A 57671-nucleotide genomic window follows, 5' to 3' on the forward strand; every position below is an offset into this window, starting at 1 on the left:
GTGGACCGGTTTGTCGAACGCGGCGGCAACGTCGCCCGGTTCGCGGGTAACTTCCTGTGGCAGACCCGGATCGAGGACGAAGGAAGAAGGCAGATCTGCTACAAATACACCGCGCGTGACTGCGACCCGGTTATGGGCACCGATCAAGAGGTTCTGGTGACCGGCGCGTGGGAGGCTGCGCCAGTGAAATGGCCCGGATCACAAACATTCGGGGCGAACGGGTTGATGGGGGTTTATGCGGGTCTGGGGCGGTGCGCAGGGCAGGGCAGCGGCGGGTTCACTACCTACCGACCTGGACACTGGGCGCTGGAGGGTACCCAACTTGGCTATGGCGACGTACTGGGGGCCGGATCGCGCATCTTTGGCTATGAGGTCGATGGGCTGGACTATCGGATGGAGGATGGGTTGCCATTTCCAACCGGTGCAGACGGCACCGATCAAAGCGTCGAGATCATCGCGATGGGTCTGGCTACGAATGTGGAACCGGAACATGGTGTATGGGGTGAGACGATTTACATCGGTTCCGACGATGCCGCGTTCAAAGCGCTTGCCATGTTTGGGGAGCTTAGTGACAAAACTCTGGACCGGGCAGTGCGCGGAAACGGGGTGATCGTGTATTGGGAACGCGGTCAGGGGGCGGTATTCAACGCCGCCACCTGCGAGTGGGTCATGGGCCTTGCGCGCCAAGACTGGCAGGTCGAATGCGTTACGCGCAACGTGCTTGACCGCTTTGGTACGCCCGCCGCCTAGCCTGAACGCCACCCTGCTTCACGCAGTGCGTGCCCGTAACTGGGTGCTGTGCGCATTCTGTGACCCAGTCCTTTGCCGAGCAGCAATTTGTGCAGTTTTGGCAAGTTGTAACAGGGCACATGCATGATCATGTGATGTTCCAGATGGTAGTTGACCCAATAGGGGGCCACCAGCAATCGCGCTACTGGACCGGCAAAGGTTGTGCGGACGTTTTGCAACGGGTTTTCTGATTTTTCGGTCGCTCCGTGTTCCGCGATGTTGCGGATGCGCAAGACGAACTGAAACCATGTGAGATAGGGTAGCAACCAGAAGGCAAGTCCCCACCACCACTGGCCCGCCAGCCCCATGACGAACATGATGCCCAGAAAAATTGGGAGGGATTTCCAAAGTTGGGCCGCATTGAAGCTTTGGGCGAAATCCGAGGCCGCCGCTTCGACGGCATCCTTGTCCCCCGCAAGTCGAAACGACATCACGATCTGGCCCCAAAGCTGTTTCAACCCCGTTCGCCCTGTCAGGTCGCGTGTGAACTTACGCCGCATCGAGGCATGTGAGGTCGGAAACTTTGAGGACAGGACCAGATCGGGGTCTTTTTCGGTTTGGGTAAAGCGATGATGGGTAAGGTGATAGTGACGATAAGCCTCAAGCTCCGCCAGAATAGGCCTGCCGCACAGCCACTCGCCGACCAATTCGTTCAAACGCTTGTTGCGGAACAAGGCATTGTGGGCTGCATCGTGCATCAAAATCGCCAGCCCAAGTTGGCGCGATCCGATGACAACCACGGCAAGTAGGAAAGTCAGAGGGTTCGGCCAAAGTGCAAAAACAATCAGCGCCGCCGCGATTGTTCCCCAGCAATGAACCACCAGACACACACCCATGCGATCTGAGCGTTGCGCCAGAGGACGAATCTCTTCGGTAGTCAGATAGGCCTTTCCGGGTGTCATCACGGCGCCTCCCGGTCGGAAACGTCTCAGATTCGGGCTGCGCCTGTCAATTTCGCCGCAGCGTCACTACTGCGTCGGCAGCCGCGTCATAGGCACTCGTTAACCATTGGTTTGCGACAACGTTCCCCGGAGCCACCCGGCCCGCGGAACCCTGCACAGACCCACACAAAAATCGTGGCCCCTGACGCGGCTGCAGCCATTACAGCCTCTGGTGCGTGCAAATCGTTTGCGACTGCCCCACCAGTCCCACAAGGATTAACCCAACCCCCTCTAAGCCCAGAGCGTTCAGTAGCTTTCCGCCATGTGCTCTGATCTTCATCGGGTTTGCCCCCCTCATGTTGCCAATCTGGCTGAGGGTAGATTTGCCCGAAACCTGTGGTTGCGTAAGTGAACCAGATCACAATCGGTGGATTTTTTTAAAATTTCTTTCAGCGCCAGTCGAAAAAGCCTTGGCCAGCCTGGTCCAGAAGGCGACTTGCCATGGCACGACCCATCTCGCTGCCGTCTTCGACAGGTCCGGTGACATCATCAGCAATCGATTCAGAACCGTCTGGCCTGAGGACTTCGCCGCGCAGACGAAGATTGGCGCCCCGCAATTCAGCCAAACCGGCAATTGGTGTTTCGCACGAGCCGTCGAGCGCGGCCAGCAATGCGCGTTCAGCAGCCAGTCTTTGGCCGGTTTCTGCGTGGTGAATCGCCTCAAGCATCTCGGCGGCGCGGAGGTCATCTGCGCGTCGTTCGATCCCGATCGTACCCTGCGCGATGGCGGGCAGCATGTCATTGGGAGAAATTGCGGTCGCGGGAACATCGGTCATGTCCAGCCGCCGAATACCGGCCATGGCAAGAAATGTGCAGTCAGCAACGCCTTCGGCCAGTTTTTTCAACCGGGTCTGCACGTTGCCCCGAAATTCCACTACCTTCAGATCGGGGCGGCGATTCAGAAGCTGTGCCCGGCGGCGCAGTGACGAAGTTCCGACGACAGCTCCCTGGGGCAGATCGTGGATCGATGCGAGCGACGGAGAGATGAACGCGTCCCGCACGTCCTCGCGCGGCAGGAATGTATCGAGCACCAGACCGTGGGGTTGTTCGACCGGCATATCCTTGGTCGAGTGAACGGCGATGTCGATTGAGCCCTGCAACATAGCCTCTTCTATTTCCTTGGTGAACAGACCCTTGTTGCCAATCTCTTTCAGCGGACGGTCGGCGTCGATCATGGCACGGTTGTCGCCGGTGGTCTTGATGACCACGATCTCGAACGCGTCTTTGGGCAGGTCGAACGCCTCGCTCAGCCGATTGCGGGTTTCATGGGCTTGGGCCAGCGCCAGCGGCGAACCACGGGTGCCGATCTTCAGCGGCGAAGCGGGGGAGGGTAAGTTCGAAATCATGGGGTCAGCTTTAGTCGCGTCACATTGCCCTGACAATGGGGGCAGAGCTTGACAAATTGCCGCCGAAGGCGGACCCGTGACGGAAATCGGATTTTTGGGGGCGAGCATGGCCGAAACAAAAACATTGCTGCGGGCGCTGGCGGGCGAAGTTCAAAAGGTTCCGCCGATCTGGATGATGCGCCAGGCAGGGCGGTACCTGCCGGAATACCGCGCCACCCGGGAACAGGCAGGTGATTTCTTGCGGCTGTGCTATACACCCGATCTGGCGGCCGAGGTGACGTTGCAACCGATCCGCCGCTATGGGTTTGATGCGGCGATCCTGTTTGCCGATATTCTGCTGGTGCCGCAGGCGCTCGGGGCCGATCTGTGGTTCGTAACCGGCGAGGGGCCGCGATTGTCAACGATTCAAAGCCAGGCCGATTTCGATGTGTTGAAACCGGTTGAAGCTGTTCACGAGACTCTGAACCCGATTTATGAAACCGTTCGAATACTGTCGCGCGAATTGCCGTCGGAAACCACGCTGATTGGATTTGCGGGTGCACCATGGACTGTCGCCACTTATATGATCGCCGGTCGGGGTACGCCCGATCAAGGACCGGCGCATGCCTTGCGCGAGGGCAATCCAGCACTGTTTGACGCCTTGATCAAGCGGATCACAGCGGCCACGATCGAGTATCTGTCTGCCCAGATCGAAGCCGGTGCCGAGGTTGTCAAAATCTTTGATAGCTGGGCGGGATCGTTGAACGGAGAGGCGTTCGCCAAATACGCAGTCGAACCTTGTCGGGTGATCACGCAGGCCCTGAAGGCGCGCCACCCGGGTATTCCTGTCATCGGGTTTCCGCGAGAAGCCGGTGACGGGTATGTTGGCTTTGCCAAAACCACGGGCGTGGACTGTGTGGCTCTCGATAACTCGGTGACGCCGGAATGGGCCGCAGAGCACGTTCAGGTCGATGGATGCGTGCAAGGGAATCTGGCCTCGTCGCATATGGTGACCGGCGGGCAGGCGTTGATTGACGAGACTCGCCGAATCGTCGCGGCCTTTTCCAATGGGCCCCACATCTTCAATCTGGGCCACGGGATCACGCCGGATGCTGATCCGGAAAATGTTCAGATCATGATCGATACGGTGCGCGGGCGTTAGGGGCGAGGGGCCAACCCCTCGCGCTCCCCGGGGTATTTCAGACCAGAAAGAAGCACCAAGTCAGTTCCTGTCCAAAGCTGAGAGTTCGCCGAGGATTTCGTCCGTGTGTTCGCCGCGTAGCGGGCTGGGTAGCGGAGTCCAGTCGTGGTTTGAAAAACGGGGGGCGCAGGCGGCCTGGAAGATGCCGTTTTGGGTTACCCAGGTCTCGCGGGACGCGTTCATTTCGTGGCGAGCCGCCTCGGCGGGGCTGAGAACCGGAGCGACGCAGGCGTCTGTGCCCAGAAACAGCCCGGCCCAATGATCGCGCGGTTTTTCCAAGAAGATTTCGGCCAGTCGCGAGGTAAGGGTCGGCCACGCGGGTCTGTCAAATTGCTTGAGGAAATCTGGATCTTCTGCGAGGCCCATGCGTTCGAGGAAGAGTGTGTAAAACTTCGGTTCAAGGCATTGCACCGTCACATAACCGCCATCCGAACATGCATAGGTGCGGCTCCAGTGGGGGCCGTCAAGCAAGCTTTCCCCGCGTGTCTCGGACAGGTTTCCGGTTTGCGACAAACTCATGAGCAGGTTCATCATGTGGGCCGAGCCGTCATAAATTGCGGCGTCGACCACTGTTCCACACCCGTTGACGCGAGCATTGAGTAAACCCGCTAGCAGGCCGGTCACTAGGTACATCGCACCGCCTCCGATATCACCGAGAAGAGTTGCCGGTGTCTGCGGCGCATCGCCGGGGTTTGACCCGTACCAAAGCGCACCCGACAGAGAAATATAGTTCAGGTCGTGGCCCGCCTGTTGAGCCAAAGGACCGTCCTGCCCCCAACCGGTCATGCGTCCGTAGACGAGTTTGGGGTTTAGTGCATGACAAGCTTCGGGGCCTAGGTCCAGTTTTTCCATCACGCCGGGTCGGAAACCCTCGATCAGCGCATCGGCGGTGGCAATAAGGCGTTGCGCGGTTTCATTGTCTGTGGCGCTTTTGAGATCCAGCGCGATGGACCGCTTGCCCCGGTCGAGCAGCGAACGTTCCGGCATTCCAGGCGTGACCGGGCCGCCCTTGCGGTGCACGGTGACTACGTCTGCACCGAGATCGGCGAGCAGCATGGCTGCGAATGGGGCAGGACCGAGCCCTTCGAATTCGATGATGCGAATGCCGTTCAACATGCGATGCTCTCCGTTTGGCAACAAGGTTCAGGTGTGGCCGGGGGATTGCAAGGGGTTGTTCATGCGACGTGACGTCCTGACAGAGTGCTCTATGCGCAATTGTTGGCCTGTGCTTTTCTGGGCTCTGAGGAGGAGTGTGCCATGCCAGTTGTCGACTATGAAAAGGATGGCCGTATCGCGCGAATTGCCCTGAATCGCCCAGAAGTATTGAACGCGATCAATGATGAATTGCCGGTGGAACTGGAGGCCGCAGTGTCGCAGGCAGACGCCGATCCGGAGGTGCACGTCATGATTTTGTCCGGACGGGGTCGCGCCTTTTGCTCGGGCTATGATCTGGCCTTTTATGCCGAAGGCAATGGTTCTGGAGAGGTGACGCAGCCAATGCCCTGGGACCCGATCAAGGATTATCGTTTTATGTGGCGCAACACACAGCATTTCATGTCGCTCTGGCGTGCTATGAAGCCAGTGATCTGCAAAGTGCATGGGTACGCGGTTGCAGGTGGGTCTGATATCGCGCTGTGTGCCGATCTGACCATCATGGCCGAAGATGCGCAGATCGGATACATGCCTGCGCGTGTCTGGGGCTGTCCGACGACTGCCATGTGGGTTTATCGCCTGGGGGTAGAGCGAGCCAAGCGGATGCTGTTCACCGGGGACAAGATTTCGGGTCGCGAAGCCGCCGACATGGGCCTCGTACTAAGGGCGGTTCCGGCAGATGAGTTGGATGACGCGGTCGAGGAACTGGCAGCACGGATGGCGGCGGTTCCGATCAACCAACTGGCGATGCAGAAACTGGTGATAAACCAGGCCATCGAACAGACGGGACTGATGCAGACACAGCGGCTGGCGACGATTTTTGACGGTATTACCCGGCATTCACCCGAAGGCATAAACTTCAAGGCGCGCGCCGAAGATGTGGGTTGGAAACAGGCGGTGGCAGAGCGTGACGAAGGGACGTGGGACTGGACCGGGAATTTCGAACTTCCCAAGCGCAACAGGTAGCAGACTTGTTCTGAAAAGAATTCGAGACTAGCCTGAATTCTTGCAACATCTCATGCACATTTCTGGGGGGAGCGGCATTGAGAGCCTGGTTGTTTTTTTTCGGCTGCGTCATCGCGATTGCGCTTGCCCTCATATATACGCGGCTTCACCCGCCTTCCTCATTCAAATTCGCTGCAGGCCCCGAAGGCGGGTCATATGAGAGTATCGCCAAGACCTATGCGGATCGTCTTGCCAAAGATGGCATTCGGCTTGAAATCTTGCGGACTGCCGGGTCTGTTGAAAACGCACGCCTGCTGTCGCAGGGAGCGGTGGATGCGGGTTTCCTGCAAGGTGGCATCCCGATCGAAGATGACAGGATCGAGGCGATTGGAGCCGTATTCTTTGAGCCAATGGTGTTCCTCGGGCGCGCTGATGCGATCATTCCGCGCAACCCTGCTGAATGGAAAGGTTTGCGTATAAACAGCGGTGTGTATGGATCAGGAACCGAGGCCGCCTTTCGTGACTTTGAAAGAGCGGTAGATTTATCGCGAGAAGATAACACGCACTTCGAAATCGGATATGCCGAGGCAATTGATGCTTTGATCAACGATGAAATTGATATTGCCGTGTTTGTCGCGCCGATCGATGCGCCCTATCTAAAGCGGGCATATGAGCAATCCGAGTTAAGGTTCCTGCCAGTCGAACATGTCCAAGCCATTTCGCGCAGACTGGAATATGCCAGTGTCGTAACGGTTCCGACAGGAGGCATGTCTTTGGATCCTGTGCTTCCGCCTGGACCTCGTGAATTCATAGCTTTGGAAGCGCGGTTGGTTGTCGAGCCTGATTTGCATCCCGCCCTGATAAACCGCCTTACCACCGCCGCGATAGAAGTGCATCGAAAACGTGGGATCATAACCGACCCGGGCATGTTCCCGTCGATCGAAGGGACCGGATTGAAAGCCAACAACACCGCACGGCAATTGATACAGGAAGGCCCGTCTACATGGCACGATTGGTTGCCCTATTGGATAGCTGCTCAGGTCAATCGTGTGCTTCTGCTGTTCCTGCCATTCTTCTTCATTGTTGTTCCATTGTTGCGGATGCTGCCTCGCGCTTATGCTTATGTTCAGCGTTGGCGGGTTTGGCAGCACTATCCCGAGATAAGGCAGATCGAAGAAGAGTTGTCCGAGGAACCTGAATTGTCAAAACTTGAGGCGATGCAAACGCAGTTGGTCGATCTGGACAACCGCTTTGCTACGCTTCGGCTTCCAGCCGCCTACAGACAGGGACAATATGATGCCCGCCTGCATCTGGAACTCATTCAAAAACGGGTGAATGAGATGATTTTATTGCGACGGAAAGCTGCTGGCAAAAAGATTTGAAATCGTTTTGTCCCGAAAAACAGTTGATTTTTGTCCGTCATAAAACACAACTTCACCTCCGGAAGGGATCGACCGGGTAACCGACGCGTGCAAGATACAGGCCTTGCGGTGGGCAAACCGGACCGCAGGCAGCCCGGTCTACGGCCTTGAGAGCCAAATAGACGTCCTCGGGTGACCACGCGCCTGCTCCGACCCGTTCAAGTGTGCCCACAAAACTACGCACCTGGTTGTGGAGAAAGGAACGTGCTCGGACGTGGAAATGGATTTCCGGTCCGGAAAAGCCATCGACCGCTTCGACGCGAAACTCGTCCAGGGACTTGACGGGGCTGGCAGACTGACAAATCGAGGACCGGAACGTGGTGAAATCGTGCCGCCCGATCAACATGTCTGCGGCTGCCTGCATCGTTGATACGTCGAGTGGATGACCGATCCGCCAGACCTGCCCTTTGTCATGTGTGGCCGGAGCGCGTCGGATCAGAATACGAAATAGGTATTGCCGCTCGACCGCCGAAAAGCGCGCGTGCCAGTCGTCCGCGACTTGAGAGGCCTGAAGAATTGCGACTGGTTCCGGCTTGAGGTGATAATTCAGCGCTTCAGACAAACGGAAAGGGTCCCAGTCCTTTGCCAGATCGCAATGGGCGACCTGACCAAGGGCGTGAACGCCTGCGTCGGTGCGGCCGGCCGCAGCAATTGTGTGAGGGCCGGGTTCGAGCTTGGCCAGCGCATCCTCGATTGCTCCCTGAACCGAGGGCAGCTCTTTTTGGCGCTGCCAACCGGCAAATGGGGCGCCGTGATATTCGACTTTCAATGCATAACGTGGCATGGCCGCGCTGGTAGCCCGGAGAGGCGGACAAGTCCAGTGGGGAGGTCTGCCGTTCTGTGTTGCACTGGTAACCCTGCACGGACGTGCCTATCTTGCGGCAAGTCGTGAGAGAGGCAGCGTATTGGTCATTTCGACTCTGGCAGACAATATCATGCGCGGTGTGGAAACCGTGGGCGACCGTGTGTCCGAAACCTTGTTCGAACCGGTGATCCGGCTGGGGGTGACGGGGCTGGCACGCTCGGGCAAGACGGTGTTCATTACCTCGCTTGTGGCCAACCTGCTGGATCGAGGGCGGATGCACGGGCTGACGGCAGAGCAGGAGGGCAGGATCGTTGCCGCATATCTGCAACCGCAACCCGATGACACGGTGCCGCGCTTTGACTATGAAACTCATCTAGGGGCGCTGACCGGGCCTGTACCTCGCTGGCCCGAAAGCACCCGCGCAGTGTCGGAATTGCGTTTGTCGCTACGCGTGCAGCCGGGTGGGTTGCTGTCAGGGTTCAAATCGCCACGCACCGTGCATCTGGACATCGTCGACTATCCTGGGGAGTGGCTGCTGGACCTGGGTTTGTTGGACAAAACCTATGCCGAGTGGTCTGGTGAGGTTTTGACAGGGGTCGCGGCACGACCACAGGCGCAAGCGTTTCTGGCGCAGTTAAAAAGCACCGATCCGGGAGCCACACTTGACGAACAGGTGGCGCAGGGTCTGGCAAAATCATTTACGGGATATCTCAACGCCGCACGGGAGGCTGGGTTTTACGACTGTACTCCGGGGCGGTTTTTGTTGCCCGGTGATTTGGCGGGCTCTCCGGTCCTGACATTCGCACCTCTCCCGGTGTCGAGTCCTTCGCGGCGGCGGACTTTGCATCGTGAGATGGAGCGGCGATACGAAGCTTACAAGTCACAAGTGGTCAAGCCGTTCTTTCGGGACCATTTCGCCCGTATCGACCGTCAGGTGGTTTTGGTCGATGTCTTGGGCGCAATCCACAAGGGCCCGAAAGCAGTCGAAGACATGCGCCGTGCGATGGCTGACATCCTGTCGGCCTTTCGGCCCGGTCGGAACGCCTGGCTGAGCGGGCTTTTGCTGGGTAAGCGGATCGAAAAGGTTCTTTTTGCCGCTACTAAAGCCGATCACCTGCACCATCTGCAGCACCAGCACCTGACCGCGATCATGGAGGCATTGACTCGCGAGGCCCGAAACCGCGCCCGGTTTGCCGGGGCCGAAACGTCGGCCCTGTCGATTGCTGCCCTGCGCGTGACCACCGAAGAGATGCGTCGCCACAATGGGCAAGACTTGCCCTGTGTTCGGGGTGCATTGCTGGAAACCGGCAAACAGGCGGCGTTCTATCCGGGGCGCTTGCCCGAAGATCCCGCGCAGTTGTTGGTGCCAGCACGCGATGGCGCAGAGGCATGGCTGGAGGGCGAATACGGCACCATGGCTTTTGCGCCGGCGCCTATTGACGGAAAGCCCGGTGTCGGCCCACCGCACATACGGCTGGACCGGGCAGCGCAATTCTTGATCGGAGGCAAGCTTTGAACGCGATCCTTCGACCAGCGCGCAGTACGGATGCCGGTAAGACCGGCAAAATCCTGTACGGATTCGCGCGCGAGAATGATTGGATGCCCAAACTCCATTCGCTGGCGGAAACGATCGCGTTCTGCGGGGCCATGATCGATCGGGGTTGGGTGACTGTTGCCGAAGGCGAGGATGGAGTTGTCGGATTTCTTGCTCGGGACGGAGCAGAAATCTGCGCGCTCTATCTGAGTGAACCGGCCAGAGGACAGCGGGTCGGACAGAAGTTGCTGGAGGATGCAAAGGTACGGCGGGGTTACCTGGTCCTGAAGGCATTCGAGGCCAACGCCCGGGCACGACGATTTTACGAACGTAACGGATTTGTCGAGGCTGGGTATGGCGATGGCTCGGCCAACGATGAAAACCTGCCCGACATCACTTATGTCTGGAAAAAGAAAGGATATCCCGGATGACCAATGGTCCGGTTTTGATCGATCTTTCAGACGAAAAAACGCCCGTGCCAAATGTGGCGCAAGCGCCAGACGTACCAGACTTGCAGGTTCCAAAAGGCAAGGCAATGCAAACCGTCGCCCGTGTTGCTACACGCAAGCCTTCTGGACTGGCAAAATGGTTCTGGGGGCTTGCAGGGGCGTTGGTCGGGGCGGTGGTATCTGTCGCGGCTTGGGATTTCGTTTCATCGCTGGTGGCGCGTGCGCCGATGCTTGGATGGGCGGTGACGGCTCTGATTGGAGCCTTGGTTCTCGTTGTGTTGCTCATTGGTCTCAGGGAAGTTGCGGCGATTGGACGGCTTGCCAGTGTCGATAGTCTGAAACGGTCCGCCGACGTGGCTCTGGCTGAGGGTGATCTAGGGAAAGCGCGGGCGGTGATCGGCAGACTGGCCGTTTTCTACAGGGGCCGCGAAGACACACGTTGGGGGCTGGAACGGCTGAACGAACGCAAAGGCGACATGTTTGACGCGTCAGCGTTGCTCGCGCTGGCCGAAGACGAGTTGTTGGCCCCGCTGGATGCGGCAGCCAGCCGTGAGGTCGAAGCCGCGGCACGGCAGGTTGCTACCGTCACTGCACTGGTTCCCTTGGCTTTGGCCGACGTGGCGACTGCTTTGGGCGCATCGCTACGTATGATCCGCCGCATCGCTGAAATCTATGGTGGCCGGGCAGGGGTCTTGGGTAGTTGGCGGTTGACCCGTGCCGTTTTCGTGCACCTGGTTGCGACCGGGGCGGTTGCGGTGGGTGATGATCTGCTAGAGCCGGTTCTGGGTGGGTCTATCCTCAGCAAACTGTCCCGGCGATTTGGCGAGGGGCTGGTCAATGGCGCGCTCAGTGCCCGCGTTGGCGTGGCCGCAATGGAAGTGTGTCGCCCATTGCCGTTTTCCTTCCGGCACAAACCTTCGACACGGGCTATCGTCAAACGTGCTCTGACGGGGCTGTTTAAAAAGGGATGATCCCGGCACTTAGGTTGATTTCCTTGCCTATGAGCGCCGCAAGGCAGCAAAGGCGAGCGCTCCACCAAACCCGATGAACATGAGACCCAAGGCTCCCGAAATCCACCGTTTTGCATTTCGGAATGCGGCGATGGCGGTCTCGGTCGAAAAGACCGTCGCGGTCACCGCGTGCAACGCCGCCGCAAGCAATCCGCAAAGTACGACGATACCGCCGAGAAACCAGTTAGGTGATGACGCTGGAATAACCGCGGTCATGATGGCACCGTAGAAAAGTGCGGCCTTTGGATTTGTTATGCTGACAATGAACCCGGTTCGAAATGATCGAGAAAGTCTGCGTGCTTGGATTTGAGGCGCTGTCTTCGAGCCGGTGTTTCCGAAGGCCGAGTTCAGCGACTTGACCCCCAGCCAGACCAGATAGGCGGCCCCTGCCAGTTTGAGTGCGACAACCGCCTTGGGGAACTGTTCGAACACAAGCGCTACGCCCAGAACTGCGGACAAGGCCCAAAGATAGGCGGCGCTGGCCATGCCAAACCCGGTCATGACACCGTGTTTGCGACCGTGTGTCAGGGAGGCGCTCATGACCGCGAACATGTTTGGGCCGGGTGTAATCCACGCCAGAACGTTCACCATTAAGAAAGTTCCCAAGGAAATTGCGATTTCCATCGAGTCCACCAGTTTCGTTTCGGTCTATGTAAGTGATCCGACGTCGACCCGCCAAGAGAGGTGTCGCGGAAAGGCTTGATCTGACGCAAGGCCGCCGCCCGTCGCATCGTCCAAGATTAGAAACAAGCAGAGGGTAAACAATGCCGGATCACGGTCACAGCCACGAAGAAATCGCCGAACGGATAAGCGCTCCGCCCGGGCGTGGCGTGTTGCGAGATATCGTCTATGGCGGCATAGACGGTTCGGTGACGACATTCGCTATCGTCGCCGGTGTCGCGGGCGCGGGCTTGTCGCCGTTCGTAATCGTAGCACTTGGCCTTGCCAATGTGCTCGCTGACGGATTCTCGATGGCGGCAGGCAATTATTCGGGCACAAAAGCCGAGTTGGACAACATCCGCCGCATCCGGGCGATCGAAGAGCGCCATATCGAACTCTACCCTGACGGCGAGCGCCGCGAAGTGCGTGCGATTCTGGCTCAGAAGGGCCTGTCAGGTCCGGTTTTGGAAGAAGCAACAGGCGCCGTAACTGCGGATCAGGAAAGCTGGATCAGCCTGATGCTGGAGGGCGAGTATGGGCTGGGAACTATCGATCCGCATCCCTTGAAGGCGGCCATCGCAACCTTCATGGCTTTTCTCGTCGCTGGAATGGTGCCGCTGTTGCCGTTCCTGTTCGGGCTGGATCACGCCTTTGCATTGTCGGCTTGGATGACGATGGGTGTATTCTTTACGATAGGCGCATTGAAGAGCCGCTGGTCGCTGGCCCCTTGGTGGCACTCGGGCGGTGAGACACTTCTCATCGGTGGAGTGGCCGCAGGGATCGCCTATTTCGTTGGAACCCTTTTTCAGACCTAGACACGATAGTTTGTCGCAGAAACGTGTCTGCCACTGGCGCGTGCACCTCGGGCAGGTAGAGTTGCCACTTCGATGCGTTGCCCAAGGATGCCATGACAATGCAGCATGCTGATACCAAGACGGTTTTGGTCCTGGGAGCATACGGTTTCATTGGCGCATCGGTTGTCCGTGCTCTGGTCCAGGGTGGATATGCTGTTCGCGGAATGGTCAGATCGGTGCGATTGGCTGATAAGGTCTTGTCCGGATGCAGCATCATTGATGGTGACTTGCGTCAAATGACGGAGCCTGAAAACTGGTCGCTTGCCCTGAATGATGTCGACATTGTCGTGAATTGCGCTGGCGCATTGCAGGACGGCGCTCAGGATGATCTTGCCGCGGTCCATCATCATGCGGTTGCCGCACTTGGCAAAGTTTGTGCCAAGAGTGGAATAGCAATTGTACAAATCTCCGCCATTGGGGCTGAAGCGACGTCCGACACCGCCTTCATGCGAACCAAGGCAGAAGGTGATGCCGCGTTGCGCCGTAGTGGTGCGCCGCTCTGGGTGCTGAAGCCGGGGCTGGTGATTGGGCAAACTGCTTTTGGCGGTACGGGGCTGCTGCGGATGCTGGCCGCCGTGCCATTTTTCCAGCCATTGGCCCAACCCGCGACACCGGTGCAATCGGTGGGGATGGAGGATTTGTGCCGTGTGGTCCTTGAAGCTGTCTCTGGCGAGTTGCCGCATGGAGAGTATGAGTTGGTCGAAGATCAGGCGCAGTCGCTGGCAGAGCTCATACGGCAGACCCGTGAATGGCTGGGGTTTCGGCCTGCTTTGTTCTCTTTGAATGTTCCAATTGTAATTACACGGCTTGTCGGACGGATCGCAGATGGGTTGGGGGTGTTGGGATGGAGGTCTCCGCTTCGAACCACGGCGCTTTTCGTCATGGAAACCGGAGTCGAGGGGAATGCCGCCACGTACCGGCAGGCCAGCGGGCGCCATTTGGTCGCTCTGCCAGAGATTTATGCCGGACTGGAATGCGCCCGGGAACACAGGCTTGCCGCGCGGATGTCATTGCTCATGCCGCTCGTCGTGGCGGTGCTCAGCTTGTTCTGGGTGTTGTCTGGGGTGTTCGGTCTAATCGGCTTGAACGAGGCAAGTGCGGTGCTCATCTCGGCGAACTGGTCACACTGGATGGCAAAGGTCAGCGTGGTGTTCTGGTCGCTGGTTGATATCGGCTTGGGACTGGCGATCCTGTGGAGGTCCTGGGCTGCATGGGCCTGTCTTGTACAGGTTGCGGTTGCAGCGTTTTATCTGGTTGCGGCGTCCGTGGTGACCCCGGAATTATGGGTCGACCCATTGGGGCCACTGGTCAAGATATTGCCGGCCATGTTCCTTTCCCTTCTGGCCCACCAGCTTTTGGAGAGCAGATGACAGATCCCGATCTTATCCTGCGATGGCTGCACGTGATCGGTGCCTGTGTCCTTCTCGGAACCGGTGCCGGGATCGCGTTTTTCATGCTGATGGCACATCGCAGCGACGATCCGAAGATCATTGCCCATACCACGGGGGTGGTGGTGCTGGCGGATCTTGTCTTTACCACGACGGCTGTCATTTTGCAGCCGGTCACCGGCATGCTGCTGGCTTGGCGTTTGGGATGGGGCTTGATCGAAGGTTGGCTTCTGCTGGCCCTCGTATTGTACGTCGTGACCGGCGCGTTCTGGCTGCCCGTCGTTTGGATTCAGGTGCAATTGCGCGACATGGCGCGGGGAGCGGTGGCTGAGCAGCAAGCCCTTCCACAGAGATATCACCGGTTATTCCGCACCTGGTTTGCATGTGGGTTTCCGGCCTTTCTAGCCGTTCTGGCAATTGTCTGGCTGATGCTGGCGCGGCCCGAGATTTCGGTACCGGTTTTTTGACACATGCCAATGTGGGCGTGCGGCAACGTTTGGATTTCGTCAGGTATTCCGCACTATGTGACAGCAGCACTGGCGGATAGGCTTTCCGCAAAACACTTCGGAGGGTCGCCGTGGAATCGCTGCTTGTACTTGTTGCGTTGATCGTCTTGGCCATTCCGGTGACTATTGTCATTCTGTTGGTCGGGCTGTCGCGCCTGCGAAAGCGCGTGGAAGAACTTGAACAACAAATCGCGCAACTCAGTCGACCTTTCGAGCGCGTGAAGCCGCCTGAAAAACGAACCGACCCAGTTTCTCAAGAAGCTTCGCGCGATGCCGAATCGGTGGAAAAGGAAAAAAATGTCAGCCCCGCGCCCTGGTCGCGTCCTGCGGTGACAGAACCAGATGCAACAGAAGCTGCCACCCTGACGCACCCCAAGTCCCCTGCTACACCGCCTCGTGCTGTGGTGTTCCGGCAGGACAAATTCGATGCGTTGGGCAAGTGGTTGCGTGAGAATTGGTTCTATGCGGTGTCTGCCCTTTCGCTGACCTTGGCGGGGATTTTTCTGGTTCAGTACGGCGTGGAGAACGGTTTGCTGCCGCCAGCGGCGCGAATCATCGCAGCCTTGGGGTTTGGCTCAGTTCTGATCATTTCGGGCGAGGTTGTGCGCCGCCGGTTTGGTGATGATGCGTCCTCAAGCACCGCATACCTGCCTTCGGTCTTTTCTGGGTCGGGGCTGGTCACGCTGTTTGGGGGCATTCTGGCCGCGCGCCAGCTTTATGACTTGATCGGACCCGAGGCTGCACTGTCCGCGATGGTGACCATCGCACTCATGGGACTTGTGCTGGGGTGGCTTCATGGGCCGCTGTTGGCGGCGGTGGGGTTGATAGGTGCTTTCGCCGCTCCGTTTTTGGTAGGCGGGTCGTCCGAGGATCCGTCGTGGCTTTACGTCTATTTCTTTGTCGTGACCGTTCTGGGATTGGGAATCGATACCGTCCGACGTTGGGCGTGGATTTCGGTTCTCGCGCTTGTCGGGGCCTATGCTTCTGCTTGGTTGGTTTCGCTTTCGTCGCCGTCAACCGACGCGGCGCTGATGGTCTATTCTACCTTGATTGCGCTGGCTGCCATCGTTGTTCCGGTCCGCCGTCTGACCCCGGATCATCCCGGCAGCATGGTTTTGGTGTCTGTACGTCGCAAAAAGGGCGATCCCTGGCCGGAATTCCCGACGCGGCTTGCCTTTGCCTCAGTGGTTGTCAGCACTGCATTCATCGCGTTGCGTTGGGGTGGATCAGAGACCGAGTTCTGGCTTGCCGTCTTGATACTATCTGGTTTGGCGGTGGCTTTGATCGTATGGGCGAGCGGTGCCCGCGCATTGCAGGACACGGTGCTGTTTCCAACAACCGGTCTGTTGTGGGTAGTTTGGGGCCAGGGATTTGATTTTGGCGCAGTTTACCGGCGGTTTTTCGAAACCTACACCGAAACACCCGAAGCGGATTTCCCATGGGTGGTTACCTTCTTGGTCGTGATCAGTGCACTGATTTCGGTTCTGTCGGCGTGGCGGTCATTCCGGGGTGGGCAAATGGCGGTCATCTGGGCCGGAGCGGCGGCGATTTTCGCTCCGACGATGGCGATCGTGTTGGAGGTTGCGTGGCAGCCGGCCGAGGTGATCGGGGCGTATCCATGGGCACTGCACGCGCTGGTCTTGGGCACCCTCATGGTAGTATTCGCCGAGCGTTTCGCTCGTCGAGACGGAGAGGACAGGATGCGCGCCGCGCTGGCCACGTTGTCCGCACTATCCTGCCTTACCTTTGCCTGTGTCATCGTGTTGAGTTCGGCTGCCTTGACGGTTGCATTGGCCGTCACTGTTGTTGCGGCGGCGGCGCTGGATCGCAAGTTCACCTTACAACCGATGAGTTGGTTCATCGCGGTCGGTGTCGTCACGCTTGGCTATCGGTTGGTTGTCGATCCCGGTCTGGACTGGTCGGACAGGGCGCCGCTGCCCGAGGTGGTGCTTGCGTATGGAGGCACCCTGGCTGCTTTGGTTCTATCCCTCTACTTGCTGCGACCGCTCTCGCGTCCGTTGGCCAGGCTGATGCTGGACAGTGCCGCGTGGTCGACGAGTGGTTTGTTTTTGTCGATCCTTCTTATGCGGTGGCTGGAACGCATCGCGGGCCGTGCGGATGAAAGCCATTGGGGGCTTGGTCTGCTCTCGGTGATCTGGCTGGGTCTGGCCTTTGCACAGGTGCAAAGGTTGGAGCTTGGCGGTAGGCTTGCTATGATACGAACGGGCCTGGCAGCCGTATTCGGTATTCTTGGCGGTGTAGCTCTGGTAGCGGCATTGACCGATGGAAATCCACTGTTGACCAGCCATGCTATGCCGGTGATTGGCCCGCCAGTCGCGAACACGCTGGTGGTTTCTTACCTGCTCCCGGCATTGGTCATCGGCTTTTCGGCCTGGCGGATCAAATCCATGCCTCCGTTGCTGCGGCGGGCGTCCGGAGTTGCGGCGCTGGCGCTTGCAGCCTTGTGGCTGGGTTTGGCGATCCGGCACTTGTGGCAGGGCGCGGCGGGGATGTATCACGAAACCGGCGTGACCCAGCCCGAGCTATACACCTATACCATCACGTTGCTGGTGATAGGTGCAGTATTGTTCTATCAGTCGCTGGCGCGGAATTCCGCGATCATGCGCAAGGCGGGCCTGGCCGTGATCGGTCTGGCCATCGCCAAGGTTTTCCTGATCGACATTGCGGGACTTGGAGGCCTGATCCGAGTGTTTTCGTTGCTGGCGCTGGGTCTTGCCTTGGCCGGTCTTGCGTGGCTCAACCGCTGGGCCATGCTGCGCCATTCGCCGCAGGCATCGGAACCTCTGGACCAATAGGCGGCACCGTCCTATAAGCCCGGGCATGTTTGACCGGCTGGCCATCATTATTCGAATTATTTCCCCGGCGCTCTGAGCAATCGAGACGCCGGGACAAGGTGTTTGAGACCTCGCACCGCACGATCGCCGTTATCCGCAAAAGACAAGCCGAAGGACGCCACCCATGTGCGCCGACACGACCACTGAAACACCTGACTACAAAGATACGCTTAACCTGCCCAGGACCGAATTCCCGATGCGCGCGGGCCTGCCCAAGCGCGAGCCTGAGTGGCTGGCCCGGTGGGAGCAGATCGGAGTTTATGACCGCCTGCGCGAAAAGCAGGGCCGCAAACCGTTCACACTGCATGACGGCCCTCCGTACGCGAACGGCCACTTGCATATCGGCCACGCGCTGAACAAGACGATCAAGGACATGATCGTGCGCTCCCATCAGATGATGGGCTTTGATGCGCGTTACGTACCCGGCTGGGACTGCCACGGCCTGCCGATCGAATGGAAGATCGAAGAACAGTACCGCAAGAAGGGCAAGAACAAGGACGAGGTGAACATCGTCGACTTCCGTCAGGAATGCCGCAAGTTCGCCGAAGGCTGGATCGACATCCAGCGTGAAGAGTTCAAGCGTCTGGGCATCACCGGCAACTGGCCTGATCCCTACATCACCATGGACTTCCATGCCGAGGCCGTGATTGCCGACGAATTCATGAAATTCCTGATGAACGGCACGCTGTATCAGGGCTCGAAACCCGTGATGTGGTCGCCCATCGAGAAGACAGCGCTGGCCGAGGCCGAGGTCGAGTATCACGACAAGGAAAGCTTTACAGTTTGGGTGAAGTTCAAGGTCGTGAACGCAGGTGATCTGAATGACGCGTTCGTGGTGATCTGGACAACGACCCCTTGGACCATGCCGTCGAACAAGGCTGTCGTATACGGCAAGGACATCTCGTATGGCCTCTACGAAGTCACCGGCGCGCCGGAGGAATGCTGGACTGCTGTTGGCGACAAGTTCCTGTTGGCAGATAATCTGGCCGCCGACGTGCTAGGCCGCGCCCGTCTGAACGACGACCAGTGGACACGCGTCCGCGATGTGACTGCCGATGAACTGGAAGATGTACAACTGACCCACCCGCTGGCCGGGGCCGAGGGCGGCAATGGCGAATGGGACGACCTCCGCGACTTCCGCGCCGCTGAGTTCGTGACCGATACCGAAGGCACCGGTTTCGTCCACTGTGCGCCGTCCCACGGTATGGAGGAATTTGAGCTATATCGTGATCTAGGTGAGCATCCACACGGTGGAACTTGGCTGGAGAAAGTCATCACCTATAACGTGATGGACGATGGCTCGTTCCGCGCGGATCTGCCGTTCTTTGGTGGAAAATACATCCTGTCCCGCAAGGGCGGTGAGGGTGATGCGAACAAGGCGGTCATAGACAAGCTGGTTGAGGTCGGCGGGTTACTGGCACGTGGCAAGATCAAGCACAGCTATCCGCATTCGTGGCGCTCTAAGGCTCCGATCATCTATCGCAACACGCCGCAATGGTTTGCTTCGGTCGATCGCAAGCTCGATGACGGTATGGGCGAGATGGGCGACAGTATTCGTGAGCGCGCCCTGCGCTCGATTGACGAGCTGGTAAAGTGGACACCGCAGACCGGCCGCAATCGTCTGTATTCCATGATCGAAGCGCGCCCGGACTGGGTTCTGTCCCGGCAGCGTGCCTGGGGTGTGCCGTTGACTTGCTTCACTAAGAAGGGCGCCTTGCCGACTGACGCGGATTACCTGCTGCGCAACGAAGACCTCAACGCTCGCATCAAGGCGGCGTTTGAAAAGGATGGCGCGGATATCTGGTACACGGATGGGTTCAAGGAAAAGATCCTCAACGGCATCGCCAACCCTGACGATTACGATCAGGTCTTTGACGTGCTTGACGTTTGGTTCGACTCGGGCTCGACCCACGCCTTTGTTCTGCGCGACCGCGAAGATGGGACCGAGGACGGCATCGCCGACGTCTACATGGAAGGCACCGACCAGCACCGCGGTTGGTTCCATTCATCGATGTTGCAGGCCTGCGGTACCATAGGGCGCGCACCTTACCGCAACGTGGTGACGCATGGGTTTACGCTGGACGAGAAGGGCAACAAGATGTCCAAATCGCTCGGCAACACCATCGTGCCCGATGAGGTCGTAAAACAGTATGGCGCGGATATCCTGCGCCTTTGGGTGGCTCAGACCGATTACACCGCAGACCAGCGGATTGGACCTGAAATCCTGAAAGGGGTGGCCGACAGTTATCGTCGTTTGCGCAACACGATGCGTTTCATCCTTGGATCGCTGGCGGATTTCACCGAAGCCGATCGCGTGGCAAACCCTTCAGAAATGCCACGACTTGAGCGTTGGGTTCTCAGCCGCTTGGCCGATCTGGATGCTCAGGTGCGCAAGGGTTATTCCGAGTTCGATTTTCAGGGTGTGTTCAGTGCCGTTTTCAACTTTGCCACCGTTGATCTGTCAGCCTTCTATTTCGACATCCGGAAGGACGCTTTGTATTGTGATGGCGACAGTCCGCGGCGCCGCGCCGCGCGTACGGTCTTGGACATCCTGTTCCATCGTTTGACGACGTGGCTCGCGCCAATTCTTGTGTTCACTATGGAGGAGGTCTGGCTGGAACGGTTCCCGGGCGAGAACAGCTCGGTTCATCTGGTCGATATTCCGGAAACTCCGGCCAACTGGAGAGACCAAGAAATCGAGGCGAACTTTGCCACCATTCGCCGCGTTCGCCGCGTGGTCACTGCAGCCCTTGAGATTCAGCGCCGGGACAAGGTAATCGGCTCCAGCCTCGAAGCTGCGCCTGTGGTGCACATCGAAGATGCGGATGTACGCGGTTTGATGGCTGAATTCGATATGGACGATCTGTGCATCACTTCGGGCCTTTCTGTGACCGGCGACCCGGCGCCTGCCGAAGCGTTCCGTCTGCCCGAAGTTTCGGGTGTCGGTGTCGTTTTCGAAAAAGCCGAAGGCGAGAAATGCCAGCGTTGCTGGAAAATCCTGCCAGACGTTGGCCGCCACACCCATGCGGGTGTTTGTGGTCGTTGTGATGACGCATTAGGATGAGCCAAACCTGAAGGGATCCCTTCGCCTGGGTGGCGAGGGGGTCTTGTTCATTCGAGAATGAAAAACTCGATTGTTGTGTCAAAGCCGGCGACCTCGCAAGATACGTGGTTGCCGGCTTCGACGGCCGATATGTCCATGAACTGTTTCGAACATATCGTTCTTGCATCCTGTCGCGAGGCCTCGTGCAGCATGCGCGAGCAAAGATTGATTGTCGGGCCGATGGCGGTGAAATCCAATCGGGTTTTGCTGCCGATATTGCCATAGAAAATGTCCCCGACATGCAGGGCCGCTCGAAACTCAGGGGCGGGGGTCGCAAGCCCATGGGCCATCGTTTTTCGCGCATGAGCAATGGCCTGCAATGCACCGTCCGCCGCCGCCTCTTGAGCGGTCAGGTCGTCCGGCGTGGGGAAAATCACGAGAGCCCCGTCGCCCAGGAATTTGAGGATTTCGCCGTTGTTGCGGGCGACCGAATCGTCGATGACCGCAAAGAAATGGTTCAGGAGCTGAAGAACGTCCTCTGACCCCATGCTATTTGAAAGCTGGGTATATCCCTTGATGTCTGCAAACAGAACCACGGCAGAGATAGTCTCACCCTCGCCGCGAACGATCTTGCCGCTCAGAACTTTCTGGCTGGTGGCCTCCCCCAAATAAGTTGCAAGGGTGATCTGTTTGTCCAGACGTTCAGTGAAAATCTCTTTCGTTCGCGCCAGGCATGACTGAACCCGCCGCAGTGCCATGATTTGTTCATCCTTGAACCCGCCATGAGATTGGGTCGCAAACTCGACGCAGCCGCTTACGGTTCCATCGAAGTTGATAAGAGGAAGCACCAGAACGTCAGTGTATCCCGCATTTTGGTAGTTTCGTATGTAATCCTCGAATTTAGCCGACGCATTCGTGGAGTCTGCCAAGCGTAATCGTATGGAGCGTTGTGTGGTGATGCTGCCATCAATCGGGGTCTTTTTGAAATCAACCGTGTCAAAGTATTCGTGCAGGAAAGTTACTCGCCGAACTCCCCCCTTGCTGGTCCATCGGGTCTGCATGCCTCGGATGCGCGGATGAATGAACAGTCCGTTGATGATGAGCGCATCAAGCCCGATACCGGCCTCGTTTAAGCGGTGCGCGCATTCCTTGACTACGGTCTCGAAGCTTTTTGGTGGTTGTGCTCCAGAGATCAGCCAGTTGCACACCGAGTGAATTTTGGCCGTGTCCACCATGACTTTTGCCCCGCCCCGTTTAGCCACTCATCATGCTCGGAAAGCGACGATGAGGCAATCGGGCGATGAATTCGCCAGATTTAACAACGGAATCCCAGAGCAACACGCATATCGGTTGCAGACAGTCGCGCCTTCTGTAAGCTTCGCCGCATGCCAAAGATCTGCGTCGATACCAAATTTGGCCGTCTCTCGGTCGAGGAGCAGAATGGCGTCATCGTGCGCCTTCGGTGGGCGAATGAAGAGGAGGCTCCGGATTCCTCTCTATTGATGGAGGCCGCGGCTCAACTCCGTGCCTATGACGACGGAAAGCTGACCCGTTTCGACCTGCCGCTTCAAGTGAATGGATCAGAGTTCCAGAAGCGCGTCTGCGATGCAATGTTTTCGATCCCATTCGGTGAGACCAGAACCTATGGCGATATCGCCCAGGAAATGGGTCATCCGGCGCAAGCTGTGGGGCAGGCCTGCGGCGGCAATCCAATTCCGGTTATCATACCTTGTCACCGTGTTTTGTCGGCAACTGGGCTAGGAGGGTTTTCGGGGGCTGGCGGCGTCGAAACCAAGGTTGCGCTGCTGCGTCATGAGAGTGCCGCCGGTTTGCTGATCTGAATTTTGCAAAAGCTGTTGCATTCCGCCGGTTTGCAGCACACTTTTATTTGACGACCGGAACTCAAGGACCCATTCAATGACAGTCGCCCAAGATCGCGCCACCAAAAAGAAGGCAATTATCGATCGCCTCATGTCGCTGGAAGCAGAAGAACTCGCCACAGCCAAAGCACATCACGATGCGTTCATGAAGGAGTCTCAACTGGATGACCGGGAAGGGCACGACAAGGATGATATCGCGGCCTCGCGCGGAAACGCCGATTTGGCTGCAGCCTTTGACGCCCCGGTTCATGCGCATCACGCAAAGATTGACGCACTGGAAAACACCGATTTCGGATTGACGGATACCGTCGCGCCGGGTGCGGTCGTGAAATTCGACAACCGCAATTTCGTGGTGTCGGTTTCGACGACCCGTTTCGATGTCGAAGGCGAAACCTATATGGGCATCTCAACGCAGAGCCCGATATATCTGGCGATGGCCGGTCTTCAGGCGGGCGAGGTTTTTACTCACAATGGTCAGGAATACGAAGTCGAAGACGTCCTCTGAAACCACTTGACGCCTTGCCAAGGAATATCTTTGCGCACCTTAGTCGTGAAGCTCCACAGCATTTCTCTGAGGGATGATTTGCTGGGCGATTCCTGCGCCCAGCAAGTATAGGCTGGTTAGAACAAGCCCCCAATGTGCCCAGCTTTGCGGGTCGAAATCCACCCAGGCAGCCCAACCGGCGAAGAAGGTCCAGGCAAAGGCCATCGGCAATGACACGTTGCGCCACCGGGCAGTTCGCACCGGGTGAATGAATTTTAGCGGTAGAAACATCGCGATAGACAGTAGGGTTACCAAGGCCAGACTGACATAAAAATTCGGTTCCAGTGCAAAGATCACGATCACCACCATGTTCCAGCAGCCTGGGAAACCGGAGAAGGAATTATCCTTTGTCTTCATCCTTGTGTCCGCGAAGTACATCGCGCTGGCAAATGTGATCACTATGATGGCAAACCAGCCGGTCCACCCGTCCATAAGGCCGGACTGGAAAAGCGCAAAGGCGGGAATGAACACGTAGGTGAGGTAGTCGATGATAAGATCCAGCAATACACCGTCGAATTCCGGGGCGTACTTCTTGACGTGATAGTGGCGGGCAAGTGGTCCGTCCATGCCGTCCACGATGAACGACACCACCAGCCAAAGGTACATCAAACTCCATTTCTCTTGCGCTGCGGCCAGCATGGCCAGCATGGCAAAAACAGCTCCCGTCGCGGTCAGGAGGTGGACGAAAAGGGCTTTGAATCTGAGTGTCATAGTCCGGTTCATGAACCAAGCGGCCCAGATATGCAAAGTAAAAGTCAGAGCTGCCGGCTTTGTCTTCAACCCTGACTGTTTTCTGCTTCAGTTTGATATGCGAACCTCTTCCAACGGATAGGCCAAAGCATCCTGCGCTTCCCAACTCACATGGCAATCGTGACAGAAAGACTGTTTGAACTTCATCGGCTTGCCGTTCGGCTGAACCGCTGAATAGACCCAACCATCGGTCTCGGGCGCTTCGTCCGAGGCAACCTTAGTCATCACGAAAAGTGGTCCGACCTTGGCTTGCTTGTTTTTCTTGTCGATGGAAATGCTCTCTTTGGCCAGAACGGACCCAATCGGCATTTCAACGCCTTCTTCGGCGAATTTCAGGTATTCCTCGGCAGCGATCGGGTTGGCAAATGTCAACAGCAACCGGTTGCCGTGTGGGCCGGCGACCGCAGGCCGGGTTCCGCTAACAGTCCAGTTGCGATAGTTCATCGCCAGCCGATCGCCTTCTTTTGCGTAGCTCTCCACCATCTTGTCTTTGATGCAGTCGTAGATAGTTCCGATATCTGTTTCGGTTAATTCAAACGGGTCTTCAGTCGGAATCGCGCATTCCTGAGCCGATACTGCGGTGACGCCGAACGTGCAGGCGATTGCTGCGGTGACCGTGAAAAGATGTCTTGTCATGGCTGTTCTCCCTTCAGTTGTCGAGGTGACTATCAGGTTCGCACAAAACAGACTTACTTATTCAGCACTTCCGTACACTTCAAAACACGAATCTGTGACAGAATGTGAGGACTTACGCTTTTGGGTGGGTGCGATTGTAGACTTCCATCAGACGCGCAGTGTCAACGGCAGTATAAGTCTGTGTTGTGGATAACGAGGCGTGTCCCAGCAATTCCTGGATGGCCCGCAAATCGCCTCCGGCGGCCAAGAGATGTGTCGCAAAACTGTGCCGAAGCGCATGCGGTGTGGCAGTTGCCGGAAGGCCAAGCTGCATTCTGGCCTTTGCCATCACCCCCTGGATTGTGCGAGGGTTCAATGCGCCGCCCCGGACGCCCCTGAACAGGGGCGCAGATGGTTCCTTGGGATAGGGGCAAAGGCGAACATAGGTGTCGATGGCGACACGGGCAGCTGGAATCACAGGTACAACACGTTCTTTCCCGCCTTTGCCGGTGATCCGAAGCGTATCCGGCAAGGGTGCGTCCATTCCCTTCAAAGACAAAGCTTCGGAGATCCTAAGGCCACACCCATAGAGCAAAGTGACAACCGCCACATCGCGGGCCGCTATCCAATCCTTTTCGGACTGCAGTTCGACAGTGTCGATAATGGCGCGAGCGGCGTCTTCAGCAAGCGGGCGGGGAAGCTTTTTGGTGAATTTGGGTGCGCGTGTGGATAGAACGGCGCTGGGTTCAAACCCTTCGCGCTCTGCCAGCCAGCGATAGAATGTCTTGACTGCAGACAGTTTGCGCGCAAGCGACCGGGCACCGACGCCTTCACTCCGTTGGTGCGCCATCCATGCACGCATGTCCGAGACTAATATCCTTGCGATGGGTGCCAGCCCTTCGGATTGCCCATGGTGCAATGTCATGAAGGACAGGAAATCAACCACATCTCCGCGATAGGCAATCAGGGTGTTTTCGGAATGTCCGGCCAGGGCTTTCTGGTTCTCCAGCCAGCGCTGAAGTGCGTCTCGGCAGGCTGGAGATATCAGGCTCACGACAGCCAGTGGCGCATCGAGCGTTCGAATACGCTGGCAAAAAATGACAGGAGATCGGTGCCAAGCTGCGGAGTGAAATGGCGGGGATCGGTGGAACCCATCACGATCATACCAGGAAGACGTCCGGTTCCCAGATCAAGCTTGAGGCACGCTTCGGATTTCAGTCGCATGGTCTGATCTCCAAAGATCTTCTGTGCAGAAGATGTTATCGGACGCAGTGTTACCGGTCGGGTTGCGCGCCGCGCATTACCACCGAGATAGGTATCGACAAAACCCGGCTCGACTACTTTCAATGCGTCGCCAAGCCGCGAAAGAACCGGATCGGTTCCATCAAGAGTGGACTCGAGGACAAGTGTGACGATGTCTACCCGCAGGATGTCAGCTATGTCACCCCCAAGGGTCCCAAGGAACTCTTCGAAATCGGATGGTTCCAGCAGCCGAAGAATGGCGCGATGCACCAGATTGGTTCCTGCGAGGTTTTCATAAGCGGCAGCAATGACAGAGCGGTGCGTGTCTTCCAACCGGTCGAGGCGGGCTTCCAGACGCTCCATTGCTATGGACCGCAAGTCTATGATGTTCTCGCCCATGGCGCGTTCATTGGCCGCAACCAGTGCTTGCATCAGATCCTTGTCGTCCAGAACAACGTCGGGTTTCGCTAGGATCGCGGCGCGCAGATTGTCTTCGAGTTTCGCTTCTCTGCTCATGATTTGTCCGTGTTTTTGTGTTGATGCGGTTTATAGCACGGCCTTTCGGCTTTGCTTAGGAAAAATCGAGGCAAAACCGTGAAATCGAAATCGCCCTGTGGTTGAAATGCAGCCAAGGCGTGCTGCTTCCTGCTAAGTCGCGACCAAAAGAGGTTTCCGGTGGAAAGCTTGGGGGCATGTGAGGGCATGGTTGGCATGGCCGCGCACAAGACACGCTGCCAGACTCGATAGTCGCTTGCGCCGTGTAATCCGGTGTTAAGGGAATGTGTAAAAACCGGGGTTCCGCTTCACGAGCGGAAGTATCAAAGGATTTTCTGCCCAGTCTTAGCCCAGTCCGCCAAAAAGGTTTCAAGCCCTTTGTCGGTCAGCGGATGATCAGCCAACTTTTTGATCACGGCGGGCGGCGCGGTTATGACGTCGGCCCCGATCCGGGCGCTTTCAGTGACATGGTTCACGGTGCGGATCGAAGCGGCAAGGATCTCTGTCTCAAAGCCGTAGTTGTCATAGACGTGGCGGATGTCAGCAATCAGATCCATGCCATCAAGGTTGATGTCGTCAAGGCGACCGATGAAGGGTGAGATAAAGGTGGCACCCGCCTTTGCGGCGAGAATCGCCTGATTCACCGAGAAACACAGGGTGACGTTGACCATCTGCCCTTCGTCAGTCAGCGTTTTACAGGTTTTCAACCCGTCCCAGGTCAGCGGCACTTTGACTGCAATGTTCGGCGCGATGTTGGCCAGCTTGCGGCCTTCGGCAATCATGTCTTCTGCTTTTGTCGCAACAACTTCGGCCGACACCGGGCCATCAACGAGATCACAGATCTCCTGGGTTACTTCCAGAATGTCACGTCCCGATTTCAGGATCAGCGACGGGTTGGTGGTCACGCCGTCCACCATGCCCAGATCGTTCAGTTCCGCGATGGCATCGATCTCGGCGGTGTCTACAAAGAATTTCATGGGGCAGTCCTTTGATGGGTTGGCCTCTGTCGCGCTTGCCTTTACCTCAAAGGAACACCTGCCGAAACCCCTGTCGGAGAAAGGAAACACTTGAGGGCACCAGAATACTTTGGCCAAGGCGAGTTGGTGGCGGTTCTGACCACGCAGCCTCTTGATCGTACGCTGGACTACAAGGCGCCCGAAGGTGGCTGCTTTCCGGGTGCGTTCGTCGAAGTTCCATTGGGTCCGCGCAAGGTGCTGGGCGTGGTCTGGGGGGCGGGCAGAGGCGATTTCGATCGCTCCAAGATACGCTCGGTGATCCGGGTTCTGGATGTGGCGCCGATGCGCGAAGAGATGCGCCTGTTTCTGGCGCGCGCCGCAGATTACACACTGACGCCGATGCCCGCGATGCTGCGGCTGGCCACGCGTGCGCCCGGTCTCGCGGATCCGCCATCCATGCGCAAGATCTATCGGTCAGGCAATGTCGAACCGGATCGGTTGACAGACGCGCGCAGGCGGGTTTTGGAGGTTTTGCGCGACTACGGTGGCCTCGCCTTTACGTTGAGGGAATTGGCAGAGATGGCCGGGGTGACATCTTCGGTTGTCAAAGGGCTGGTCAAACAGGGGGCAGTGCGCGAGGAGGACAGTCCTCGAGATTTGCCTTACCCGATGCTCGATCCAGATAAACCGGGCAAGGTGCTGACGGAAGACCAGACTTTCGCAGCACGGACATTGCAACGAGCAATTCTGACGGGCGATTACGGTACGACGTTACTGAAGGGTGTGACCGGGTCGGGCAAGACCGAAGTGTATCTTGAGGCCGTGGCCGAGTCGGTCCGACTAGGAAGACAGGCGTTGGTACTGTTGCCCGAGATCGCCTTGACCGCCGAGTTCCTTACCCGCGTCGAAGCGCGCTTTGGGACCCGCCCGGCGGAATGGCATTCCGGCGTGACACTGACAGAACGCCGCCGTGTCTGGCGTATGGTCGGTCAGGGCGATGCGCAACTCGTTGTGGGTGCGCGCTCGGCGCTGTTTCTACCTTTTCGCGATCTTGGGCTAGTCGTGGTCGATGAAGAACACGACACATCGTACAAGCAAGAGGACGGAGTACTCTACAATGCGCGTGACATGGCCGTTCTGCGCGCTGCAATCTGCGGGGCGCGGGTGGTGCTGGCCAGCGCGACTCCCTCTTTGGAAAGTTGGGCAAACGCTCAAGCAGGCAAGTATGATCGGCTGGACCTGACAGCGCGCTTTGGCGAGGCGGTCCTGCCCGAGATGAAATCTTTGGATATGCGGGACGAACGGCTGCAGCCGGGGACGTGGATTTCACCGTCGCTCAGGCAAGCGGTCATCAGACGGATCGAAAAGGGTGAACAGTCACTTTTGTTTATCAACCGGCGCGGTTACGCACCCGTTACTTTGTGCCGCGCTTGTGGCAATCAGATAGGATGTGATCATTGCGATGCGCGTATGGTCGAGCATCGCTTTCTCAAACGCCTGATGTGCCATCAATGCGGCGAAACCAAGCCGATGCCCGATGTCTGTCCTTCTTGCGGGGTGGACGGCAAGCTGGCACCGGTCGGGCCGGGAATAGAACGGTTGGCAGAAGAAGCCGCGGCGGCATTCCCCGATGCCCGGATCGCATTGCTGAGCTCCGATTTGTTCGGGTCCGCACGCGCGCTGAAGGAAAAGATCGAACAGATTGCCGAAGGGAACGCCGATATCATTATTGGTACGCAACTTGTGGCAAAAGGGCACAACTTTCCGAAATTGACACTTGTAGGCGTCATCGACGCTGATCTTGGCCTGCAGGGGTCTGACCTGAGAGCAGCGGAGAGGACCTTTCAATTGATGCGACAGGTCGCAGGTAGGGCCGGGCGGGCAGACAGGCCGGGCCAGGCACTGTTGCAGACCTTTCAACCCGAACACCCGGTGATCCGGGCAATTCTGGCGGGCGACGAAGAGGTATTCTGGAAGGCCGAGGCTGCAGGGCGACAGGCGGCGGGCGTACCGCCCTATGGGCGGATGGCGGGGATCATTCTGTCAGGTTCCGAGATTGGCCCGGTCTTCGATCTTGGAAATGATTTGGCCCGCAACGACTTTGCCATACGTCAGATCGGCGCTCAGGTCTTTGGCCCTGCACCCGCCCCGATTGCACGCATCAGGGGACGGCACAGGGTGAGATTGTTGGTCAAGGCCCCCAAAGGCGCATCGTTACAAGACGCAATTGCCAAATGGATTGCTCCGATACGGCTCAAGGGAGATATGCGGTTGGCAGTCGATATTGACCCGCAAAGTTTCTATTGACGATCAGATCGGCACCGTCCCGGATTTCTGATCGACAAGCATGTCGGTCGCCATGGCCCCGACCCACATGCAGAACAAGGCCAGCCATGCGGTTCCGGCAAAGATCGATCCCCCGGTAACGCCCGCACCGATGGCGCAGCCCCCGGCCAGCATTCCGCCAAAGCCCATCAAGGCGGCGCCGATCATCGCCTTGCGCATGGTCAAAGCGTCATCAAATGCCTGAAACCGCATTTCGCCAGCCAGCCATGCGGCCAGCATTGCACCGATGAAAACGCCAGGAACCAGGCCAACGTCGAATTCCAGGACCGCATCGCGTTCAAGAAAAAACATCAGCGTATGCGCCGAAGGTCCGGTGAATGTCGCACTTTCGATTTGCACGGGTTCAAATGCAACTTGCGCAAGCGAGTAGGTCAGTACCCAGCCCAGAGCCACTGAAAACCCTACTCCCGACGCAAAGATCAACCGGGACACACCGATCTTTTGCCGGATCGATAGCGCCAATGCGACAAGTGCAATTGCCGCACCTAACATCAATCCACCGTATTGCGGTAACCCCAGCGCGGTCAGCATGTCCATATTGCGACCGCCGTCAGTGATCCACAAACTGGCCAGCTGATCGCGGAGCGGGGAAAGTATGCCGGTCAGGGTCATTTGGGCGACAACCGCAAAGATCAGCCCTGAAACCACTGAACGCAAATTTCCTGTTGCGGCCAGAACCAGCAAACGACCCGAGCACCCACGAGCCAAAACCATCCCGGCGCCAAACAAAAGCCCGCCTATGATCGCTCCGGACCAACTGCCGGGAACGGCCATCATGCGCGCGTCGGCCGACTCCATCAAACCCAGTAATTGTGCGGATTGGACCCAGACGACCGCCGTCGAAAATGTAAGGAACCAGACTGCAATCTTGTCCTCAATCCGTCCTCTGGCGAATTCGACTGTTGCGGCTCGCAGGCAGAATCGCGAACGCTGCGCTGCGACACCAAAAGTTATTCCGGTAATCAGACCGAACAGAGCGGCGGTTGGGGCTTCGCCGATCCGCTCGACGACGCTGACAAGGTCCATGGCAAACTCCATCGCATGCTTGGATGAGAACTAAGTAGATATTCAATTCTCTGCATTGATGCAGATCAGATGTGCGCAACCAGGTTTTCTCTCGCCAAGGTGACATATTGGGCGTAGAGGACATCTCATGCTGCAACCCGTCCCCTTGTCAGATGCGCGCGATCTGCCTTTCTGGCGCCGCCCGGTCACCTTGTTGTTTGTCATGGCCATGACCATGCCGATCGCGTTTAACGCGTGGAGCGCACTGCTGAACAATTTTGTCATTGAGGCGGCGAATTTTGATGGTGCCGACATCGGGTTGTTGCACACGGTGCGTGAAATCCCGGGTTTTCTGGCCATCGGGGTAATCGCTGTGATCATGGTGATCCGCGAACAGGTGCTGGCGATGATCTCGCTTGTGCTTTTGGGTGCTGCAACTGCGGTGACGGCATGGTTCCCAAGCCTGGGAGGATTGCTGTTCGTAACGCTCTTCAGTTCGATCGGCTTTCACTATTACGAAACGGTCAACCAGTCGCTGCAACTGCAATGGTTGCCCAAAGACCGAGCTCCGCAGGTTTTGGGATGGCTGGTGGCGACAGGCTCCACCGCAACTTTGATCGTGTATGGCCTGATCGTTCTGACCTGGAATCGTTTCGATTTGTCCTACAATACGGTTTTCATGGCCGCGGGCGGGATGACCGCGATTATGGCGCTATTTTGTCTTGTGGCGTTTCCACAGTTCGACTCCCCCACTCCACAAACAAAAAAGCTGATACTACGCCGTCGGTACTGGCTGTACTACGCGTTGCAGTTCATGGCTGGAGCGCGGCGGCAGATATTCATCGTGTTCGCCGGGTTCATGATGGTCGAAAAATTCGGTTTCGACGTACATGAACTGACCGGGCTGTACCTAATCAACCTGCTGATCAATATCTCCGTCGCTCCGATGCTGGGAAAGGCTGTAGCGTTGTTCGGCGAACGCCGAACCTTGATTTTTGAATACCTGGGTTTGGCAACGGTCTTTGCAGCTTACGGCGGTATCTATTGGTTCGGCTGGGGTGTGGTTCTGGCTGCCGTCCTTTACGTGATCGACCATGTTTTGTTCGCTCTGGCGTTGGCGCTCAAGACCTACTTTCAGAAAATTGCCGACCCCGCCGATATAGCGCCAACTGCCGCAGTTGCCTTTACCATCAACCACATCGCAGCGGTGTTCCTGCCCGCGCTTCTGGGTCTTTTGTGGGTGGTGTCTCCGGGTGCGGTATTCGGATTGGCCGCTTTGATGGCGCTCGTATCGCTTGGCCTGTCGCTGTTGATCCCACGCCATCCCGAACCAGGTAACGAGACGGTTCTCTCAAAATATGCTCCGGCTCCGGCGGAGTGAGGCCTGATGTCTGACAAAAGGCGGTTCCTGAGCGGATCGACGTTGGGGCATGTGGCGCGCATGACTCTGGCAGGTGCCGCCGGGATCACATTTGTCTTTCTGGTAGATGCGGCCAATCTGTTTTGGATTTCCAAACTCGACCAGCCTCGTTTGATGGCCGCGATCGGCTTTGCTTTCGCAATCCAGTTTCTGTCAGTCAGCGTTGGTATCGGATTGATGATTGCGGCCACCGCGCTGATTTCGCGCCGGATCGGGCAGGGTCGGCGCGGGCTGGCGCGGCGTCAAGCTACCAGCACGATGGCCTTGGCATTCTTGATCCAGAGTGTCACAGGGTTCGGTATTCTGTTGTTCCGCCACCAGATCGTTGCCATGTCCGGGGCCGAAGGCGAAACAGCCGCACTGGCAGCGCGTTATCTGGCAATGACCGTGCCGTCTTTAGGCATCATGGCCGCGGGGATGATCGCCAATGGTGCGTTGCGGGCAGAGGGTGATGCCGTGCGTTCGATGTCTGTCACTCTGGCGTCCGGCGGCGTTGCGATGATCATCGACCCCATTCTGATCTATGGTCTGGGGTTGGGGTTGGATGGCGCTGCCGCCGGAGTGGTTCTGTTCCGGTTCGTAATGCTCGGCATGGCGCTCTATTTTGCGACCATTTCGAACGATCTTCTGGCACGTTTCAGGTGGCGTGATTGCCTAGGCACAACCCGCCCCTACCTTCTGATCGCCATACCTGCAATCCTGACCCAACTGGCGGCGCCGACCGGCAACTACATACTGACGTCGGTCATGGCCCAGTTCGGCGACCAGGCCATGGCCGGGTGGGCAGTTGTGGGTCGGCTTACGGTGGTCGCTTTCGGCGGCATCTTTTCTCTGGCAGGCGCGATCGGTGGCATCTTTGGTCAGAATTATGGGGCACGGTACTATGACCGGGTCTGCAGTACCTATCGCGATTCGATCCTGTTCGGTCTGGGGTATACGCTGGTGATGTGGGTTGTTTTGATTTCGGCAAGTCCGGTCATTGCCAGATGGTTTGAACTGCCTGCGGCTGCGCAGGGTGTTCTTCAGGCTTTCACCCATGTGGGAGCAGGTGGTTTCGTATTTGCTTCGATGTTGTTCGTCTCGAATGCGGCGTTCAACGCCCTGGGGCGACCCAGACGTGCAACTCTGACGAACTGGACAAGGGATATGGTGCTGACCTTGCCAGCCGCCCTTTGGCTGGCTTCGATCTATGGCTCGTCAGGGGTCATTTACGCACAGGCTTTGTGCAGTTTCTTGGTGGGAATCGGTGCTGCTGCATGGGGGTGGAGATTCACAGTGTCGCTGGGTCGGGAAAAATTGCCAAACCTTGACCTCGAACCACCACGGTCTTACGCGCATGCAGACAGATTCAGGAGACGCTGATGCCCACATATACCGCATTGACCACATTGATCGGCAAAACCGCAGCCGAAGAGCTTGGCGTGGCGATGGAGCGGCTGCAGCCCGAACCGACCGGTGTCGGTGTGTTCGAAGTCGAGGATGGATCGGGGCTTTGGGAGATTGGCGGGTATTTTACCGAAGAGCCAGATGTTGCTGCCTTGGCGCTTCTATCGGCTGCGTTCGGGGCAAATCCCTTTGTTGTTTCAGAGCTTCCCGAAACTGACTGGGTTGCACATGTCCGCCGGGAACTTGCCCCGGTCGAGGCAGGGCGGTTCTTTGTCTACGGCAGCCATGATGCCGACAAGGTGCCGGACGGCAGCATTCCGCTGTTGATCGAGGCGGCAATGGCCTTTGGAACCGGTCATCACGGAACAACCCTCGGTTGCTTGCGGGCGCTGGATCGCTTGGTCGAAAACGGCTTTGAAGCGTCAAAGGTCGCAGACATCGGATGCGGGACCGCTGTTCTGGCTATGGCCGCGGCACGTGTTTGGTCCGGAGATTTTCTTGCCAGCGATATTGATGAAGTCGCGGTTGATGTGGCCAAGGCGAATCTTCGCGCGAACGGGATGGAGGGAAGTGTTCGGTGCCTTGAGGCGGCCGGGTTTGACCATCCGGAACTCAAGGCAGTGGGGCCTTATGAGTTGATTTTTGCCAATATCCTCAAAGGTCCTCTAGTCGCGTTGGCGCCTGATCTTGTGGAGAACCTTCAGCCAGGAGGATACGCCATATTATCGGGTATTTTGAATGAACAGGCACAAGATGTGGCGTCCGTCTATATCGAAAATGGAACCAATTTAGTGGAAAAAGAAGAAATTGGTGAGTGGACGACGCTCACTTTAACAAAAAATGGCGCAAAGTAGGCCTGTTTGCGGGGTTTTTTCGGTTTTCGCCATGCTTTCGGCGCATTTCGCGCCTAGCCTGACCTCTTAGAGGACAGGAGGGCGAAGTCCCGGAGGCTGCAATGGTTGATAAACCAATGGAGTTCGATCAACGAGTAAGGCGCTTGAATAAAAAGCACCAAGCCATGTCGCGCGGCTATTTTGCGAGAATGCGCTCGGATGGTTTGATTGTAATGAAACCGCACAGAGTCCGCTCGGCGCTGCCGCTTCGAGTGCTGGTGATGTTCGGGGTCGCTTTTTTCGTGTTCAAGGCTTTTCTTTTGGCCGCCTTGGGGCACGCATCATACAGCGACCGGGTCGAGCGTCTGAGCGAAGGTACTTCGGTGGAGAAGGCTGGTGCGTGGGTGATGCAGGTCGAGCCCATCACCGAATTGATTGCAACTCAATTGGGGTCGATTTTGCGCTAAATTCAGCGACCAGTAATGAAAAACGCCGCGTCTGGGAGAATACGCGGCGTTTTCGTTTTGCCCCCGAGGGAGAAGAATGGGGCGGGATGTGAGCGGCAGGCTTAGCGCTTACCATTGGCAACAAGATCAATGTCGCCACGGCACATGCCGATATCTTCCAATTCACGATCCGACAGCCCGGAAAGTGCGTCACGGGTGACGCGGGCGTCATTCCATTCGACAAAGGTGTTGATGACCATTGCGAAAAGCTCGCAGATACGGCCAACGAGGCCGAACGAGCCAGTGGTGGTGCGGGTGGTGTCCAGTGCAGCCATATCCTGTTTCCTTCTATCTAGAATGAATCGTACGTTGTTTCGATCTGCCGGGCATCTAGTGAGGTAAGAGTGTATCCACAAGCGCGAAAAATGCATGTGTCCTATGCAGTTTCTGCAATGGTCTGATGCTGTGAAACAGCCTTGAAACATTGGTGAATTTCGCCCTTTCAGTGTGTCGAAACCAGACCGCAAAAAGTCGAATTTGAGCACCGAAGTCGTGAGTGTGGCATCAATGTCGTTTTTGTGCGTGAACGCAAACTTCTTGGAGAATGTTCTTGTTTCGTGCTAGTGGGGTAAAAAGGCATCAAAAAGCCGAGCGGGCCGAGGCGGAATATGCGAATTCTGGGGATTGATCCGGGGCTGCGTACCCTGGGATGGGGCGTCATCGAATCACATGGCAGTCGTCTTAGCCACGTAGCGAATGGGCTGTGTCATTCCGACGGTAATGATCTGGGTGAAAGGCTGTTGTCGCTTCATAATCAGATCGTCGAGGTGATTGCGGCCCATGCACCCGATCAGGCCGCCATCGAACAGACTTTCGTGAACAAGGATGGGGCCGGAACGCTGAAGTTGGGTCAGGCGCGAGGTGTGGCATTGCTCACCTTGGCCCAAGCGGGGTTGCCGGTCGGGGAATATGCGCCGAACCGGGTGAAAAAGACCGTCGTGGGCGTCGGGCATGCTGAAAAGGAACAGGTCTTGCACATGGTCAAACTGCAACTGCCCGGATGCCAGCCCAAAGGTGCGGATGCAGCGGATGCGCTGGCTATTGCGATTTGTCACGCCTATTACGGCAAGACGCAACCGGTGCGGTTGAAAAAGGTGCGGGGATGATTGGAAAATTGACGGGGCGGCTGGGTTATCGGGCTGCGGATCACATTTTGATCGACGTGCGCGGTGTCGGATACATTGTCTACTGCTCCGACCGGACCATGGCGGCGCTGCCCGGAGCGGGTGAAGCGGTCGCTCTTTATACCGATATGGTGGTGCGGGAAGACCTGATGCAGCTTTATGGTTTCATGTCCTTGGTCGAAAAGGAATGGCATCGTTTGTTGTGTTCGGTTCAAGGCGTCGGCGCCAAGGTCTCGCTCGCCATTCTCGGAGCCTTGGGGCCGGATGGCGTCAGCCGGGCAATCGCACTTGGAGATTGGGCATCGGTCAAGGCGGCCAAGGGTGTCGGTCCGAAGACGGCGCAAAGGATCGTCTTGGACCTGAAAGACAAGGCCCCAGGTGTAATGGCTATGGGCGGGACCGTTGTTGATGCGATGGACGGGCCCTTTGCTGAAGTAGTCGAGCCGACTATTGCCGAGCCTGCACCGGCAGGGAAAAAACTGCCAAAGCAGCCCGTTGGTGCCGCGGCAGCGACCGCTGGGGCATTGTCTGCCTTATCCAATCTCGGGTATGGACCGTCAGAAGCCGCCGCCGCCGTCGCTGAGGCTGCAGCGAACAATTCGGATGCAGGGGAGGCGGAACTGATCCGCGCTGCGCTGAAACTTCTGGCTCCGAAAGGGTGACTGATTGATGGTCGATGCTGATCCAACTCTTCGCCCAGAGCCTTTGCCCGAGGACAATGACCGCGCCCTTCGCCCGCAGGGATTGGATGAATTCATCGGTCAGGCCGAGGCGCGCGCCAATCTGCGCGTGTTCATTCAGTCCGCTCGCCAGCGGGGTGAGGCTATGGACCACACCCTGTTTCACGGCCCCCCAGGGCTGGGAAAGACGACACTAGCGCAGATCGTTGCGCGCGAATTGGGGGTGAATTTCCGCATGACCTCGGGGCCGGTTCTAGCCAAGGCGGGGGATCTGGCGGCAATCCTCACCAATCTGGAACAGCGCGACGTACTGTTCATTGACGAAATTCATCGCCTCAACCCGACGGTCGAAGAGGTGCTTTATCCCGCGATGGAGGACTTTGAACTCGATCTAGTGATCGGTGAAGGTCCAGCTGCGCGCACTGTGCGGATCGAGTTGCAGCCGTTTACACTGGTCGGGGCGACAACGCGGATGGGTTTGTTGACGACCCCCCTGCGCGACCGGTTCGGAATCCCCACGCGGCTGCAGTTTTACACGGTGGACGAGTTGCACGAAATCGTCACACGGAATGCCAGAAAACTGGGCGCACCTGCGGATCATGACGGCGCGCGCGAGATTGCTCGGCGGTCGCGCGGAACGCCCAGGATTGCTGGTCGCCTGCTGCGTCGCGTTGTGGATTTTGCCGTTGTCGAAGGCGACGGGCGGATCACTCGCGACCTGGCGGATGGGGCGTTGACCCGGCTTGGTGTGGATAATCTGGGTCTGGACGGAGCGGATCGAAGGTATCTCAAGCTGATAGCCGAGAATTATTCCGGCGGCCCGGTGGGTATTGAAACCCTATCAGCGGCGCTTTCGGAAAGCCGCGATTCGTTGGAAGAAGTGATCGAGCCATTCCTTTTGCAGCAAGGGCTGATCCAACGAACCCCGCGCGGGCGGATGTTGGCTCAAAAGGCCTGGGCGCATCTGGGGATGCCGATGCCAAAGCGGCAAAGCGACCTCTTTGGTTGAAGCATTGTGCCACAATGTATTATGCCTCCGGCGGGAGTAATTCCGAAAATAAGAAGTTGTACTTGTGACACCAGAAGACGTCGAAAACCTGTTCACGCGCGAAAGCGGTGAATTTCTGTTTGCCCGTTGGGGACGCCCGATCGTTCCGATCGTTTTTGGGATCGAGGCCCAGACCCTGTCGGTCGTAAAGGGTGCGTTCGAGGCTGTCGTGGCGTTGGCTGGTCACAAAATGGCCGAGACGGATCCGGAATTGGGTGCCAATTGCATGGTGTTCTTCTTCCGCGAGTGGGAAGAGTTGCTTGAAGTGCCGGATCTTGATCGGCTGATCCCCGATTTGAAACTGCTAATCGACCGGCTGGTTACGGCAGAGGCCAACCAATACCGGGTGTTTAGGTTCGAAGAAGACGGTGCAATCAAGGCTGCATTTGTATTTTTGCGTATGGACAAGAAATTGTCCGACATCCCTGCCGAAACACTTGCTTTGAACCAAGTGGTGCAGACGATTCTGTTGTGGTCCGACACAGCCTTTCGTGCGCAGTCCCCTCTGGCCATCGCGGGTGACGCAACGATCCTGAGGCCCGACGTTGCCGCGTTGATCCGGGCCGCTTATGATCCGGTCTTGCCGGGGGCGGCGCGGGACAGCTCCCATGCGCTGAGATTGTTTGCCCGCCTAGAGCAAACGCTATGACGCATGTCTTTCCTGTCCGGGTTTACTATGAAGATACCGACATGGGGGGCATTGTCTATCACGCCAACTATCTGCGGTTCATTGAACGGGCCCGCTCGGACTGGGTGCGTCAGTTGGGCAATGACCAGAATGCCATGCGGGATGCGGGCATTGTCTGGGTCGTGCGTCGGATCGAGGCTGACTATATTTCCACGGCGAAATTTGAGGATGAACTGGTTGTCGAGACCGAAATGATTTCGTTGTCCGGTGTCCGCTTGACCATGTCCCAATCGGTCAAGCGCGGCGAAACAGAGGTGTTCCGGGCCATGGTTACAGCGGTCTGCATGAATACGGCTGGAAAGCCCGTACGCCTACCGGCAGAGATTCGCGCATTGCTGTAACATTTTTTGCTACAGAGGTGGTATTGTTGGCATTTCATTCCGATCTACGCTAGCGTTCGCCAAAACAAGGCCGAACCAATGGCCCTTCAGGCAGAAAAAGAGCAGGTTCATGGAAGCTGAGACGCTGGCGCTGGCGCAGGAGATCGATTTCTCCATGTGGGGGCTGTTTGCCCGCGCAACTTTTGTCGTGAAACTGGTGATGTTGATGCTGATCTTCGCGTCCTTCTGGTCGTGGGCCATCATCATACAGAAACTGATCAACTACCGAAAAGCTCGGGCGGAAGCCGAGGACTTCGACGAAGCCTTCTGGTCAGGCAATCCGCTCGACGAGCTTTTTGATCAGACAGGACCGCAACCGGACGGCAGTTCAGAAAAGATATTTGCCGCAGGGATGATCGAATGGCGCCGCTCTCATCGCAATGATGGCGGGATGATAGCGGGCGCACAGGCGCGCATCGACCGATCGATGGATGTTGCGATCGCCAAGGAGTCAGAAACACTGCAAAAGGGGTTGCCAATTCTTGCCACTGTCGGTTCGACTGCTCCGTTTATCGGCCTGTTCGGAACTGTCTGGGGCATCATGAACGCCTTTATCGAGATTGCCGAACAGCAGAATACTAACCTGGCCGTGGTCGCGCCTGGGATTGCCGAAGCGCTGATGGCTACAGGTTTTGGCCTGCTGGCGGCCATTCCGGCGGTGATCTTCTATAACAAACTGAGCGCCGACAGCGACCGGATCGTTTCTGGCTACGAGGCCTTTGCCGACGAGTTCGCAACCATCCTGTCACGTCAGTTGGACACCTGAGCCATGGGAGCTGCCGTCCAGCAAAAAAGTGGCACCGGGCGTCGGCGTGGTCGCCGACGCGGAAGTGTACGGCCGATGTCCGAGATTAACGTCACACCCTTTGTGGATGTGATGCTCGTGTTGCTTATAATTTTTATGGTGGCGGCGCCGCTGTTGACGGTCGGCGTGCCGGTAGATTTGCCGAAAACGGCAGCAACGGCACTGCCAAGCGACACCGAAGAGCCGCTGACTGTAACAATGACCGCAGATGGTAGTGTGCAGATTCAGACGACGGCTGTCGTCCGCGAGGAATTGATTGGAAAACTGCGCGCTATTGCGGCAGAGCGGTCGAGCGACAAGGTATTCTTGCGCGCGGATGGTGCCATTCCTTATGCGCAGGTGATGGAAGTCATGGGGGCGTTGAATGCGGGTGGTTTTTCGAATGTCGGCCTTGTGACGGATACCGGCGGGCCGACGCTGGATGACGGTTGAGAGTGAGGGCGCGGTTTGCAAACCGGTACCAAGATCTCTGGCGTCGCTCATGTGATTCTGATCGGATGGGCCTTGTTCGGCGGCACCTTCCGTTCCGAGCCATTGCCATTCGAAGTTCAGGATGTTTCCGTGATCTCGGCTGAGGAGTTCGCGGCCTTGACCGCTCCACAAGAGGCACCTGAAGTGTCGGATTCACTTGCGGCCCTTCAACAGCCCGACGTGCCAGATGACAAACCTTCCGCTCCGGAGCAGGTCGAAGGCGAACTGCCCCGCCCTGAACCAGAAACGCCGCCGGAGCCCCAGGCAGAAACAGCGCCTGAGCCGGTTCTGCCGACACCTGATCCCGAAGTATCTGAGGAGCTTCCAACTTTGCAGCAGCCCGAGCCAGAGGTTGTCGCCCTACCAGTCCCGCCGGGGAAAAAGCCAAAGCCGCGCCCGGCCGACAAGGTCGCTCCACAGCCAGTTGCGCCGCCACTGCCGGACGTGACGCCTGACGATGTGGAAACCCCGCCTGTTGCGCAGGATGAAGGTGCGGAAGAACAGCAAGAGCAGCAGGAGCAAACCGCCCAGGAGGAGGCGACGGATCAAATCGTGACCGAAGCGGAGCAAAGCAAGGAGCTTGCCCCTGACCGGTCTCCGCGCCCGGCGTCGAGGCGCCCGCAAGCGCCCAAGCCCGAGCAGGTCGCTGAAGCGGAGCAAAAGCCCGAAGCCAAACCAGAGTCCTCGTCGACGAATACGGATTCAACTGCGAGCAGTGACTCTGCGGTCGAGGATGCATTGAAGGAAGCTTTGGCAAGCGGACAGGACGGTGCGCCTGCACCGAGCGGCCCGCCGCTGACCGGCGGAGAGAAGGATGCTCTGCGCATCGCGGTTTCGAATTGCTGGAACGTCGGGTCCCTGTCGACAGAAGCGCTGAAAACAACAGTGATTGTATCAGTGGCAATGCAACAGGATGGTAAACCTGTCGCCAACAGCATTCGCCTACTTGAAAGTTCCGGCGGATCGACCGGAGCCGCGCAGCAGGCTTTCGAGGCGGCGCGTCGCGCGATCATTCGATGCGGTGCAAAAGGTTACAACCTGCCTGCCGATAAATATGGCCAGTGGCAGAGTATCGAGATTACATTCAACCCCGAGAGGATGCGGATCAAATGATGAAATTCCTGACGAGCCTCCTACTGGGTGCGGCGGTGCTCGCCATGCCCGCACTTGCACAGAACCAGCCGTTGCGGATCGAGATCACGGAAGGTGTGATCGAACCATTGCCTTACGCGCTTCCAGATTTTGTGCCCGACAACGCGGCGGCGGTGGAGTATGCGTCGCAGATTGCACGGGTCGTGGCTGCAGATCTCAGTGGAACAGGACTGTTTCGCGAAATTTCAGCGGACGCTTTTATCAGCCGGGTGAGCAGTTTCGAGGCCCCTGTCCAGTTCGCGGATTGGAAGGCGATCAACGCACAGGCGCTGGTAACCGGTGCGGTCAATGTCTCGGGGAATCGTCTGACCGTCCGGTTCCGGGTCTGGGATGTGTTTTCCGGTGCAGAACTCGGCGACGGTCTGCAATTCACCGGCACCTCGGACGGCTGGCGGCGTATGGCACACAAGGTCGCCGATCAGGTCTACAGCCGTATCACCGGTGAAGGGGCCTATTTTGACAGCCGCGTTGCCTTTGTTTCGGAAAGCGGCCCCAAAGACCAGCGCCGCAAGCGCTTGGCAATCATGGACTATGATGGCGCCAATGTTCAGTACCTGACCGATAGCGCCGCGATTGTTCTGGCCCCGCGATTTTCATCGTCTGGAGATCGGTTGTTATACACAAGTTATGAAAGCGGCGCACCGCGCATCTATGTGCTGGATATTGGCAGTGTGCAGCGAAGGGTGCTGCCAACTCAAGAAGGGACAATGAGCTTTGCCCCAAGGTTCTCTCCCGATGGCGGCACAGTTCTGTATTCTCTGTCCCAAGGCGGAAATACTGATCTTTGGAAGATGGACGTTGCCTCGGGTAACAGTGCCCGGCTCACCAGCGCTCCATCGATTGAAACCGCGCCCAGTTATTCTCCGGATGGCAGCCGGATCGTATTCGAAAGCGACCGCTCGGGTTCGCCGCAACTGTATATTATGTCAGCGGCTGGCGGCGATGCCACGCGGATCAGTTTCGGCCCAGGGCGCTATGGAACACCGGTATGGTCCCCGCGCGGTGACCTGATTGCCTTTACCAAGCAGAATGAAGGCCGTTTTCACATTGGGGTAATGCGAACCGACGGCAAGGAAGAACGCCTATTGACGGCCTCTTTTCTTGATGAAGGGCCAACATGGGCGCCGAATGGGCGAGTAATCATGTTCACGCGGGAAACGCAGGGTGCAGATGGGCGGTCAACGCTTTATTCAGTGGATATTTCGGGGCGCAACCTGAAGGCGGTTCGCACGCCGGATGGTGGCAGCGATCCAACGTGGTCACCCTTGCAGAAATAGCGGCATAACGACTGCGCGATCTCGTTCACAAGGGGCGGGCAGTGTGGTAAACAAAGACAAACAACAAACAAACCAAGAGGCGACTGGAAATGAACGTATTGAGCAAATTTGCCGCTCTAGGCGCGGTGGCGCTGCTTGCGGCGTGCAGCAACAACGACCCTTCAACATGGGGCAACGGTGGGGCAGGCGGGGCCGGTGGTGTATTGGCGCCGGGATCGGTCAGTGATCCGCACTCTCCAGCATATTTCCAGCAAGCCGTTGGTGATCGTGTACTGTTTGCGGTCGATCAATCGACTCTGTCGCCCGAGGCACAGGCGACGCTGCAAGCACAGGCGGAATGGCTGATGAGCAACCCTGACTATACCGCGATCATCGAAGGTCATGCGGACGAACAGGGCACACGTGAATACAACCTTGCTCTTGGTGCACGCCGTGCCAATGCGGCACGCGAGTTTCTGGTCTCGCGTGGTGTTGCGGGCAACCGCCTGACAACTATCAGCTATGGCAAGGAGCGACCGATTGAGATTTGCAGCGACGAGGCGTGCTATTCCAAGAACCGCCGGGCTGTTACGGTCCTGACCGGCGCAACTACAGGATAATTTCGATGCGCATCGCGGCTTTGGTTCTGGCAGCAGTTGTTTCCACGGCGGGCGTCGCCCGAGGGCAGGATCAGCAGACACTTGCGGATATTCGGCAGGAACTTACGGTTCTCCATGTGGAAATCCAGCGGCTCAAGCGCGAGTTTTCCACCACCGGGTCACCCTCGCCCAATCTGGCGGGCAGTTCGGTGTTGGAGCGCGTGGATGCAATCGAGGCTGAGTTGCAGCGGATTACGAAGCAGACCGAACAGCTGAACGCTCGAATTGACCGCGTAGTTATCGATGGTACGAACCGCATAGGTGACTTGGAGTTCCGGCTGGTCGAACTGGAAGGTGGCGATCTGGGAGCTTTGGGTGAGACGACCACGCTGGGCGGTGATACGGGCGGAGAGACAGCACCCGTCATTGCACCTGCACCGCCAACCTCTGTGGGTGAGCAACTGGCAATTGGTGAACGGTCCGAATTTGATGCCGCTACTCAGGCTTTGGCCGAAGGCGATTTTCAGAAGGCGGCCGATCTCCTTACAGACTTCGACCTTAATTATCCGGGTAGCCCCCTGTCGTCCGAAGCGCACCTGCGCCGCGGTCAGGCTTTGGAAGGTCTCGGTGACACTCGGGAAGCTGCACGCGCCTATCTGGCCAGTTTCACCGGCGATTCTGAAGGGCCTTTCGCGCCAGAGGCGCTATTTGAACTCGGCGCGGCGCTGGGGCGCTTGGGACAAACCGAACAGGCTTGCATCACGCTGGGTGAAGTCAACGTGCGGTTTCCGACATCGATCTCGGTGGCGGACGCCAGCCAGGAGATGGCGGCGCTGGGCTGTTCTTGACGCAGAGCAGCCATACATTTTCTAAAGAAATCCGGGCCGCGCTGCCACTCGATTTGCCGACGCGCCTGGGCGTCGCGGTGTCCGGTGGCGGAGACTCGGTTGCGCTACTGAACCTGTTGAGCGAGGCACTAAAAGCCGAGAATACCGAATTGCTTGCCGTCACTGTGGATCACGGCCTGCGCAAGGGTTCAGCCGCCGAGGCCGCTGGCGTGGCAGCCTTGGCCAAGACTATGGGGCTTGCCCATGACACCCTGCACTGGACAGGTTGGGATGGAACCGGGAATTTGCAGGACCAGGCGCGCCGGGCCCGTTACCGGCTGTTAGTCGATTGGGCCAAACGCAATGAGGTGACGGCGATTGCCTTGGGGCACACTGCGGACGATCAGGCGGAAACGGTTCTGATGCGGCTGGGGCGCGCATCGGGCGTTTCGGGATTGGCAGCCATGTCACGCATCCGCGAGCAGGGCGGAGTTCTGTTTTTGCGTCCTATGCTAGGGATCACACGGAACCGTTTGCGCCAGTATCTGTGCAGCAAGGATCTGGCATGGGTCGAGGACCCTTCGAATCGGGACGTTCAATTCGACCGGATCAAGGTGCGAAAATCGCTTCCAGAGTTTGAAACACTGGGGATCACGCCCCTGGTATTGGCCGAAGTTGCTCAAAACATGGCGCAGGCGCGCGACGCCTTGGACCATTATTTGCGCAAGGAAGCCGAAAAGCTCACAACAATTTCAGACGGGGATATTCTGGTCGACCGGCAAGGATTTGCAGCGTTGCCCGATGAAATTGCGCGGCGATTGATTGTCGCGATCGTTCGATGGATCGGTGGAGGAGATTATCCTCCACGCCGAGCTTCGGTGCGGCAGATTATGACGGCCATGGCAGAAGAAAAAACCGCTGTTCTGGGCGGTTGCCTATTTCTACCGGACGGCGGAAACATGCGTTTCTGTCGTGAATACAACGCAGTCCGTGATTGCGTTTGTTCAATTGATGCGGTTTGGGATCGGCGCTGGCACATCACTGGTCCGCTGGAAGTTGGAATTGAAGTGCGTGCTTTGGGTGCCAAAGGACTGAAGCAGGTTCCTGACTGGAGGGCTGTTGGTCGCCCGTATTCCACCATGCTTGCGACGCCATCCGTGTGGCGCGGTGAGGAATTGCGGTCGGCCCCGCTTGCCGGATTTGCCAACGGCTGGGAGGCGAAATTGCTTGCAAACGGCGAAGAGTTTTATGCATCGCTTTTATCGCATTGAACCTGCGGCAATCATCTCTATTTTAGTGGTCTAGCTGGCAACCTCCTTCAATGCCGAACGATTTGGGAGTATTTCCTTGGGCAACGCTCGTAATATCGCCTTTTGGGTCGTCCTTTTTCTGCTGATTCTGGCACTGTTCAACCTGTTCAGCGGGTCGGGCGGAACGCTCCAGAGCCATGAAAAGACCTATTCCGAATTTGTCTCTGCCGTGGACGCCGGTGACGTAAGCCGCGTGACGCTGGATGGCGAACAAATCCGATACCGGACCAATGACGGGCGCGACTATGTGACCATCAAACCGGGTGATGCCGAGGTGACCCAACTTTTGATCGGCAAGGACATTCCGGTTCGTGCGGAAAAACAGCAGCAATCCGGTTTCCAGTCATTCCTGATCACGCTTCTGCCCTTCCTGTTGCTGATCGGTGTCTGGGTCTATTTCATGAACCGGATGCAAGGCGGCGGCAAAGGTGGCGCGATGGGCTTTGGCAAATCCAAGGCCAAGATGCTGACCGAAAAGCATGGTCGCGTGACCTTTGACGATGTTGCCGGTATCGACGAGGCCAAGGAAGAGCTGGAAGAGATTGTCGAATTCCTGCGAAACCCGCAGAAGTTCAGCCGCCTTGGCGGTAAGATCCCCAAGGGCGCGCTGCTGGTTGGCCCTCCGGGTACCGGTAAGACGCTGCTGGCCCGTGCCATTGCGGGTGAGGCGGGCGTGCCGTTCTTCACCATCTCGGGTTCGGATTTTGTCGAAATGTTCGTTGGTGTGGGTGCGTCCCGCGTGCGCGACATGTTCGAGCAGGCGAAAAAGAATGCGCCCTGTATCGTGTTTATCGATGAGATTGACGCTGTGGGCCGCCATCGTGGCGCCGGGTATGGCGGCGGCAATGACGAGCGGGAACAAACGCTCAACCAGTTGCTGGTCGAAATGGACGGGTTTGAGGCCAACGAAGGTGTGATCATTCTGGCAGCCACCAACCGCAAGGACGTTCTGGACCCTGCGCTGTTGCGTCCAGGCCGGTTCGACCGTCAGGTCACGGTTGGCAATCCCGACATCAAGGGCCGTGAAAAGATTCTTGGTGTGCACGCACGCAAGACGCCGCTGGGCCCCGATGTCGACTTGCGCATCATCGCGCGCGGTACGCCAGGCTTCTCGGGTGCGGATCTGGCCAACCTCGTGAACGAGGCTGCACTGATGGCCGCGCGCGTGGGTCGCCGCTTTGTCACCATGGAAGATTTTGAAAACGCCAAGGACAAGGTGATGATGGGGGCCGAGCGCCGCTCGATGGTGCTCACTCAAGATCAAAAGGAAAAGACCGCCTATCACGAAGCCGGTCACGCTGTTGTCGGTCTGTCTCTGCCGTTGTGCGATCCCGTTTACAAAGCGACGATCATACCACGTGGGGGCGCATTGGGCATGGTCGTATCCCTGCCTGAAATGGATCGGCTGAATTATCACCGGGACGAATGCAAGCAAAAGCTGGCCATGACGATGGCGGGCAAAGCCGCCGAAGTCATCAAATACGGCGAGGATCACGTTTCGAACGGCCCGGCTGGCGACATCATGCAGGCCAGTCAGTTGGCGCGCGCCATGGTAATGCGTTGGGGTATGTCCGACAAGGTCGGCAATATCGACTATGCAGAGGCACATGAGGGATACCAAGGCAACACAGCCGGATTCTCGGTGTCGGCTCATACCAAGGAGCTGATCGAGGAAGAGGTGAAGCGCTTTATCCAAGAAGGCTATGAAAAGGCTCATGAGATCCTCAGTGAACGGAAAGAGGATTGGGAGAGACTGGCGCAAGGTCTGCTGGAATATGAAACGCTGACCGGTGACGAGATCAAGCGGGTCATGAATGGTGATTCCCCGCACGAGGGCGACGATGAAAGCGATGATTCGGATAAGGGGAACGCGCCCAGCGTCACGGCCATCCCCAAGACCAAGCCCAAAAAGACTCCGCCAGAGGGCGGAATGGAGCCGGAACCTACAACTTGATCAATGAGAGAGACCCGGGGATAATCCCGGGTTTTTTTCTACCGTCCTTGACCCCACGAACCGTTTGGAAGCGAATTTTGGTTTTGCCTGATTTATGGGAAACCAACTACTCTACTGTCCCGATCGGAATGGAGCTGCAACTCACACCGTTCGAAGAAAACTGAACGATCAGAAACTGATCACGTTTCCGATTTGAAACCTCAGATTTTAGCATACGCCGCTTCATAGCGTGATTATGTCGGAATCCATATCTTGCGCAATTGTACACAACGGTATGGGTTGTCCAGCGCCGACGCTTGGCGTCGGTTTTGCACGGACTTCAATCAGGGATCACGCCCAATGGCTTATAAATCCGATATCGAAATTGCCCGCGAGGCGAACAAGAAGCCGATTCAAGAGATCGGTGCGAAGCTGGGGATATCCAGCGATGACCTTCTGCCTTATGGCCACGACAAGGCGAAGGTGAGTCAGGACTTCATCAACTCGGTTCAGGGCCGCGAAAACGGCAAGCTGATCCTTGTGACTGCGATCAACCCGACGCCGGCGGGCGAGGGCAAGACCACCACGACCGTTGGTCTTGGCGATGGTCTGAACCGCATCGGCAAGAACGCGATGATCTGTATCCGCGAAGCGTCCTTGGGTCCGAACTTTGGCATGAAGGGCGGCGCTGCTGGCGGCGGATATGCGCAGGTTGTTCCGATGGAGGAGATGAACCTGCATTTCACCGGCGACTTCCATGCCATCACCTCGGCGCATTCGCTGCTGTCTGCAATGATTGACAACCACATCTACTGGGGCAACGAGCAGGCCATTGACATGCGCCGCGTTGTTTGGCGCCGCGTTGTCGACATGAACGACCGTGCTTTGCGTCAGATCACTTGTTCGCTGGGCGGCGTGTCGAACGGCTTCCCGCGGGAAGCGGGTTATGACATCACCGTGGCCTCCGAGGTCATGGCGATCCTGTGCCTGGCAAACGATCTGCAGGATCTGGAAAAGCGCCTGGGTGACATCATCGTGGCCTATCGCCGCGACAAGACGCCGGTTTATTGCCGCGATATCAAGGCCGAAGGCGCGATGACCGTTCTGCTGAAGGACGCGATGCAGCCGAACCTGGTGCAAACGCTGGAAAACAACCCCGCCTTCGTGCATGGTGGCCCGTTTGCCAACATCGCGCATGGCTGCAACTCGGTCATCGCCACCAAGACCGCACTGAAAGTGGCCGACTATGTCGTGACCGAGGCAGGCTTCGGGGCCGATCTGGGTGCCGAGAAGTTCATGAACATCAAATGCCGCAAGGCGGGTATCGCTCCGTCTGCGGTTGTGGTTGTTGCCACCGTGCGTGCGATGAAGATGAACGGCGGCGTGGCCAAGGCCGACCTGGGCGCGGAAAACGTCGATGCGGTCAAGAAAGGCTGTGCGAACCTCGGCCGTCACATCGAGAACGTCAAATCATTTGGCGTCCCGGTTGTGGTTGCCATCAACCACTTCGTCACCGACACCGATGCCGAGGTTGAGGCGGTCAAGGCTTATGTGGCCGAGCATGGATCCGAGGCGATTGTGTCGCGTCACTGGGAACTGGGTTCCGAAGGATCCGAGGCGTTGGCCCGCCGGGTGGCGGAAATTGCCGACGCCGATATGGCCAACTTTGCGCCTATCTATCCCGACAACATGCCACTGTTCGAAAAGATCGAAACCATCGCCAAGCGCATCTATCGCGCTGACGAGGTTCTGGCTGACAAGTCGATCCGCAACCAGTTAAAGGATTGGGAAGAGGCTGGCTATGGCAATCTGCCGGTCTGTATGGCGAAAACCCAGTATTCATTCTCGACCGATCCTAACCTGCGCGGCGCGCCCACGGGCCATTCGGTTCCGGTTCGCGAAGTGCGGTTGAGCGCCGGTGCTGGGTTCATCGTGGTTGTCTGCGGTGAGATCATGACCATGCCAGGCCTGCCGCGCAAGCCGGCGGCCGAGACGATCCGTCTCAATGACGCAGGTCAGATCGAGGGCTTGTTCTAAGCGTCGAAATACGCCAATCCGTGGCCCGGGACATCCCGGGCCACAGGAGATTCCAATGCCCCCTTTGACACCGCCGCAGGATTGCACAACGATGCGCGAGTTGCGGGTTCAGATCGACCGGATTGACCGGGACTTGATCGGAATGCTGGTGGCTCGCACGCGCTATATCGACCGTGCGACCGAACTGAAGCCGACTGAGGCCATGCCCGCCCGCATTCCGGCCCGCGTCGAAGAGGTGGTTCATAACGTCCGCGCTACCGCTGCCGTTTCTGGAATGGATCCGGATCTGGCCGAGCGTCTTTGGCGCATATTGATTGATTGGTCGATCGCCCGTGAAGAGCAGGTGATCGGCGCTGACTGAAAAGCGGCCTGCGCCGAGTTGCGCCCCGGGCCGAAGCTGATGGAAGGGATCGAAAATGGTCGCGCAAGTAATCGACGGAAAAGCCTTTGCCGCCACGGTACGCGAACAGGTGGCCGGTCAGGTTGCAAAACTGAAGGCAGAACACGGTATCACCCCCGGCCTGGCCGTGGTGCTGGTGGGTGAAGACCCGGCCAGCCAGGTCTATGTCCGCTCCAAGGGCAAGATGACCGTCGAGGTCGGAATGAACAGCTATGAGCACAAGCTGGATGTGGATACCTCCGAGGCGGACCTGCTGGCGCTGATCGACAAGCTGAACAATGATCCGGCCGTTCATGGCATTCTGGTGCAACTGCCGCTGCCCAAGCACCTGAACGAAGATCTGGTGATCAATTCAATCGACCCGGCCAAGGATGTGGACGGGTTCCACATCTCGAACGTGGGTCTGCTAGGCACCGGCCAGAAGTCGATGGTTCCCTGCACACCGCTGGGCTGCCTGATGATGCTGCGCGATCACCACGGATCTCTGTCGGGTATGGATGCGGTTGTCATCGGTCGCTCGAACATCGTGGGCAAGCCGATGGCGCAGCTGCTGCTGGGTGACAGCTGCACCGTGACCATCGCGCATTCGCGCACCAAGGACCTGCCGGATGTGGTGCGCCGCGCCGATATCGTTGTAGCCGCCGTTGGCCGCCCCGAGATGGTGCCCGGCGACTGGATCAAGGAAGGCGCCACCGTGATCGACGTGGGCATCAACCGCATCGAGCGGGATGGCAAGACCAAGCTGGTCGGCGACGTACATTATGAAAGCGCATCACAAGTCGCGGGCGCCATCACCCCGGTCCCCGGCGGCGTCGGCCCCATGACCATCGCTTGCCTGCTCGCAAACACCCTCACCGCCTGCTGCCGCGCAAACAAACTCCCCGAACCAGAAGGCCTAACCGCGTAATTCTGACCGGCCGGGCCGCCTAGAGAGTTTGCTCGCCGCACCACAGATTCGAATGAAATCTCGAGAACCGCCGCTGACGCCCTGTCGGCGGCGGTATTCGTTTTCTCAGGATTGGATATTAAATTATTCACATCTGAATGATCTACGGTTATGGAACCTGCATATCCCCCAGCAGGTTGAAATCGTTGAATTTGGGTGAACGAGAAGATGCTTCGGAGTGCATATCGGAAACTACGGCACGGCCTGTATGGCGTGGTCGTTCCCGCAATTGCCCTTGTTCTGGTCTTGGCCTTTTCCTTTGAGAATTTGGGTGGCGTCGATTTATCGATCTCCCGCAGGCTCGCTTTTTGGTTTGCATTGGTGGCGGCTTCGCTCATGATTGCACGCATTTCAATCCGATACGTCGAGAATGCGCGCGTTTTGTCCGGGCGGGCAATCAAAGATGTCGCTGTTGTCTTGATGTTCATGGTTTTATTTACGCCGTGGCTTTGGATTTCGGCTAGTTTGGTTTTTTCATATGCCGATGGCACTGATCCCATGTTTACAACAGTGACGAAATTCGGGGCTTTGTTCGCGATCGGCCTGGTGGTGGTGCGGCGCGGGCTTGTGGAAGCTCAGACTATGCCTGACGAAACCCCTGAACCTGCTAAGCCCAGATTGTATCGGCGTTTGCCAGAGGCGTTTGGCGGCGACATTCTTCGGCTGACGGCCACAGACCATTGTGTCGAGGTTGTCACGAGTGAGGGAACGCACACCATTAGAATCCGGTTCGGTGATGCCATCGATGAGATGGATCCGGTTCCGGGGTATTGTGCCCACCGATCTCATTGGGTCACCTCTGCTGCTATCCAGAGTTCGGAACGACGGAATGGCAAGATTGTATTGCGCTTGACGAACGGAGATCTGGTGCCGGTCGGCCGAAAATACCGCCCAAATCTGGAAGCAGCAGGAATCCTTTAGCGGGGCATTGGCACTGGTCTGGGTTGAGGGCCAGTGAGAATTGCGATTGCGTCCAGGGCAAAAAGCGAGGTCAAAGCGCTGGTGTCGCTGCGCAGCCCTCCAGTATAGGTGCCATATGCGGGCAGGATCAGGCGCACCGCATCCACAAGGAAAGCAGGCCTTGACACGCTTCGTCCACGGACACGAAGGGTGACTTTGGGATGAAAATGACCGGAAATCTCAGCCTTACTGCCAGAAGCCGCGATGTGTCGGAAGGTCAGTGGCCCGCATGCCCAATCGGACAGATGCGCACCGCCCATGTCGACGGGTCCAGGATCGTGGTTTCCTTCGATCCAGATCCAACGGCGGCCGGCTTGCAATGCCGCAATCTGCGCCCTTTCGGCTACCGGCATTTTTTCGGCTGCATCGAGGTCGTCGAAACTGTCTCCAAGGCAGACAACAGTGGACGCGCGAGACAGCGCAATATCGGCGGCAAGCCTGTCGACCGTATCCCGTGTTTCGTAAGGCGGCAAAAAAGCCCCGTAGCGGCGAGCAGCGCGTTCAGATTTTCCGAAATGAAGGTCTGAGACACAGAGTAATTTCTGTTCCGGCCACCATAGAGCACCGGACCCAAGGGCCACCAGTTTTTGCCCGAAAAATGAAAACTCAAACCCGTTCATGGTACGTTGCTATGCCTGACTGAAGTGAGTTTTCAACCCGAAATCGATTGCCCTCAAGGGGCGAGGCCCGCGTGCCGCAGAAGCATTTGACTTTCCTCGGCCAGCAGCCGCTCTTCGGCCTCGCCCCTAATTGCCACTTTCCCGACTTCCAGAAACAATGGAGCCGCCAGTGGAGAAATGTGGTTCAGGCGGATGAGATCAATCCTGCCGTCGACGCGTTCCAGCATCTCTTCGATCCGCGCGAAATCGACCAGTCCGCGCATGGCCTCCTCACGTGTGATCTGCAACAGCAAATGTTCGGGGTCATATTTGACCAAAGTGTCATAAAGGATATCTGATGAGAATGTGGCCTGCCGACCGGTCTTGCGTTGCCCCGCTATGTTGCGCTCGATCAGCCCTGCAATTGTTGCGCTGGTTCGAAATGTGCGTTTCATCAACTGATTGCCGGAGAACCATCGTTCCAAGCCGTTACGCAGCACCTCTACTTCAAGCAAAGATCGAGGATCGGAAACTTTATCCAATCCCCAGATCAGAGTTGCATAGTCGTTAGCGACAAAGCCAAGTGGCGCCAATCCCTGTTCCTCCATCTGCTTCGTCAACAGCAAGCCCAAGGTTTGTTGTCCGTTTCGACCGGCAAAACCAAAAACGCAGATATGTTCGCGCCCTTCGCTGGGAAAGCTTTCTATCAGCAGTCGACCTTGCCGGGGTAACTGCGAAACCTCGCGTTGCAGTGCCAGCCATTCGGCCGTGTGCGCGGGGAGTTGTGGCCAGTCGGGCTGCGCAAAGATGTCAAGAATGCGCGAACACAGTTGGGTGGATGTCGAGAATTTGCTTCCGGAAAACACTGCGATCTTTGGCTTTCGACTAGCCTGCCGGCTGACTTCGACGACCATTTCACGCAACCCCTCGTACCGCACGATCTGGCCGCCGATCAGAAATGTGTCACCGGGTGTCAGTGAGGCGGCAAAGCCTTCCTCCACTTCTCCCAACGGTTTTCCGCCTCTGTTTCGTTTCAGGCGGACCTTGAGCATGTCGGCGTCCTGAATCGTTCCGATGTTCATGCGTATCCGCTGTGCTGCGCGAGGGTCGCGCAGCTGCCACATACCGTTTGGTTGCTCCTGCAATCGCTGCCAACGGTCGTAAGCCTGTAAGGCGTAGCCGCCTGTCGCGCAGAAATCGAGACAGGCATCGAACTCTGTTCTACTCAAGTCGGAAAATGGCCCAGCTGCCGACATCTCGGTATAAAGCGCCTCGGAATCAAAGGGGCCCGATGCGGCTGCGATCAGAATATGCTGGCACAAGACATCGCGAGGACCACGGCCGCGTGGCTCGCCATCCAGATCGCGCGCTCGCACCGCCTCCAAAGCGGCAACGCATTCCACCACTTCAAAGCGGTTTGCGGGCACCAGCAACGCCTTGGAGGGTGCATTGTAGCGATGGTTCGCCCGTCCGATCCGTTGGACCAGCCGCTTGACGTTCTTGGGAGCGCCGATCTGGATCACCAGATCCACGTCGCCCCAATCGATCCCCAGATCCAATGAGCCAGTGCAGACGATGGCACGCAACTCTCCCCGCACCATCGCGGCTTCGACCCGTTCACGTTGTTGCCGGTCAAGGCTGCCGTGGTGTATACCAATCGGTAGCCGGTCATCGTTCGCCAACCACAGATTGTGAAAGAAGATTTCGGCCTGCGCTCTCGTATTGTGAAAGATCAGCGTGGTCTTGTGTTTCCTGACCTGTTCCAGAACGGCAGGGATCGCATAAGCCGCTCCTCCGCCGGACCACGGCGGTGCCTGACCGATTTCAAGCATCGAAATATCCGGGTCCGGCCCCGGGTCGGCCAGAACGATTTCGCAAGGATCGGGGTGGTGGGCAAGATAGGACGCGATCGATTGCGGATCCTCGACCGTGGCTGACAGGCCCACACGGCGCAGGTTTGGGCGCATGGATTGAAGCCTGGCCAGCGCCAGCATCAATTGGTCCCCGCGCTTGCTTTCTGCCAAGGCATGGATTTCATCGACGATCACCCGTTCCAAACCAGCAAAAACTCTTGGTGCGTCCTCATATGACGTCAGCAGAGCCAAGCTTTCAGGGGTCGTCAGCAGGACATGCGGCGGATCGGCGCGCTGACGTTTCTTCTGCGTCGCCGAAGTGTCGCCGGTTCGGTCTTCGACACGGATCGGCAGGCCGATTTCGTCCACTGGCGCGCGCAAGTTCCGTTTTATGTCCGCAGCCAAAGCCTTGAGTGGCGAGACATAAAGCGTGTGCAGCCCATAATGTGACCCATCGGCTAGTTCCGCGAGAGTCGGCAGAAAGCCGGCCATGGTCTTGCCTCCGCCAGTGGGCGCGACGAGCAATGCTCCAGGTTTCGCGGCTTTCTCGAAGAGTGCGATCTGATGCGGATGGATCGCCCAACCTTTCGACCTGAACCAGTTCAAGATAGGAGCGGGAATCATTACCATAAGATCAGACTATCCCGCACGGCCAACCGACTGAAACAACAGTCTCAAATTCTCGCTAGCCAGTGGTGCGCAAGAGCACAGTGACTGCGGCGTTTGTGCGATCTGCACCAATCCCTTTCGCGTGTTTTCGAATTGTTGGAAACATTCTCGGGACACTACATTTCCCTCTTGACCCTTCTTGGCCCCTCCCTTAAATGCCCTCTCACTTGTGGCGGAGTAGCTCAGTTGGTTAGAGCAGCGGAATCATAATCCGCGTGTCGGGGGTTCAAGTCCCTCCTCCGCTACCAAATACCCTGAAAACATTGTACGCTTTCAGATGGCTTTGCTCGCGCAGAGCCGCCGACCCATGCCTTGTCATGCAATCTCAAGGCCGGATCAGACTGACGCATTGATCTGATCGAGTGACGGGCGTGGCAAAGTGTCCAGAAAACGAAACACGTCTCTTCGGCACGTGGTTCCAGACCAATCCGGCGGGAAGAAGACAGCGGGCAGTTCCGGGTGTCTAAGGACCACGCGGCGCCATCGATGCACGATCAGAGTTCGCAGGGTTGCGGCCTGTAACGGCGTGGGTCGCCAGTTCGCAGGGCGAGCCTCAAGCACAGTCCGAATGGAGTGTTGTAGGCTGTTGCACGCCTCTCGCAGGTCCGGAGGACAGAGGCGGTTTTGTAGCCAGACCGGTGCGGCGTGCGCCGAAACCTCAAAAACGGCCAGGTCTTCGCAATTCCTTGGAGCAGGGCCGGCGCCAAGCGCAACAGTTCGACCTAAGGCGGTATAGTCACTCGCCATCATCAGGTCATCCAGCGTGTGGACGCCAGGCCCATCTTCGGCGATCAACAGGTGCCATCGGTCTGGAATCTGAAGGTCGCGGGCGTAAATGCGCGGTGTGACCTGCGCCGATTGGGTTCTGCCAAATTCGCTGAGAAAGTGTTTGGATTCGCGCCCTGAGCGGACGCTTTCAATCCAGCCGTCCTTTCGAAGTCGATGCAATGCGACGCGTATAGCTTCGGGCTTGATACCCATCGGTTCGATGATCCGGCTTAGTGCGCCGCCAGAGATCCGTGCGTCGCGCTCCTGCGCCAAATCGCCGAAAAGGGACACGATAATGGACCAGACCCTCTGGTTCTGAGGGTCCGCCAATTCGGCTGCAGCATCTTCGAACCAGGTATTCCCATTCGTCATGAAGACAGATTAAACCTGTGCGACCGATAAGAAAATCCGATTATTTGTCGCCAAACAACGCGGGTCAGATTCGCGGGCAAGCGGGTCAGGCCCGCCGATCAATACGCGTTCATCGTAAGCAACTCGTATTCCGCCACCAACTCGTCATCCTGATTGGTCAGGGTGACATGCCAGCGTATTTCGCCATAATCGTCAGTGCGGCGGGTCTTTTTCTTGACAGTTAAGCGTACCTTTATGCTGTCGCCAGCGCTGACGGGTTTCATGAAGCGCAGACCGTCAAGCCCGGTATTGGCCAGAACCGGCCCTTCGTTCGGTTCCACGAACAGGCCGGCAGCAAAGGATAGCAGCAGATAGCCATGTGCCACGCGGCCGGGAAAGAAGGGGTTCCGACCAGCGGCTTCCTCGTCCATGTGGGCATAGAATGTATCACCGGTGAATTGCGCGAAATGTTCGATGTCGTCCATCGTGATGGTGCGCGATGGAGTGTGCAGAGTTTCGCCCAAGGCCAGTTCCCCGAACTTTCGGGTGAAGGGGTGGGCAGGCCCCTTGATTTCCGCTGCTCCGGGTACCCATCTCTCCCCAATGGTGGCCAGCATTTCGGGCGAACCCTGCACCGCGGTGCGCTGCATATAATGTTTCACACCGCGCACACCACCCATTTCCTCACCGCCGCCGGCGCGGCCGGGACCGCCATGAACCATGTGAGGCAGGGGAGAGCCGTGGCCGGTCGCTTCCTTCATCGAGTCCCGATTGTTTATGTAGATCCGTCCATGATAGGCTCCCGCGCCTAGCACGATGTCTCGGGCAACCTGCGGGTCGTGGGTGATGACAGACGTTACCAGCGAACCCTGACCGCGATTTGCGAGGGCGACCGCATGATCCAGATCACGATACCCCATGATCGTCGAGACAGGGCCAAAGGCTTCGGTGTCATGCACCCGGGCGGCGTTGTCAGGATCGGCGCAATGGTACAGCATCGGCGGCACAAACGCGCCCCTGGCCGCATCTGCCCCTACCACCTCGAATGCGTCGGGGTCGCCAAATACGCGCTCGGCTTCTTGACCAATGATCGCAGCCTTGGCCAGAACATCCGCTTTTTGCCCGTTCGATACCAACGCACCCATCCGTGTGCCTTCCAGCCGGGGATCTCCGATCACGGTTTTCGACAGTCGTGCGGAAAGAGAGTCGATCACGGCTTCAACTCGCGCTTGCGGTGCGATGATGCGGCGGATGGCAGTGCACTTTTGCCCCGCCTTGGTGGTCATCTCGCGCGCGACTTCCTTGACGAACAGGTCGAACTCGGTTGTGCCGGGTTCGGCGTCCGGCCCCAAAATCGAAGCGTTGAGGCTGTCCTGCTCGGCCACGAACCTCACGGAGCTTTCAAGAATAACGGGGTTCTGCCGCAGTTTCAGTGCGGTGTTGGCCGAGCCGGTGAAACTGATCACATCCTGACAGTCCAAACGATCCAGCGTGTCACCCAGACCGCCGGAAACCAGTTGCAACGCGCCTGCTGGCAGAATGCCACTGTCAAGCATGATCCGAACCGCCAGTTCGGTGACATAGCAGCTGTTTGTGGCGGGCTTTACGATGGCCGGAACGCCCGCCAACATGGTGGGGGCCAGCTTTTCCAGCATCCCCCAGACCGGGAAGTTGAAGGCGTTGATGTGAATGGCAACACCTTGTAGCGGGGTACAGACGTGCTGGCCGAGAAAGGTGCCGTTGCGAGAAAGCTGTTCCACGTCGCCGTCAAGATAGACGTGCCCATCAGGCATCTCACGGCGGCCCTTGGAGGCGAAAACGAACATCGTGCCGATTCCGCCGTCGATATCGATCAGATGGTCGGACTGGGTCGCGCCAGTGTTGAAGCTCAACTCATACAGCTCCTGCTTTCGCGCGTTCAGAGCCTGCGCAAGTGCCTTGAGCATCTTGGCGCGCTCG

The 57671-nt window shown here is 57.7% G+C and carries 53 protein-coding genes and 1 tRNA gene (1 of these 54 running past the window's edge); 37 read left to right on the plus strand and 17 right to left on the minus strand.

The genetic code is table 11. The annotated features are described in order from the left end of the window. On the plus strand, positions 1 to 750 hold a 750-nt coding region (locus tag AC2FLX_RS05395), incomplete at its 5' end, for a N,N-dimethylformamidase beta subunit family domain-containing protein (protein ID WP_496875389.1). Here AC2FLX_RS05395 and AC2FLX_RS05400 read toward each other — a convergent pair. Both AC2FLX_RS05400 and hemC read right to left on the minus strand, forming a co-directional pair. Continuing rightward, entirely contained in the window at positions 747 to 1691 is a 945-nt protein-coding gene (locus AC2FLX_RS05400) for a fatty acid desaturase family protein (protein ID WP_496810271.1), read from the minus strand. The genes AC2FLX_RS05395 and AC2FLX_RS05400 overlap by 4 nt on opposite strands. Positions 1692 to 2119: 428 nt before the next feature. Further along, positions 2120 to 3076 carry a hydroxymethylbilane synthase gene (gene hemC, locus AC2FLX_RS05405; RefSeq protein ID WP_480748038.1) on the minus strand — a complete coding sequence of 319 codons (957 nt, stop codon included), beginning with the start codon at positions 3074 to 3076 and terminating at the stop codon, positions 2120 to 2122. A gap of 106 nt (positions 3077 to 3182) precedes the next feature. Here hemC and hemE point away from each other — a divergent pair, with 106 nt between their 5' ends. Next, positions 3183 to 4217, plus strand: coding sequence for a uroporphyrinogen decarboxylase (gene hemE, locus AC2FLX_RS05410; protein ID WP_480748037.1), 1035 nt, complete (start codon positions 3183 to 3185; stop codon positions 4215 to 4217). 60 nt (positions 4218 to 4277) lie between these two features. Here the strand turns inward: hemE and AC2FLX_RS05415 are convergent, their stop codons facing one another. Beyond that, positions 4278 to 5372 (minus strand): CaiB/BaiF CoA transferase family protein, encoded by a 1095-nt coding sequence (locus tag AC2FLX_RS05415; protein ID WP_496810270.1) that lies wholly within the window; start codon positions 5370 to 5372, stop codon positions 4278 to 4280. Between the two features lie 141 nt (positions 5373 to 5513). On the opposite strand from AC2FLX_RS05415, the gene AC2FLX_RS05420 reads away from it, so the two are divergent. Both AC2FLX_RS05420 and AC2FLX_RS05425 read left to right on the plus strand, forming a co-directional pair. Continuing rightward, positions 5514 to 6374, plus strand: coding sequence for a crotonase/enoyl-CoA hydratase family protein (locus AC2FLX_RS05420; protein ID WP_496745010.1), 861 nt, complete (start codon positions 5514 to 5516; stop codon positions 6372 to 6374). An 89-nt stretch (positions 6375 to 6463) separates the two neighbouring features. Next, entirely contained in the window at positions 6464 to 7735 is a 1272-nt protein-coding gene (locus AC2FLX_RS05425) for a TAXI family TRAP transporter solute-binding subunit (protein WP_496810269.1), read from the plus strand. Positions 7736 to 7787: 52 nt separating this feature from the next. Here AC2FLX_RS05425 and truA read toward each other — a convergent pair whose 3' ends face one another. Beyond that, entirely contained in the window at positions 7788 to 8558 is a 771-nt protein-coding gene (truA, locus tag AC2FLX_RS05430) for a tRNA pseudouridine(38-40) synthase TruA (RefSeq protein WP_480748033.1), read from the minus strand. Positions 8559 to 8679: 121 nt separating this feature from the next. On the opposite strand from truA, the gene AC2FLX_RS05435 reads away from it, so the two are divergent. The 3 genes from AC2FLX_RS05435 to AC2FLX_RS05445 are packed head-to-tail and all read left to right on the plus strand — an operon-like array spanning position 8680 to position 11533. Continuing rightward, positions 8680 to 10095 (plus strand): YcjX family GTP-binding protein, encoded by a 1416-nt coding sequence (locus AC2FLX_RS05435; protein WP_480748090.1) that lies wholly within the window; start codon positions 8680 to 8682, stop codon positions 10093 to 10095. After that, entirely contained in the window at positions 10092 to 10544 is a 453-nt protein-coding gene (locus AC2FLX_RS05440; protein ID WP_496810268.1) for a GNAT family N-acetyltransferase, read from the plus strand. The genes AC2FLX_RS05435 and AC2FLX_RS05440 overlap by 4 nt, the downstream gene beginning before the upstream one ends. Next, positions 10541 to 11533, plus strand: coding sequence for a YcjF family protein (locus AC2FLX_RS05445; protein ID WP_496810267.1), 993 nt, complete (start codon positions 10541 to 10543; stop codon positions 11531 to 11533). Before AC2FLX_RS05440 ends, AC2FLX_RS05445 begins: the two co-directional genes overlap by 4 nt. A gap of 27 nt (positions 11534 to 11560) precedes the next feature. Here the strand turns inward: AC2FLX_RS05445 and AC2FLX_RS05450 are convergent, their stop codons facing one another. After that, positions 11561 to 12163 (minus strand): LysE family translocator, encoded by a 603-nt coding sequence (locus tag AC2FLX_RS05450; RefSeq protein WP_496810266.1) that lies wholly within the window; start codon positions 12161 to 12163, stop codon positions 11561 to 11563. A gap of 173 nt (positions 12164 to 12336) precedes the next feature. Between AC2FLX_RS05450 and AC2FLX_RS05455 the strand changes: the two genes are divergently transcribed. From AC2FLX_RS05455 to ileS, 5 genes are all read left to right on the plus strand, one after another. Then, positions 12337 to 13047 (plus strand): VIT1/CCC1 transporter family protein, encoded by a 711-nt coding sequence (locus AC2FLX_RS05455; RefSeq protein WP_480748029.1) that lies wholly within the window; start codon positions 12337 to 12339, stop codon positions 13045 to 13047. 98 nt (positions 13048 to 13145) lie between these two features. Continuing rightward, positions 13146 to 14456: an SDR family oxidoreductase gene (locus tag AC2FLX_RS05460; RefSeq protein WP_496875390.1), complete on the plus strand. Its 1311-nt coding sequence runs from the start codon at positions 13146 to 13148 to the stop codon at positions 14454 to 14456. After that, positions 14453 to 14941, plus strand: coding sequence for a DUF2269 family protein (locus tag AC2FLX_RS05465; protein ID WP_496810264.1), 489 nt, complete (start codon positions 14453 to 14455; stop codon positions 14939 to 14941). Before AC2FLX_RS05460 ends, AC2FLX_RS05465 begins: the two co-directional genes overlap by 4 nt. A 110-nt stretch (positions 14942 to 15051) precedes the next feature. Further along, positions 15052 to 17796, plus strand: a complete 2745-nt coding sequence (locus AC2FLX_RS05470; protein ID WP_496810263.1) for a DUF2339 domain-containing protein — start codon at positions 15052 to 15054, stop codon at positions 17794 to 17796. Between the two features lie 163 nt (positions 17797 to 17959). After that, positions 17960 to 20899, plus strand: a complete 2940-nt coding sequence (gene ileS / locus AC2FLX_RS05475; protein WP_496810262.1) for an isoleucine--tRNA ligase — start codon at positions 17960 to 17962, stop codon at positions 20897 to 20899. Between the two features lie 47 nt (positions 20900 to 20946). Here ileS and AC2FLX_RS05480 read toward each other — a convergent pair whose 3' ends face one another. After that, entirely contained in the window at positions 20947 to 22113 is a 1167-nt protein-coding gene (locus AC2FLX_RS05480; RefSeq protein ID WP_496810261.1) for an adenylate/guanylate cyclase domain-containing protein, read from the minus strand. Positions 22114 to 22263: 150 nt separating this feature from the next. Here AC2FLX_RS05480 and AC2FLX_RS05485 point away from each other — a divergent pair, with 150 nt between their 5' ends. Next, a complete protein-coding gene (locus AC2FLX_RS05485) occupies positions 22264 to 22719 on the plus strand; it encodes a methylated-DNA--[protein]-cysteine S-methyltransferase (RefSeq protein WP_480748023.1) in 456 nt (151 codons plus the stop codon). A 76-nt stretch (positions 22720 to 22795) separates the two neighbouring features. Beyond that, positions 22796 to 23263: a hypothetical protein gene (locus AC2FLX_RS05490; protein WP_496744991.1), complete on the plus strand. Its 468-nt coding sequence runs from the start codon at positions 22796 to 22798 to the stop codon at positions 23261 to 23263. Between the two features lie 39 nt (positions 23264 to 23302). Here the strand turns inward: AC2FLX_RS05490 and AC2FLX_RS05495 are convergent, their stop codons facing one another. The 5 genes from AC2FLX_RS05495 to fsa form a co-directional block, all read right to left on the minus strand. Continuing rightward, the gene (locus AC2FLX_RS05495) at positions 23303 to 24013 is read right to left on the minus strand and encodes a CDP-alcohol phosphatidyltransferase family protein (RefSeq protein ID WP_480748021.1); all 711 of its coding nucleotides are present in this window, start codon (positions 24011 to 24013) and stop codon (positions 23303 to 23305) included. Positions 24014 to 24100: 87 nt separating this feature from the next. Then, a complete protein-coding gene (locus AC2FLX_RS05500) occupies positions 24101 to 24688 on the minus strand; it encodes a cytochrome P460 family protein (RefSeq protein WP_496745899.1) in 588 nt (195 codons plus the stop codon). Between the two features lie 112 nt (positions 24689 to 24800). Then, complete coding sequence (locus AC2FLX_RS05505; protein ID WP_496745897.1) at positions 24801 to 25721, minus strand: tyrosine recombinase XerC; 921 nt, start codon at positions 25719 to 25721, stop codon at positions 24801 to 24803. Next, positions 25718 to 26425: a DUF484 family protein gene (locus AC2FLX_RS05510; protein ID WP_480748018.1), complete on the minus strand. Its 708-nt coding sequence runs from the start codon at positions 26423 to 26425 to the stop codon at positions 25718 to 25720. The genes AC2FLX_RS05505 and AC2FLX_RS05510 overlap by 4 nt, the downstream gene beginning before the upstream one ends. Positions 26426 to 26727: 302 nt before the next feature. Beyond that, positions 26728 to 27381 carry a fructose-6-phosphate aldolase gene (gene fsa / locus AC2FLX_RS05515; protein WP_480748017.1) on the minus strand — a complete coding sequence of 218 codons (654 nt, stop codon included), beginning with the start codon at positions 27379 to 27381 and terminating at the stop codon, positions 26728 to 26730. A 90-nt stretch (positions 27382 to 27471) separates the two neighbouring features. Between fsa and AC2FLX_RS05520 the strand changes: the two genes are divergently transcribed. Next, positions 27472 to 29667, plus strand: coding sequence for a primosomal protein N' (locus tag AC2FLX_RS05520; RefSeq protein ID WP_496810260.1), 2196 nt, complete (start codon positions 27472 to 27474; stop codon positions 29665 to 29667). Between the two features lie 3 nt (positions 29668 to 29670). Here the strand turns inward: AC2FLX_RS05520 and AC2FLX_RS05525 are convergent, their stop codons facing one another. Further along, entirely contained in the window at positions 29671 to 30732 is a 1062-nt protein-coding gene (locus tag AC2FLX_RS05525) for a YeeE/YedE family protein (protein ID WP_496745892.1), read from the minus strand. 127 nt (positions 30733 to 30859) lie between these two features. On the opposite strand from AC2FLX_RS05525, the gene AC2FLX_RS05530 reads away from it, so the two are divergent. From AC2FLX_RS05530 to AC2FLX_RS05545, 4 genes are all read left to right on the plus strand, one after another. Further along, entirely contained in the window at positions 30860 to 32092 is a 1233-nt protein-coding gene (locus AC2FLX_RS05530) for an MFS transporter (RefSeq protein ID WP_480748014.1), read from the plus strand. A 6-nt stretch (positions 32093 to 32098) separates the two neighbouring features. After that, positions 32099 to 33493, plus strand: a complete 1395-nt coding sequence (locus tag AC2FLX_RS05535; RefSeq protein ID WP_496810259.1) for an MATE family efflux transporter — start codon at positions 32099 to 32101, stop codon at positions 33491 to 33493. After that, a complete protein-coding gene (locus AC2FLX_RS05540; protein ID WP_496745886.1) occupies positions 33493 to 34371 on the plus strand; it encodes a 50S ribosomal protein L11 methyltransferase in 879 nt (292 codons plus the stop codon). The genes AC2FLX_RS05535 and AC2FLX_RS05540 overlap by 1 nt, the downstream gene beginning before the upstream one ends. A 101-nt stretch (positions 34372 to 34472) precedes the next feature. After that, a complete protein-coding gene (locus tag AC2FLX_RS05545; RefSeq protein ID WP_480748011.1) occupies positions 34473 to 34817 on the plus strand; it encodes a hypothetical protein in 345 nt (114 codons plus the stop codon). A gap of 101 nt (positions 34818 to 34918) precedes the next feature. On the opposite strand, the gene AC2FLX_RS05550 is transcribed toward AC2FLX_RS05545, so the two are convergent. Then, the gene (locus AC2FLX_RS05550) at positions 34919 to 35131 is read right to left on the minus strand and encodes a DUF1127 domain-containing protein (protein ID WP_496810258.1); all 213 of its coding nucleotides are present in this window, start codon (positions 35129 to 35131) and stop codon (positions 34919 to 34921) included. 333 nt (positions 35132 to 35464) lie between these two features. Here AC2FLX_RS05550 and ruvC point away from each other — a divergent pair, with 333 nt between their 5' ends. The 17 genes from ruvC (at position 35465) to AC2FLX_RS05635 (ending at position 51433) form a co-directional block, all read left to right on the plus strand. After that, positions 35465 to 35962 carry a crossover junction endodeoxyribonuclease RuvC gene (gene ruvC, locus AC2FLX_RS05555; protein WP_496810257.1) on the plus strand — a complete coding sequence of 166 codons (498 nt, stop codon included), beginning with the start codon at positions 35465 to 35467 and terminating at the stop codon, positions 35960 to 35962. After that, positions 35959 to 36642, plus strand: coding sequence for a Holliday junction branch migration protein RuvA (gene ruvA / locus AC2FLX_RS05560; protein ID WP_480748008.1), 684 nt, complete (start codon positions 35959 to 35961; stop codon positions 36640 to 36642). The genes ruvC and ruvA overlap by 4 nt, the downstream gene beginning before the upstream one ends. 7 nt (positions 36643 to 36649) lie before the next feature. Continuing rightward, entirely contained in the window at positions 36650 to 37669 is a 1020-nt protein-coding gene (gene ruvB / locus AC2FLX_RS05565) for a Holliday junction branch migration DNA helicase RuvB (RefSeq protein WP_480748007.1), read from the plus strand. A 64-nt stretch (positions 37670 to 37733) separates the two neighbouring features. Beyond that, positions 37734 to 38357 carry a hypothetical protein gene (locus tag AC2FLX_RS05570; protein WP_496810256.1) on the plus strand — a complete coding sequence of 208 codons (624 nt, stop codon included), beginning with the start codon at positions 37734 to 37736 and terminating at the stop codon, positions 38355 to 38357. Then, entirely contained in the window at positions 38354 to 38737 is a 384-nt protein-coding gene (ybgC, locus tag AC2FLX_RS05575) for a tol-pal system-associated acyl-CoA thioesterase (protein ID WP_480748005.1), read from the plus strand. The genes AC2FLX_RS05570 and ybgC overlap by 4 nt, the downstream gene beginning before the upstream one ends. Positions 38738 to 38846: 109 nt before the next feature. Next, positions 38847 to 39542, plus strand: a complete 696-nt coding sequence (tolQ, locus tag AC2FLX_RS05580) for a protein TolQ (protein ID WP_480748004.1) — start codon at positions 38847 to 38849, stop codon at positions 39540 to 39542. A 3-nt stretch (positions 39543 to 39545) separates the two neighbouring features. Next, positions 39546 to 40013 (plus strand): protein TolR, encoded by a 468-nt coding sequence (tolR, locus tag AC2FLX_RS05585; protein ID WP_496810255.1) that lies wholly within the window; start codon positions 39546 to 39548, stop codon positions 40011 to 40013. 15 nt (positions 40014 to 40028) lie between these two features. Beyond that, positions 40029 to 41165: a cell envelope integrity protein TolA gene (gene tolA / locus AC2FLX_RS05590; RefSeq protein ID WP_480748002.1), complete on the plus strand. Its 1137-nt coding sequence runs from the start codon at positions 40029 to 40031 to the stop codon at positions 41163 to 41165. Next, on the plus strand, positions 41162 to 42481 hold the full coding sequence (gene tolB / locus AC2FLX_RS05595; RefSeq protein WP_496810254.1) for a Tol-Pal system beta propeller repeat protein TolB: 1320 nt from the start codon (positions 41162 to 41164) through the stop codon (positions 42479 to 42481). The genes tolA and tolB overlap by 4 nt, the downstream gene beginning before the upstream one ends. Positions 42482 to 42570: 89 nt before the next feature. After that, positions 42571 to 43080 carry a peptidoglycan-associated lipoprotein Pal gene (pal, locus tag AC2FLX_RS05600; RefSeq protein WP_496810253.1) on the plus strand — a complete coding sequence of 170 codons (510 nt, stop codon included), beginning with the start codon at positions 42571 to 42573 and terminating at the stop codon, positions 43078 to 43080. A 5-nt stretch (positions 43081 to 43085) separates the two neighbouring features. Further along, positions 43086 to 43907, plus strand: coding sequence for a tol-pal system protein YbgF (gene ybgF / locus AC2FLX_RS05605; protein WP_496810252.1), 822 nt, complete (start codon positions 43086 to 43088; stop codon positions 43905 to 43907). Further along, entirely contained in the window at positions 43904 to 45157 is a 1254-nt protein-coding gene (tilS, locus tag AC2FLX_RS05610; protein WP_496810251.1) for a tRNA lysidine(34) synthetase TilS, read from the plus strand. The genes ybgF and tilS overlap by 4 nt, the downstream gene beginning before the upstream one ends. Positions 45158 to 45233: 76 nt before the next feature. Then, positions 45234 to 47150, plus strand: coding sequence for an ATP-dependent zinc metalloprotease FtsH (ftsH, locus tag AC2FLX_RS05615; protein WP_480747997.1), 1917 nt, complete (start codon positions 45234 to 45236; stop codon positions 47148 to 47150). 339 nt (positions 47151 to 47489) lie between these two features. After that, a complete protein-coding gene (locus AC2FLX_RS05620) occupies positions 47490 to 49166 on the plus strand; it encodes a formate--tetrahydrofolate ligase (protein WP_480747996.1) in 1677 nt (558 codons plus the stop codon). A 55-nt stretch (positions 49167 to 49221) separates the two neighbouring features. After that, on the plus strand, positions 49222 to 49527 hold the full coding sequence (locus AC2FLX_RS05625) for a chorismate mutase (RefSeq protein WP_480747995.1): 306 nt from the start codon (positions 49222 to 49224) through the stop codon (positions 49525 to 49527). 55 nt (positions 49528 to 49582) lie between these two features. Beyond that, positions 49583 to 50473, plus strand: coding sequence for a bifunctional methylenetetrahydrofolate dehydrogenase/methenyltetrahydrofolate cyclohydrolase FolD (gene folD, locus AC2FLX_RS05630; protein ID WP_480747994.1), 891 nt, complete (start codon positions 49583 to 49585; stop codon positions 50471 to 50473). 195 nt (positions 50474 to 50668) lie between these two features. Then, positions 50669 to 51433, plus strand: coding sequence for a LytTR family DNA-binding domain-containing protein (locus AC2FLX_RS05635; protein WP_480747993.1), 765 nt, complete (start codon positions 50669 to 50671; stop codon positions 51431 to 51433). Here the strand turns inward: AC2FLX_RS05635 and pdeM are convergent. Together pdeM and AC2FLX_RS05645 are read right to left on the minus strand one after the other, a co-directional pair. After that, positions 51430 to 52092 carry a ligase-associated DNA damage response endonuclease PdeM gene (pdeM, locus tag AC2FLX_RS05640; protein ID WP_496810250.1) on the minus strand — a complete coding sequence of 221 codons (663 nt, stop codon included), beginning with the start codon at positions 52090 to 52092 and terminating at the stop codon, positions 51430 to 51432. The genes AC2FLX_RS05635 and pdeM overlap by 4 nt on opposite strands. Positions 52093 to 52145: 53 nt before the next feature. Further along, the gene (locus AC2FLX_RS05645) at positions 52146 to 54554 is read right to left on the minus strand and encodes a ligase-associated DNA damage response DEXH box helicase (RefSeq protein WP_496745867.1); all 2409 of its coding nucleotides are present in this window, start codon (positions 54552 to 54554) and stop codon (positions 52146 to 52148) included. A 210-nt stretch (positions 54555 to 54764) separates the two neighbouring features. Between AC2FLX_RS05645 and AC2FLX_RS05650 the strand changes: the two genes are divergently transcribed. After that, positions 54765 to 54841, plus strand: a tRNA-Met gene (locus tag AC2FLX_RS05650). 88 nt (positions 54842 to 54929) lie between these two features. Here AC2FLX_RS05650 and AC2FLX_RS05655 read toward each other — a convergent pair. Further along, a complete protein-coding gene (locus tag AC2FLX_RS05655; RefSeq protein ID WP_480747990.1) occupies positions 54930 to 55733 on the minus strand; it encodes a PaaX family transcriptional regulator C-terminal domain-containing protein in 804 nt (267 codons plus the stop codon). 98 nt (positions 55734 to 55831) lie between these two features. Beyond that, positions 55832 to 57671 carry the 3' portion of a phenylacetic acid degradation bifunctional protein PaaZ gene (gene paaZ, locus AC2FLX_RS05660; RefSeq protein ID WP_496810249.1) on the minus strand. The gene runs 191 nt beyond the window's last position, so 1840 of the gene's 2031 nt are visible here — the last part of the coding sequence; the start codon falls outside the window, past its right edge; the stop codon is at positions 55832 to 55834.

It is taken from the genome of Ruegeria sp. YKSF57, assembly GCF_059612585.1.

Excerpts from the sequence above, each read along its gene's own strand:
- ileS (WP_496810262.1), top strand. The coding sequence starts at position 17,960 with ATGTGCGCCGACACGACCACTGAAACACCTGACTACAAAGATACGCTT.
- fsa (WP_480748017.1), bottom strand. The coding sequence starts at position 27,381 with ATGAAATTCTTTGTAGACACCGCCGAGATCGATGCCATCGCGGAACTG.
- AC2FLX_RS05545 (WP_480748011.1), top strand. The coding sequence starts at position 34,473 with ATGGTTGATAAACCAATGGAGTTCGATCAACGAGTAAGGCGCTTGAAT.
- tolQ (WP_480748004.1), top strand. The coding sequence starts at position 38,847 with ATGGAAGCTGAGACGCTGGCGCTGGCGCAGGAGATCGATTTCTCCATG.
- tolR (WP_496810255.1), top strand. The coding sequence starts at position 39,546 with ATGGGAGCTGCCGTCCAGCAAAAAAGTGGCACCGGGCGTCGGCGTGGT.
- AC2FLX_RS05465 (WP_496810264.1), top strand. The coding sequence starts at position 14,453 with ATGACAGATCCCGATCTTATCCTGCGATGGCTGCACGTGATCGGTGCC.
- pdeM (WP_496810250.1), bottom strand. The coding sequence starts at position 52,092 with ATGAACGGGTTTGAGTTTTCATTTTTCGGGCAAAAACTGGTGGCCCTT.
- AC2FLX_RS05485 (WP_480748023.1), top strand. The coding sequence starts at position 22,264 with ATGCCAAAGATCTGCGTCGATACCAAATTTGGCCGTCTCTCGGTCGAG.
- AC2FLX_RS05530 (WP_480748014.1), top strand. The coding sequence starts at position 30,860 with ATGCTGCAACCCGTCCCCTTGTCAGATGCGCGCGATCTGCCTTTCTGG.
- AC2FLX_RS05495 (WP_480748021.1), bottom strand. The coding sequence starts at position 24,013 with ATGACACTCAGATTCAAAGCCCTTTTCGTCCACCTCCTGACCGCGACG.
- AC2FLX_RS05620 (WP_480747996.1), top strand. The coding sequence starts at position 47,490 with ATGGCTTATAAATCCGATATCGAAATTGCCCGCGAGGCGAACAAGAAG.
- AC2FLX_RS05550 (WP_496810258.1), bottom strand. The coding sequence starts at position 35,131 with ATGGCTGCACTGGACACCACCCGCACCACCACTGGCTCGTTCGGCCTC.
- truA (WP_480748033.1), bottom strand. The coding sequence starts at position 8,558 with ATGCCACGTTATGCATTGAAAGTCGAATATCACGGCGCCCCATTTGCC.
- AC2FLX_RS05420 (WP_496745010.1), top strand. The coding sequence starts at position 5,514 with ATGCCAGTTGTCGACTATGAAAAGGATGGCCGTATCGCGCGAATTGCC.
- AC2FLX_RS05645 (WP_496745867.1), bottom strand. The coding sequence starts at position 54,554 with ATGGTAATGATTCCCGCTCCTATCTTGAACTGGTTCAGGTCGAAAGGT.
- hemE (WP_480748037.1), top strand. The coding sequence starts at position 3,183 with ATGGCCGAAACAAAAACATTGCTGCGGGCGCTGGCGGGCGAAGTTCAA.
- ybgF (WP_496810252.1), top strand. The coding sequence starts at position 43,086 with ATGCGCATCGCGGCTTTGGTTCTGGCAGCAGTTGTTTCCACGGCGGGC.
- AC2FLX_RS05510 (WP_480748018.1), bottom strand. The coding sequence starts at position 26,425 with ATGAGCAGAGAAGCGAAACTCGAAGACAATCTGCGCGCCGCGATCCTA.
- AC2FLX_RS05415 (WP_496810270.1), bottom strand. The coding sequence starts at position 5,372 with ATGTTGAACGGCATTCGCATCATCGAATTCGAAGGGCTCGGTCCTGCC.
- ruvB (WP_480748007.1), top strand. The coding sequence starts at position 36,650 with ATGGTCGATGCTGATCCAACTCTTCGCCCAGAGCCTTTGCCCGAGGAC.
- AC2FLX_RS05460 (WP_496875390.1), top strand. The coding sequence starts at position 13,146 with ATGCAGCATGCTGATACCAAGACGGTTTTGGTCCTGGGAGCATACGGT.
- AC2FLX_RS05450 (WP_496810266.1), bottom strand. The coding sequence starts at position 12,163 with ATGGTGAACGTTCTGGCGTGGATTACACCCGGCCCAAACATGTTCGCG.
- AC2FLX_RS05455 (WP_480748029.1), top strand. The coding sequence starts at position 12,337 with ATGCCGGATCACGGTCACAGCCACGAAGAAATCGCCGAACGGATAAGC.
- AC2FLX_RS05400 (WP_496810271.1), bottom strand. The coding sequence starts at position 1,691 with ATGACACCCGGAAAGGCCTATCTGACTACCGAAGAGATTCGTCCTCTG.
- tolB (WP_496810254.1), top strand. The coding sequence starts at position 41,162 with ATGATGAAATTCCTGACGAGCCTCCTACTGGGTGCGGCGGTGCTCGCC.
- AC2FLX_RS05535 (WP_496810259.1), top strand. The coding sequence starts at position 32,099 with ATGTCTGACAAAAGGCGGTTCCTGAGCGGATCGACGTTGGGGCATGTG.
- folD (WP_480747994.1), top strand. The coding sequence starts at position 49,583 with ATGGTCGCGCAAGTAATCGACGGAAAAGCCTTTGCCGCCACGGTACGC.
- AC2FLX_RS05445 (WP_496810267.1), top strand. The coding sequence starts at position 10,541 with ATGACCAATGGTCCGGTTTTGATCGATCTTTCAGACGAAAAAACGCCC.
- AC2FLX_RS05655 (WP_480747990.1), bottom strand. The coding sequence starts at position 55,733 with ATGACGAATGGGAATACCTGGTTCGAAGATGCTGCAGCCGAATTGGCG.
- AC2FLX_RS05490 (WP_496744991.1), top strand. The coding sequence starts at position 22,796 with ATGACAGTCGCCCAAGATCGCGCCACCAAAAAGAAGGCAATTATCGAT.
- AC2FLX_RS05500 (WP_496745899.1), bottom strand. The coding sequence starts at position 24,688 with ATGACAAGACATCTTTTCACGGTCACCGCAGCAATCGCCTGCACGTTC.
- AC2FLX_RS05525 (WP_496745892.1), bottom strand. The coding sequence starts at position 30,732 with ATGGACCTTGTCAGCGTCGTCGAGCGGATCGGCGAAGCCCCAACCGCC.
- hemC (WP_480748038.1), bottom strand. The coding sequence starts at position 3,076 with ATGATTTCGAACTTACCCTCCCCCGCTTCGCCGCTGAAGATCGGCACC.
- pal (WP_496810253.1), top strand. The coding sequence starts at position 42,571 with ATGAACGTATTGAGCAAATTTGCCGCTCTAGGCGCGGTGGCGCTGCTT.
- AC2FLX_RS05540 (WP_496745886.1), top strand. The coding sequence starts at position 33,493 with ATGCCCACATATACCGCATTGACCACATTGATCGGCAAAACCGCAGCC.
- AC2FLX_RS05625 (WP_480747995.1), top strand. The coding sequence starts at position 49,222 with ATGCCCCCTTTGACACCGCCGCAGGATTGCACAACGATGCGCGAGTTG.
- AC2FLX_RS05480 (WP_496810261.1), bottom strand. The coding sequence starts at position 22,113 with ATGGTGGACACGGCCAAAATTCACTCGGTGTGCAACTGGCTGATCTCT.
- ybgC (WP_480748005.1), top strand. The coding sequence starts at position 38,354 with ATGACGCATGTCTTTCCTGTCCGGGTTTACTATGAAGATACCGACATG.
- ruvC (WP_496810257.1), top strand. The coding sequence starts at position 35,465 with ATGCGAATTCTGGGGATTGATCCGGGGCTGCGTACCCTGGGATGGGGC.
- ruvA (WP_480748008.1), top strand. The coding sequence starts at position 35,959 with ATGATTGGAAAATTGACGGGGCGGCTGGGTTATCGGGCTGCGGATCAC.